The 57408-nt window shown below is 70.7% G+C and carries 46 protein-coding genes, 2 pseudogenes and 1 riboswitch (2 of these 49 only partly in view); of the genes and pseudogenes, 25 read left to right on the forward strand and 23 right to left on the reverse strand.

What is annotated here, in order from left to right; genetic code table 11:
* Positions 1-1670, reverse strand: partial view of a DUF6049 family protein gene (locus ACFY9V_RS02355; RefSeq protein WP_391158845.1) — the 5' portion only. The gene continues 688 nt to the left of window position 1, outside the view; only the first 1670 of its 2358 coding nucleotides appear in the window; it begins with the start codon at positions 1668-1670; its stop codon lies beyond the left edge, outside the window.
* Positions 1671-1977: 307 nt separating this feature from the next.
* Between ACFY9V_RS02355 and ACFY9V_RS02360 the strand changes: the two genes are divergently transcribed.
* On the forward strand, positions 1978-3393 hold the full coding sequence (locus ACFY9V_RS02360) for a CCA tRNA nucleotidyltransferase (protein WP_391158848.1): 1416 nt from the start codon (positions 1978-1980) through the stop codon (positions 3391-3393).
* 153 nt (positions 3394-3546) lie between these two features.
* On the opposite strand, the gene ACFY9V_RS02365 is transcribed toward ACFY9V_RS02360, so the two are convergent.
* The 4 genes from ACFY9V_RS02365 to ACFY9V_RS02380 all read right to left on the reverse strand — a co-directional run bounded on the left by ACFY9V_RS02365 (position 3547) and on the right by ACFY9V_RS02380 (position 7616).
* Positions 3547-4404, reverse strand: a complete 858-nt coding sequence (locus ACFY9V_RS02365) for a hypothetical protein (RefSeq protein ID WP_391158852.1) — start codon at positions 4402-4404, stop codon at positions 3547-3549.
* A gap of 43 nt (positions 4405-4447) precedes the next feature.
* Positions 4448-5716 (reverse strand): MFS transporter, encoded by a 1269-nt coding sequence (locus tag ACFY9V_RS02370; protein ID WP_391158853.1) that lies wholly within the window; start codon positions 5714-5716, stop codon positions 4448-4450.
* 149 nt (positions 5717-5865) lie between these two features.
* The gene (locus ACFY9V_RS02375) at positions 5866-6948 is read right to left on the reverse strand and encodes an inositol-3-phosphate synthase (RefSeq protein WP_355336654.1); all 1083 of its coding nucleotides are present in this window, start codon (positions 6946-6948) and stop codon (positions 5866-5868) included.
* Between the two features lie 23 nt (positions 6949-6971).
* Positions 6972-7616: a PadR family transcriptional regulator gene (locus tag ACFY9V_RS02380; RefSeq protein ID WP_355336653.1), complete on the reverse strand. Its 645-nt coding sequence runs from the start codon at positions 7614-7616 to the stop codon at positions 6972-6974.
* A 413-nt stretch (positions 7617-8029) separates the two neighbouring features.
* On the opposite strand from ACFY9V_RS02380, the gene ACFY9V_RS02385 reads away from it, so the two are divergent.
* Together ACFY9V_RS02385 and ACFY9V_RS02390 are read left to right on the forward strand one after the other, a co-directional pair.
* Positions 8030-10804 carry a transglycosylase domain-containing protein gene (locus tag ACFY9V_RS02385; RefSeq protein WP_391158856.1) on the forward strand — a complete coding sequence of 925 codons (2775 nt, stop codon included), beginning with the start codon at positions 8030-8032 and terminating at the stop codon, positions 10802-10804.
* A gap of 107 nt (positions 10805-10911) precedes the next feature.
* Positions 10912-12486: a glycosyltransferase 87 family protein gene (locus ACFY9V_RS02390; RefSeq protein WP_391158858.1), complete on the forward strand. Its 1575-nt coding sequence runs from the start codon at positions 10912-10914 to the stop codon at positions 12484-12486.
* Between the two features lie 39 nt (positions 12487-12525).
* On the opposite strand, the gene ACFY9V_RS02395 is transcribed toward ACFY9V_RS02390, so the two are convergent.
* The 3 genes from ACFY9V_RS02395 to ACFY9V_RS02405 all read right to left on the reverse strand — a co-directional run bounded on the left by ACFY9V_RS02395 (position 12526) and on the right by ACFY9V_RS02405 (position 15243).
* Positions 12526-13566 (reverse strand): alanine racemase, encoded by a 1041-nt coding sequence (locus ACFY9V_RS02395; protein WP_355336651.1) that lies wholly within the window; start codon positions 13564-13566, stop codon positions 12526-12528.
* Between the two features lie 81 nt (positions 13567-13647).
* Positions 13648-14769: a peptidoglycan bridge formation glycyltransferase FemA/FemB family protein gene (locus tag ACFY9V_RS02400; protein WP_355336650.1), complete on the reverse strand. Its 1122-nt coding sequence runs from the start codon at positions 14767-14769 to the stop codon at positions 13648-13650.
* Between the two features lie 165 nt (positions 14770-14934).
* Positions 14935-15243: a hypothetical protein gene (locus ACFY9V_RS02405; RefSeq protein ID WP_355336649.1), complete on the reverse strand. Its 309-nt coding sequence runs from the start codon at positions 15241-15243 to the stop codon at positions 14935-14937.
* Positions 15244-15522: 279 nt separating this feature from the next.
* Between ACFY9V_RS02405 and rpsF the strand changes: the two genes are divergently transcribed.
* The 4 genes from rpsF (at position 15523) to rplI (ending at position 17276) form a co-directional block, all read left to right on the forward strand.
* A complete protein-coding gene (gene rpsF / locus ACFY9V_RS02410) occupies positions 15523-15813 on the forward strand; it encodes a 30S ribosomal protein S6 (protein ID WP_093711983.1) in 291 nt (96 codons plus the stop codon).
* Positions 15814-15912: 99 nt separating this feature from the next.
* Positions 15913-16521 carry a single-stranded DNA-binding protein gene (locus tag ACFY9V_RS02415; protein WP_355336648.1) on the forward strand — a complete coding sequence of 203 codons (609 nt, stop codon included), beginning with the start codon at positions 15913-15915 and terminating at the stop codon, positions 16519-16521.
* 49 nt (positions 16522-16570) lie between these two features.
* Positions 16571-16807 carry a 30S ribosomal protein S18 gene (gene rpsR, locus ACFY9V_RS02420; protein WP_031512678.1) on the forward strand — a complete coding sequence of 79 codons (237 nt, stop codon included), beginning with the start codon at positions 16571-16573 and terminating at the stop codon, positions 16805-16807.
* A 19-nt stretch (positions 16808-16826) separates the two neighbouring features.
* A complete protein-coding gene (gene rplI, locus ACFY9V_RS02425; protein ID WP_355336647.1) occupies positions 16827-17276 on the forward strand; it encodes a 50S ribosomal protein L9 in 450 nt (149 codons plus the stop codon).
* Between the two features lie 246 nt (positions 17277-17522).
* On the opposite strand, the gene ACFY9V_RS02430 is transcribed toward rplI, so the two are convergent.
* A complete protein-coding gene (locus ACFY9V_RS02430) occupies positions 17523-18983 on the reverse strand; it encodes an MATE family efflux transporter (protein ID WP_391159547.1) in 1461 nt (486 codons plus the stop codon).
* Positions 18984-19672: 689 nt separating this feature from the next.
* On the opposite strand from ACFY9V_RS02430, the gene dnaB reads away from it, so the two are divergent.
* The 4 genes and pseudogenes from dnaB to ACFY9V_RS02450 all read left to right on the forward strand — a co-directional run.
* Positions 19673-22069: a replicative DNA helicase gene (gene dnaB / locus ACFY9V_RS02435; protein ID WP_391159549.1), complete on the forward strand. Its 2397-nt coding sequence runs from the start codon at positions 19673-19675 to the stop codon at positions 22067-22069.
* Between the two features lie 339 nt (positions 22070-22408).
* On the forward strand, positions 22409-22681 hold the full coding sequence (locus ACFY9V_RS02440) for a hypothetical protein (RefSeq protein WP_391158860.1): 273 nt from the start codon (positions 22409-22411) through the stop codon (positions 22679-22681).
* A gap of 1004 nt (positions 22682-23685) precedes the next feature.
* A complete protein-coding gene (locus ACFY9V_RS02445; protein WP_391158861.1) occupies positions 23686-23976 on the forward strand; it encodes a barstar family protein in 291 nt (96 codons plus the stop codon).
* Between the two features lie 106 nt (positions 23977-24082).
* Positions 24083-24426 (forward strand): annotated as a pseudogene (locus tag ACFY9V_RS02450) (transposase); the annotation flags it as partial.
* Between the two features lie 51 nt (positions 24427-24477).
* Here ACFY9V_RS02450 and ACFY9V_RS02455 read toward each other — a convergent pair.
* Positions 24478-25005 (reverse strand): winged helix-turn-helix domain-containing protein, encoded by a 528-nt coding sequence (locus tag ACFY9V_RS02455; RefSeq protein WP_355336643.1) that lies wholly within the window; start codon positions 25003-25005, stop codon positions 24478-24480.
* Between the two features lie 57 nt (positions 25006-25062).
* Here ACFY9V_RS02455 and ACFY9V_RS02460 point away from each other — a divergent pair, with 57 nt between their 5' ends.
* Positions 25063-26016 (forward strand): S41 family peptidase, encoded by a 954-nt coding sequence (locus tag ACFY9V_RS02460; protein ID WP_391158862.1) that lies wholly within the window; start codon positions 25063-25065, stop codon positions 26014-26016.
* 14 nt (positions 26017-26030) lie between these two features.
* Here ACFY9V_RS02460 and ACFY9V_RS02465 read toward each other — a convergent pair whose 3' ends face one another.
* Entirely contained in the window at positions 26031-27188 is a 1158-nt protein-coding gene (locus ACFY9V_RS02465; protein WP_391158865.1) for an FAD-dependent monooxygenase, read from the reverse strand.
* Between the two features lie 75 nt (positions 27189-27263).
* Here ACFY9V_RS02465 and ACFY9V_RS02470 point away from each other — a divergent pair, with 75 nt between their 5' ends.
* Positions 27264-27944 carry a TetR/AcrR family transcriptional regulator C-terminal domain-containing protein gene (locus ACFY9V_RS02470; protein WP_391042063.1) on the forward strand — a complete coding sequence of 227 codons (681 nt, stop codon included), beginning with the start codon at positions 27264-27266 and terminating at the stop codon, positions 27942-27944.
* Positions 27945-28082: 138 nt separating this feature from the next.
* Here the strand turns inward: ACFY9V_RS02470 and ACFY9V_RS02475 are convergent, their stop codons facing one another.
* Positions 28083-31379: a discoidin domain-containing protein gene (locus ACFY9V_RS02475; RefSeq protein WP_391158866.1), complete on the reverse strand. Its 3297-nt coding sequence runs from the start codon at positions 31377-31379 to the stop codon at positions 28083-28085.
* 602 nt (positions 31380-31981) lie between these two features.
* Between ACFY9V_RS02475 and ACFY9V_RS02480 the strand changes: the two genes are divergently transcribed.
* Entirely contained in the window at positions 31982-33037 is a 1056-nt protein-coding gene (locus ACFY9V_RS02480; RefSeq protein WP_391158868.1) for a class I SAM-dependent methyltransferase, read from the forward strand.
* 196 nt (positions 33038-33233) lie between these two features.
* Positions 33234-34640, forward strand: a complete 1407-nt coding sequence (locus ACFY9V_RS02485) for a serine hydrolase (RefSeq protein WP_391159551.1) — start codon at positions 33234-33236, stop codon at positions 34638-34640.
* Here ACFY9V_RS02485 and ACFY9V_RS02490 read toward each other — a convergent pair.
* Positions 34531-36234 carry an MFS transporter gene (locus ACFY9V_RS02490; protein ID WP_391158871.1) on the reverse strand — a complete coding sequence of 568 codons (1704 nt, stop codon included), beginning with the start codon at positions 36232-36234 and terminating at the stop codon, positions 34531-34533. The two genes, ACFY9V_RS02485 and ACFY9V_RS02490, sit on opposite strands and share 110 nt — an antisense overlap.
* 168 nt (positions 36235-36402) lie before the next feature.
* Positions 36403-36864 carry a MarR family winged helix-turn-helix transcriptional regulator gene (locus ACFY9V_RS02495; RefSeq protein ID WP_355336767.1) on the reverse strand — a complete coding sequence of 154 codons (462 nt, stop codon included), beginning with the start codon at positions 36862-36864 and terminating at the stop codon, positions 36403-36405.
* Between the two features lie 676 nt (positions 36865-37540).
* Here ACFY9V_RS02495 and ACFY9V_RS02500 point away from each other — a divergent pair.
* Positions 37541-38719, forward strand: coding sequence for a globin domain-containing protein (locus tag ACFY9V_RS02500; RefSeq protein WP_391158872.1), 1179 nt, complete (start codon positions 37541-37543; stop codon positions 38717-38719).
* 30 nt (positions 38720-38749) lie between these two features.
* Here the strand turns inward: ACFY9V_RS02500 and ACFY9V_RS02505 are convergent, their stop codons facing one another.
* The 3 genes from ACFY9V_RS02505 to ACFY9V_RS02515 form a co-directional block, all read right to left on the reverse strand.
* Positions 38750-39253, reverse strand: coding sequence for an NUDIX hydrolase (locus ACFY9V_RS02505; RefSeq protein WP_355336765.1), 504 nt, complete (start codon positions 39251-39253; stop codon positions 38750-38752).
* A gap of 268 nt (positions 39254-39521) precedes the next feature.
* A complete protein-coding gene (locus ACFY9V_RS02510) occupies positions 39522-40622 on the reverse strand; it encodes a cystathionine gamma-lyase (protein ID WP_391159553.1) in 1101 nt (366 codons plus the stop codon).
* 191 nt (positions 40623-40813) lie between these two features.
* Entirely contained in the window at positions 40814-41191 is a 378-nt protein-coding gene (locus tag ACFY9V_RS02515) for a phage holin family protein (RefSeq protein ID WP_355336636.1), read from the reverse strand.
* Between the two features lie 80 nt (positions 41192-41271).
* Here ACFY9V_RS02515 and ACFY9V_RS02520 point away from each other — a divergent pair, with 80 nt between their 5' ends.
* Entirely contained in the window at positions 41272-41589 is a 318-nt protein-coding gene (locus ACFY9V_RS02520) for a cupin domain-containing protein (protein ID WP_355336635.1), read from the forward strand.
* 121 nt (positions 41590-41710) lie between these two features.
* On the forward strand, positions 41711-41932 hold the full coding sequence (locus ACFY9V_RS02525) for a DUF5326 family protein (protein ID WP_355336634.1): 222 nt from the start codon (positions 41711-41713) through the stop codon (positions 41930-41932).
* Here the strand turns inward: ACFY9V_RS02525 and ACFY9V_RS02530 are convergent.
* Positions 41889-43286 (reverse strand): YibE/F family protein, encoded by a 1398-nt coding sequence (locus tag ACFY9V_RS02530; protein ID WP_391158875.1) that lies wholly within the window; start codon positions 43284-43286, stop codon positions 41889-41891. The two genes, ACFY9V_RS02525 and ACFY9V_RS02530, sit on opposite strands and share 44 nt — an antisense overlap.
* A 60-nt stretch (positions 43287-43346) precedes the next feature.
* Positions 43347-43492, forward strand: a riboswitch (TPP riboswitch).
* 118 nt (positions 43493-43610) lie between these two features.
* On the opposite strand from ACFY9V_RS02530, the gene thiC reads away from it, so the two are divergent.
* Positions 43611-45422 carry a phosphomethylpyrimidine synthase ThiC gene (gene thiC, locus ACFY9V_RS02535; protein WP_391159554.1) on the forward strand — a complete coding sequence of 604 codons (1812 nt, stop codon included), beginning with the start codon at positions 43611-43613 and terminating at the stop codon, positions 45420-45422.
* Positions 45423-45457: 35 nt separating this feature from the next.
* Here the strand turns inward: thiC and ACFY9V_RS02540 are convergent, their stop codons facing one another.
* Entirely contained in the window at positions 45458-45928 is a 471-nt protein-coding gene (locus ACFY9V_RS02540; RefSeq protein ID WP_391158878.1) for an NUDIX domain-containing protein, read from the reverse strand.
* Positions 45929-45932: 4 nt separating this feature from the next.
* Positions 45933-46037 (reverse strand): annotated as a pseudogene (locus ACFY9V_RS02545) (XRE family transcriptional regulator); the annotation flags it as partial.
* Positions 46038-46142: 105 nt separating this feature from the next.
* On the opposite strand from ACFY9V_RS02545, the gene ACFY9V_RS02550 reads away from it, so the two are divergent.
* From ACFY9V_RS02550 to ACFY9V_RS02560, 3 genes are all read left to right on the forward strand, one after another.
* On the forward strand, positions 46143-46970 hold the full coding sequence (locus ACFY9V_RS02550; protein ID WP_391159556.1) for a hypothetical protein: 828 nt from the start codon (positions 46143-46145) through the stop codon (positions 46968-46970).
* 108 nt (positions 46971-47078) lie between these two features.
* Positions 47079-48116 (forward strand): LuxR C-terminal-related transcriptional regulator, encoded by a 1038-nt coding sequence (locus tag ACFY9V_RS02555; RefSeq protein WP_355336628.1) that lies wholly within the window; start codon positions 47079-47081, stop codon positions 48114-48116.
* A gap of 341 nt (positions 48117-48457) precedes the next feature.
* Complete coding sequence (locus ACFY9V_RS02560; RefSeq protein ID WP_391158881.1) at positions 48458-49450, forward strand: helix-turn-helix domain-containing protein; 993 nt, start codon at positions 48458-48460, stop codon at positions 49448-49450.
* On the opposite strand, the gene ACFY9V_RS02565 is transcribed toward ACFY9V_RS02560, so the two are convergent.
* From ACFY9V_RS02565 to ACFY9V_RS02575, 3 genes are all read right to left on the reverse strand, one after another.
* The gene (locus ACFY9V_RS02565) at positions 49390-50370 is read right to left on the reverse strand and encodes a hypothetical protein (protein ID WP_391158883.1); all 981 of its coding nucleotides are present in this window, start codon (positions 50368-50370) and stop codon (positions 49390-49392) included. The genes ACFY9V_RS02560 and ACFY9V_RS02565 overlap by 61 nt on opposite strands.
* A gap of 238 nt (positions 50371-50608) precedes the next feature.
* Entirely contained in the window at positions 50609-51961 is a 1353-nt protein-coding gene (locus ACFY9V_RS02570; RefSeq protein WP_391158885.1) for a metallophosphoesterase, read from the reverse strand.
* Between the two features lie 228 nt (positions 51962-52189).
* Positions 52190-53290, reverse strand: coding sequence for a LacI family DNA-binding transcriptional regulator (locus ACFY9V_RS02575; RefSeq protein ID WP_355336624.1), 1101 nt, complete (start codon positions 53288-53290; stop codon positions 52190-52192).
* Between the two features lie 351 nt (positions 53291-53641).
* On the opposite strand from ACFY9V_RS02575, the gene hisC reads away from it, so the two are divergent.
* The 3 genes from hisC to cydB form a co-directional block, all read left to right on the forward strand.
* Positions 53642-54727, forward strand: a complete 1086-nt coding sequence (gene hisC / locus ACFY9V_RS02580; RefSeq protein ID WP_355336623.1) for a histidinol-phosphate transaminase — start codon at positions 53642-53644, stop codon at positions 54725-54727.
* Between the two features lie 180 nt (positions 54728-54907).
* Positions 54908-56410, forward strand: a complete 1503-nt coding sequence (locus tag ACFY9V_RS02585) for a cytochrome ubiquinol oxidase subunit I (RefSeq protein WP_391043491.1) — start codon at positions 54908-54910, stop codon at positions 56408-56410.
* Between the two features lie 85 nt (positions 56411-56495).
* Positions 56496-57408, forward strand: the 5' portion of a protein-coding gene (gene cydB / locus ACFY9V_RS02590; protein ID WP_355336621.1) for a cytochrome d ubiquinol oxidase subunit II. It continues 98 nt past the right edge of the window; only the first 913 of its 1011 coding nucleotides appear in the window; its start codon is at positions 56496-56498; its stop codon lies beyond the right edge, outside the window.

Consider the following 57408-nt stretch of genomic DNA (forward strand, 5'->3'; position numbering starts at 1 on the left):
GTCACCTTGTCCTTGCGGGTGAGGATGGTGACGAAGTCGTTGAGATGGGTCTGCGTCTCGCTGAGCTGCTGGAAGGCGCCCACGGACAGCTCGTGCCTGCGCAGCGCCTTGGGGTACTTCTTCGCCGACGGCACCTTGCGGTTCGCGTCCGGGTCGGCCTTGGCCTTGGCGGCGGTGTCGAAGCCGACCGTGGCGGCCCACGGGCTCGTGCCGACCGTGCCGATCGCCTCGGCCATCGCCTGTGCCTGCGAGACCGTGGGCATGCGCTGCGGGGCGACCAGGATGGTGCGCTGCCTCTCCGGCGCCTGCATGGTGATCATCAGGGTCTGCGCGACGAAGTCCTGCACGGCGAGATCGGCGGGCTCCGCGCGCAGCATGTCGCCCGCGAACGCGGTGGACAGCGAGGCGTCGGCGACCACCGCGGTCACCCCGTGGCCGATCGGTCGGGCCGCGTTGGGCGTGTAGCTGAGCGCATCGCTCTCGCCGACGCTGTCGCTGCGGGCCACGATCCGCTTCGCGCCGCCGGTACGGGCCACCGAGACGATGGCGGGGTCGACGGCCCCGTCCACCGGCCAGGCCACGTCGGAGGTGGCCTGGACGCCGAGGACGGTGTCGAGGGTGCTCACGCCCAGTTCGGACGCGGTCTTGAGGTGGTTGAGGGTGCCGGGCACGCGCAGGCCGTTGTGCGCGACGGAGGCCAGGTCGGTGTCGGCGAACGGCAGCGCGATCACCTGGTCGCCCGCGACAGCGCTCTTGAGTGAGTTCAGCCAGGCCTTGGCGACCGCGCCGCCGGTGCCCTCGGTGGTGTGGGTGACGTCGCCGCCGGGGCCGGCGACCCGGTACGGCTTGGTCATGAAGTCGATCGAGGCGAGCAGGTCGGGGTCGATGATCCAGGTCACCGGCAGCGACTTGGCCAGGTCGACCATCACCTGGAGCCGCCCGCCGGGGGACAGCTCCTTGGCGAGGTCGTCGTCGAGGAAGATCGGGCTCTGCTGGGAGTCGGTGTCGCCGCGGGCGGCCACGTGCGGCCGGTCGGTGAGTGGCCACAGGTAGGTGATCTGCGTGGCCTTCGCGGTGGTGGTGTTGGTGTCGTACCAGGGCAGGAAGGTGCGCTTGATGCCCAGGACGTGCTCGCCGGGCTCCGCGGACGTCTCGCCGTCCAGCGCCACGCCGAGCTGGTAGACGCCCGAGGCGTCGAAGCCCAGGGACTTCACCGGGACCTTGAGGGAGAAGGGCTGGCTCTGCCCGGCCGGGATCTTCGGGAGGTCGACCGTGTGGCCGTCGATCTCCGAGCCGTCCAGGTAGCTGGTGTAACCGGTACGGTCCTGGGCGCTCTTCATCGCGCTGAGGGACGTCAGGGGGCCGTCCGGGGCGACCCTGACGCCCATCCGGGCGCCGGTGATCGTCGTCTTGCCGTTGTTGGTCACCGTGCCGGACACGGTGACGGAGCCGTCCTTGGCGGGGACGCGGGGGTCGACCTTGTTCAGCGCCACCGCGGCGGTGCGCGAGCCGCTGCCGACGGCGGCCTGCGCGCCCGGCGCCTGGAGCGTCTGGACGACCTGGAGCAGCCCGGTGAGCAGCGTGCCCGCGGCGATCAGGGCGACCGCCCGCAGCAGACGCGGCGAGCGCGCCGACGGGGGTCTTCCGGGTGCCTGTGCCGCCTCGCCCACGCGTTCGCCCGTCCCTCGTGTCGGATGTCGACGGGCGGGCGACGGTGGTCGTCGGTCCGCGCCCATCTGATGTGCGTGCTGGCATGTTAACGATCGGCGCTGTGCCAAAGTGCTGCGGAGTCCGGGGAAGAGGCCCGATGCGGCCCAGTCGAGATCTGGCCGGGGTCCGGCCGATGCCCCGCCGGGGTCCGCCGAGGTCCGGAACCGGACGGTATGCCCTCGGGACGCGCGCCGTATGCGCCCGCGACGCGGTCCCGCGGGGAAACCCGGCAGCCGTGGGCTCCGCGGACCCGTACCCTTTTACGTTGTGCCGAATGCCAACAATGCCGCTCAGACCCCGCGGGCCCGCCACCAGGTCGCGCCCGTCGCCGAGGAACTCGGCCACCGATTCCGCGACGCCGGATTCCGGCTCGCCCTCGTCGGCGGCTCCGTCCGGGACACCCTGCTGGGCAGGCTCGGCAACGACCTCGACTTCACCACCGACGCCCGCCCTGAGCAGGTGCTGAAGATCCTGCGGTCGTGGGCGGACTCGGTGTGGGAGGTCGGCATCGCCTTCGGCACGGTCGGCGCGATGAAGGACAGCTTCCAGATCGAGGTGACGACGTACCGCTCCGAAGCGTACGACCGGACCTCGCGCAAGCCGGAGGTGTCCTACGGCGACACCATCGAGGACGACCTGGTCCGCCGGGACTTCACCGTGAACGCGATGGCGGTCGCGCTCCCCGAGGGCGACTTCGTCGATCCGTACGGCGGCCTGGACGATCTGGCGGCGCGGCGGCTGCGTACGCCCGGCACCCCGGAGTCGTCGTTCTCCGACGACCCGCTGCGGATGCTGCGGGCCGCCCGCTTCGCCGCGCAGCTCGACTTCGAGGTCGCGCCCGAGGTGGTCGCCGCGATGTCGGCGATGGCCGACCGGATCGGCATCGTCTCCGCCGAGCGGATCAGGGACGAGCTGAACAAGCTGATCCTGTCCGACCACCCGCGCAAGGGGCTGCGGCTGCTGGTCGACACCGGGCTGGCCGATCTCGTGCTGCCCGAGCTGTCCGCGCTGCGTCTGGAGCGCGACGAGCACTTCCGGCACAAGGACGTCTACGAGCACTCGCTGACCGTGCTGGAGCAGGCGATCGACCTGGAGACCGACGGGCCGGATCTCGTCCTGCGGCTGGCCGCGCTGCTGCACGACATCGGCAAGCCGAAGACGCGCCGCTTCGAGACCGACGGCCGGGTCTCCTTCCACCACCACGAGATGGTGGGCGCGAAGCTGACCAAGGCCCGGCTGACCCAGCTCAAGTACCCCAACGATCTGGTGAAGGACGTCTCCCGGCTGGTCGAGCTGCACCTGCGCTTCCACGGATACGGCAGCGGCGAGTGGACCGACTCGGCCGTACGCCGCTACGTCCGCGACGCGGGCCCGCAGCTCTCCCGGCTGCACAAGCTGACCCGTTCGGACTGCACGACCCGCAACAAGCGCAAGGCAGCCGCCCTGTCCCGCACCTACGACGCCCTGGAAGCGCGCATCGCCGAACTCCAGGAGCGCGAGGAGCTGGACGCGATCCGGCCCGACCTCGACGGCAACCAGATCATGTCGATCCTGGGCGTCCCCCCCGGCCCCCTGGTCGGCAAGGCGTACCAGCACATGCTGGAACTCCGGCTGGAGAACGGCCCGATGACCGAGGACGAGGCGATCGCCGCGCTCAAGACGTGGTGGTCCGAGCAGCAGTGAGAACGGCGGCGTGAAACGACGGAGGGGCGATGTTCCACGTGGAACATCGCCCCTCCGTCGTCTCGCCGAACACGATGTTCCACGTGGAACATCGGCGTCAGCTCAAAGGCATCGGCATGGCGCCATCAGCTCAAGGACGTCAGCTCAAGGACGTCAGCCCACGCGCGTCAGGCAGAGCGCGTAGTCGCCGCCGCGCCCCGAGTGGTCGTACTCGGCGTCGCCGTTGGAGCAGGCGTCTCTGTAGTGCTTGCCGCCGTGCCGCTCCACGACGCGGTACGCGGCCGAGCCCGACGTGCAGTCGACGACCTTCAGGGTCGGGTCGGAGTCGGAGCCGCTCTTGCTGACGCAGTCACCGGCGGACGCCGAATTCGCGTCGTTGCCGCCCATCGCGACTCCCGCGACGATGAGGGCGAGCACCAGCAGCGGCGCCAGCATGACGTACGCGCCGCCGCGCAGGAAGATCGGCTTGCCCGGGTTCATGGGCGGTCCGAAGCCGCCGTTGGGCGCGGGCAGCTTGTTGAACTTGCCGCGCGGCCCGAGGTTGATCAGCACCGTGATCGGCGTGATGACGAACGAGGCGATGCTCCACCAGCCCTGCCACAACGTCTTGGTGGTCATCTCCCGGTGCGTGGCTATCCCGCAGGTGCGGCAGTAGTTCGCCCGTCGCTTCAGGAAGCGCATGATGATCAGGAAGCCCTGGTGGCCGCGGACCGTGGCCTGCACGGCGGGGAAGCCCCCGCAGAAGGTGCACGCCGGGCCGCCGTCCGGCGCCGTCTGCGGCCCGGTCTGCGGGTAGCCGAACGGCTGCTGCCCCTGGCCCTGCGGCGGCCCGTACGGGTTCTGGCCCGGCTGGCCCTGCCCGTACGGATTCTGCCCGTACGGATTCTGGCCGTAGGGGTCCTGGCCGTACGGGTTCTGTCCCTGCTGCGGAGGCGCGGGCGGAGGCGGTGCTGTCTGCTGTGCGTACGGCTGGCCGTAGGGATTGCGGCCAGGAGGTGGCGGAGTAGCCACGGTTTCCCCCATGTGTGGTGTGCGTCCCGGCGCGACGCCGGGGTCAGGAGCGGAGTCGGGTCATCGTGGCGGCCACCCCGGCGTAGAGCAGGGCGAGGACGGTGATCAGCGCTGGGGAACGGCCGTCGGGCGGCAGCATCAGGGCGGAGACCGCCGCGGCGCCTACGAAGGCGACGTTGAAGGCGACATCGTAGAGGGAGAAGACGCGCCCGCGGTAGGAGTCCTGGACGTCGGTCTGCACCACGGTGTCGGTGGCGATCTTCGCGCCCTGCATGGTGAAGCCCAGCACGAAGGCCGCGACCATCATCGGTCCGACGGCGAACGGGAGCGCCAGCGGGAGCAGCAGCACGGCGGACGCGGCGGCGCACACGGTGATCCAGCCGCCGGTGCCGAAGCGGCCGGTGGCCCACGGGGTGAAGACCGCCGCGGTGAAGAATCCGGCCGCGGACAGGCCGACCGCCAGGCCGAGCAGGGCGAGACCGGCGTCGGTGTCCGAGGGGTCGGACCAGGTGTAGCGGCTGAGCATCAGCAAGGTGACGGTCAGGGCGCCGTAGCAGAAGCGCATCGCCGTCACCGCGCCCATCGCCCGCCGCGCCGCGGGCCGTTGGCGCAGATGCCGCCACCCGGCGGCCAGGCCCTGCGCGGTGCCCGCGAGCGCCGTGCGCAGCCGCTGCCGTACCTCGGAGGGATCGGGCCCGAGCCGGTCGCGGCCCAGCGTCAGCGCGGACAGCCCCGCCACCAGATAGACGCCCGCGCCGAGCAGCACGGTCGCCGCGTTGGCCCCGGCGCCCTCGGGCAGGAAGAGGTGCACGACGAAGGCGACGCCGCCGCCCGCGGTCGCCGCGAGCGTCCCGGCCGTCGGGGACAGGGAGTTGGCGATCACCAGCCGCTCGGCGTCCACGACCCGCGGCAGCGCGGCGGACAGCCCCGCGAGCACGAAGCGGTTGACGGCGGTGACCGACAGGGCGGAGAGATAGAACAGCCAGTCCGGCACGTGCAGCAGGATCAGCGCGGCCGTCCCGCAGGACAGCACCGCCCGCAGCAGATTGCAGGAGAGCAGCACCTGCCTGCGCCGCCAGCGGTCGAGCAGCACGCCGGTGAACGGGCCGAGCAGCGAGTACGGCAGCAGCAGTACGGCCATGGCGGAGGCGATGGCGCCGGGCGAGGTCTGTTTCTCGGGCGAGAAGACGACATAGGCGGCCAGCGCGACCTGGAAGACGCCGTCGGAGAATTGGGACAGCAGGCGCACCGCGAGCAGCCGCCGGAAGCCCGACAGCCGCAGCAGCACGCGAAGATCGCGCACAACAGCCATGGTCACAGCCTCACATGACGCGGAAGGCCCCGGGCACGCGACCCGGGGCCTTTCCTTGGTACTGCGGTGGTGCCGTCCTGCGGCGGTGCGGTCCTGCGGTGACGCTGTGGCACCGTGCCGCCGGACGCGGCGTTGTCCGGCTCAGCCGGTCAGCGCTCGACCTCGCCGCGGATGAACTTCTCCACGTTGTCGCGGGCCTCGTCGTCGAAGTACTGCACCGGCGGGGACTTCATGAAGTACGAGGACGCCGAGAGGATCGGGCCGCCGATACCGCGGTCCTTGGCGATCTTCGCCGCGCGCAGCGCGTCGATGATGACACCGGCGGAGTTCGGGGAGTCCCAGACCTCCAGCTTGTACTCCAGGTTCAGCGGGACGTCACCGAAGGCGCGGCCCTCGAGGCGGACGTACGCCCACTTGCGGTCGTCCAGCCACTGCACGTAGTCCGACGGGCCGATGTGGACGTTCTTGGCGCCCAGCTCACGGTCCACGATCTGCGAGGTGACGGCCTGCGTCTTGGAGATCTTCTTGGACTCCAGGCGCTCGCGCTCGAGCATGTTCTTGAAGTCCATGTTGCCGCCCACGTTGAGCTGCATGGTGCGCTCCAGCAGGACACCGCGGTCCTCGAAGAGCTTCGCCATCACGCGGTGCGTGATGGTGGCGCCCACCTGGGACTTGATGTCGTCACCGACGATCGGCACACCGGCCTCGGTGAACTTGTCCGCCCACTCCTTGGTGCCGGCGATGAAGACCGGGAGGGCGTTGACGAAGGCGACCTTCGCGTCGATGGCGCACTGCGCGTAGTACTTGGCCGCGACCTCGGAGCCGACGGGCAGGTAGCAGACGAGGACGTCGACCTGGCGGTCCTTGAGGATCTGGACGATGTCGACTGGGGCCTCGGTGGACTCCTCGATCGTCTCCCGGTAGTACTTGCCGAGACCGTCGTTGGTGTGGCCGCGCTGGACGGTCACACCGCTCTGCGGGACGTCGCAGATCTTGATCGTGTTGTTCTCGCTGGCCCCGATGGCGTCCGCGAGGTCGAGGCCGACCTTCTTCGCGTCGACATCGAAGGCGGCCACGAACTCGACGTCACGTACGTGGTAGTCGCCGAACTGCACGTGCATGAGACCAGGCACCTTGCTGTCCGGGTCGGCGTCCTTGTAGTACTCGACACCCTGCACCAGCGACGCGGCGCAGTTGCCTACGCCAACGATGGCTACGCGAACCGAACCCATACCGGTTGCTCCCTGTGTAATCGTCACGCGGTTCCCCGGTTTTCGGGTCGGCCGCCGTTCTCTTGGTTGTTGTCGTGTGTGTCCTGCTCGGAGTCCGGGCGCGTGGTGCTGCGTCCGGCCCGCTCGGTCTCGATCAGCTCATTGAGCCAGCGGACCTCGCGCTCCACCGATTCCATGCCGTGCCGCTGAAGCTCGAGCGTGTAGTCGTCGAGCCGTTCGCGGGTGCGCACGAGTGAGGCGCGCATCTTCTCCAGCCGTTCCTCGAGGCGGCTGCGCCGCCCCTCGAGGACCCGCATCCTGACGTCCTTCGACGTCTGCCCGAAGAAGGCGAAGCGAGCGGCGAAGTGCTCGTCCTCCCAGGCGTCCGGGCCGGAGTGGGCGAGCAGCTCCTCGAAGTGCTCCTTGCCCGCGGCCGTCAGCCGGTAGACGATCTTCGCCCGGCGGCCGGCGAGGGGTGTCGCGGGCGGATCGCTGTCCACCACCGACTCCTCGATCAGCCACCCCTGAGTGACCAACGTCTTCAGGCAGGGATAAAGACTGCCGTAGCTGAAGGCGCGGAACACCCCGAGCGAGGTGTTGAGCCGCTTGCGCAGCTCGTAGCCGTGCATAGGGGACTCGCGCAGCAGACCGAGAACCGCGAATTCGAGGATTCCGGAGCGCTTGCTCAATCCCTCGTCCCCTCGTTCCGGCCGGTCGCCGCTGTCCCGTACTGTGTGCCGACCCGATGCCTCCGCACGATGCATCGGAGCGATGTGTCGGTGCGATGTATCGAGTCGATACATCGGGACGATAGAACGGTTCGACACATCATGCAAGGCGGTCCGCGGTGACCGCCGTCACAGCGGGTGTCACAACATGAAACCTGTGAGGCGTCAACCGTCCGTTATGTGATGAACGCTCGCATCGTGCGTCTTTTGACCGTGCGTACTCTGTTCGCCATGCAGAGCACCGGGAACCCTGGGACGTCGGCGTGCGTCTTGGTCCTGGGTGCAGTGCGGCCTGACACAGCCGCACTCAGGGGGACAGACCGGAATGTCATCGATGCCTGCAGGCGATCCCGCCTGTCGAGGAGTAGCTGTTCATGAGCGAGCACCGTCGCAAGCCGCCGCAGTCGCCCTCCGGCGGCCGTGCTGCCGCCAGGCGCGGGGGACAGCAGCCGACGCCCCCTGCGTCAGGCGGCCGACGCGCGGCCGGCGGCCCCCCCGCCGGGTCCCCTAGCGGTATGCCCAGTGGCGGTACGCCGCCCGGCGGTACCCCGGGCGCCGTACCCGGCCGTCCCCCCGGCCCTCCCGGCGGCGTGCCCAGCGGTTCCCCTTCCGGCCCCGGCGGCCCCGGTGTCCCCTATGAAGGACGCGCCGCGGCCCGCCGCGCCGCCCAGGGACGCGGCGGTGGCGGCAACGGCAACGGCGGCGGTCGCCGCAGAGGCACCGGCGGCCCCGGTGAACCCGGCGGCCCCGCGGGCCGGGGAGGCCGCAGGCCCGCCAAGAAGCGCTTCATCGACTACCCGCGCTTCGGCAAGCAGGGCTGGCGGCACTGGGTGCCCTCCTGGCGCCAGGTCACCGCGCTGTGCATCGGCTTTGTGGGCACCCTGGTCGGCATCGCGGGCATCGCGTACGCCATGGTCGACATCCCCGACGAGAACAAGGCAGCCGTCGCCCAGAACAACGTCTACTACTGGGCCGACGGCACCCGCATGGTCGCCACCGGCGGTGACTTCAACCGGCAGAACATCACGTACGACCAGATCCCCAAGGCCATGCGCTACGCGGTGATCTCGGCCGAGAACAAGACCTTCGAGACCGACTCCGGTGTCGACCCGATGGGCATCACCCGCGCGCTGTTCAACATGGCCAAGGGCGGCGAGACGCAGGGCGGCTCGACCATCACCCAGCAGTACGTGAAGAACTCGATGCTCGACCAGTCGCAGACGGTCAGCCGGAAGTTCAAAGAGCTGTTCATCTCCATAAAGGTCGGCGCGAAGGTCGGCAAGAACGACATCATCACCGGCTACCTGAACACCTCGTACTTCGGCCGCGGCGCCTACGGTCTCCAGGCCGCCGCGCAGACGTACTACGGCGTGGACGCGGTCAAGCTCGACCCCAGCCAGTGCGCCTTCCTGGCGGCGTTGCTCAAGGGCCCGACGTACTACGACCCGATAGGCGCCACCAACATCGACACGTCGGCCACCGCCGAGGCCAACACCAAGCGCTCCACGCAGCGCTGGGCCTGGATCCTCGACCAGGAGGTCAAGTACGGCCACATGACGGCGACCGAGCGCGCCAAGTACACCAAGTACCCGATGCCCCAGGGGCTGAAGGTGCAGGCGGGCATGAGCGGTCAGATCAGCTACCTGGTCGACACGGTGAACAACTACGTCACCACGCACTCCTCGCCGAAGATCACCCAGAAGGACCTTGACCTGGGCGGATACCAGATCTACACGACCTTCGACAAGGCCAAGGTCAACGCCCTGAAGAAGTCCGTCGAGGCGGTCCGCAAGGCGAACATCAAGCCCGGCGGCTCGCACAAGTACCTGGGCGACGACCCCGACTACAAGGGCACGGACGCGGACAGCAACGTGCAGTTCGGCGCCGCCTCCGTGGTGCCGGGCGACGGCAAGATCGTGGCCATCTACGGCGGCGAGGGCTACGAGCACAACGAGTTCAACAACAACGCCAACACCGCCGGTGTGCCGGTCGGCTCGACCTTCAAGCCGTTCGTGCTCTCCGCGGCCATGATGTACGGCACCAACCACAGCGACGGCAAGCCCATCACGCCGGACAGCAAGTACAACGCCAACGACCTGCTGGTGATCAAGGACCACGACGGCAATGTGGTCCTCGACAAGGAGAACAAGCCGTTCCGGCAGAAGAACGAGGACTCGATCAAGCACGGCTACGTCACGCTGACCAAGGCCATGCAGAACTCGATCAACACCCCGTTCGTCCAGCTCGGCGAGGACGTCGGCCTGCCCAAGGTCAAGGCGACGGCGGAGAGCGTGGGCCTGCTCGACGAGAGCATGGCCACCATGGTGCCGTCGTTCTCGATCGGTACGTCCACGCCCAGCGCGATCCGGATGGCCGACGCGTACGCCACCTTCGCCAAATCCGGCGTGCAGGTGGACCCGTACTCGGTCACCAAGGTGATCCACAACGGTGACCAGATCAACGGCTTCTCGCGGCCCAAGCCCAAGCAGGCGCTGCCGGACAACATCGCCAACAACGTCACCAAGGTCCTGCAGAACGTGGTCGAGAACGGCACCGGCACCAAGGCCAAGGCCCTGGGCCGTACCGCGGCGGGCAAGACCGGTACCACCGACAGCCCCGGCGGCACCCGGTCCGCGTGGTTCGTCGGCTACACCCAGCAGCTCTCCACGTCCGTGGTGATGTTCCGCCAGGACACCAAGGCCAAGAAGCTGCTGCCGATGTCCGGCACCGGCGGCAACTCCTCCATCCACGGTGGTGACCTCCCGGCCACCATCTGGACCGACTACATGAAGGCCGCCCTCGGCAACTCCGAGGACCCCGGCTTCCCGGACGCCAGCAAGATCGGCGAACCGCAGAACGAGCCCGGCGCCCCGTCCCCGACGCCGTCCATGACGACGCCGCCGCCGAGCCCGACCGACACCGCAACCACCCCGCCGCCCACCACGACGACGCCGCCGACCACCCCGCCGACGACGCCGCCCACCACGCCGCCCACCACGCCGAGCGGCCCGTGCCTGCCGTGGGACCAGACCTGCAACACGCCGACGCCGAGCGACACCCCGACCACGTCGGGCAGCACCGGAGGACCGGGCGGCGGCGGAGGCAACAGCGGCGGAACATCCACCCGCAAACCCGGCGACGGAGGATGACGGACGGCGGCTGACGGGGGACGGCGACCGTCGCTGACAGCAGACAGCGACGGTTGGTGTCCCCGGGGACTCTCGCTCACACAGACCGGTACGGCAGGATGTTCGCCATGACGAGCGTGCGCGACCGCGAAGAGGCCGACCGGCGAGAGCTCCCCGTGCGACCCTCCGACGAGGACCCGGTCGCCGCGGCCGGCAGTGAGTTCCTGGGCGGGCCCACCGGACGGTGGGCCCGCTCCGGCGGTTACCGCTGGTGGAACCCGGTCCGCGTGATGGTGCTCGTCGTCATCGGGATGTTCGCCCTCGGCATGGCGCAGAAAGCGTCCTGCTACTCCGGCGGCTGGTTCCAGGGCGGCTCCCCGCAGTACATCCACGCCTGCTACTCCGACATCCCGCACCTGTACTCGCAGCGCGGCTTCGCCACCGACCTGGTCCCGTACTTCGACCGGATCCCGGACTCGGTCTCCGGCAGCGGCTTCCACTACCTCGAGTACCCGGTGCTCACCGGCCTGTTCATGGAGGTCGCCTCCTGGCTGACCCCGCACGGCGGCGACCTCCAGCACCGCGCGCAGATCTACTGGATCGTGAACTCCGCGATGCTGATGATCTGCGCGGTCGTCCTCGTCACGTGCGTGGCGCGCACCCAGCGGCGGCGCCCCTGGGACGGCCTGCTCATCGCCCTGTCCCCCGCGCTCGCGCTCACCGCGACCATCAACTGGGACCTGTTCGCCGTCGCCCTGACCGCCGTCGGCATGCTGCTGTGGGCCCGCAGCCGACCGCTGGCCGCGGGCATCCTGATCGGCCTGGCCACCGCGGCCAAGCTCTACCCCGTCCTGCTGCTGCTCGCGCTGTTCCTGCTGTGCCTGCGCGCCGGGCGGCTACGGGCCTTCGGCACGGCGCTCGGCGGCGCCGTCCTGTCCTGGCTGGTGGTCAACGGTCCGGTGATCCTGCTCGCCCGTCACGGCTGGTCGGAGTTCTACAGCTTCAGCCGTACCCGCGGCGTCGACTACGGCTCGCTGTGGCTGATCGTCATGCAGCGCACCGGCAACCCGCTGACCGGCGTGAGCGCGTACGTGGCCGCCCTGATGCTGCTGCTGTGCGCCGGGATCGCCGCCCTCGCGCTGTACGCCCCGCGCCGCCCGCGCTTCGCACAGCTCGCCTTCCTGCTGGTGGCCGCGCTGGTGATCAGCAACAAGGTCTACTCGCCGCAGTACGTGCTGTGGCTGCTCCCGCTCGCCGTGCTCGCCCGCCCGCGCTGGCGCGACCTGCTGATCTGGCAGGGCGCCGAGGTGCTGTACTTCATCGGCATCTGGATGCAGCTCGCGTACGTCACCGGCGGCACCAAGCACCACGGTCTGTCCGCCGACGGCTACCACCTCGCCATCGCCGTGCACCTGCTCGGCACGCTCTACCTGTGCGGCATGGTCATCCGCGACATCCTCCTGCCGCAGCACGACGTACTGCGGCAGGACGGCGACGACGACCCCTCGGGCGGAATCCTGGACGGCGCGGAGGACGTGTTCGTGCTCGGCGCCGTCCACCACGAGCCGCGGCACGCGGCTCCCTTCGCCGGACAGCGGGTCGAGTGGGGCACCACGATGCCGACGGACTCCGCGCCCACGACGCCTTCGCCCACGACACCTTCGCCCACGACGACTTCGCCCGCGGTGGACGAGAAGGACTAGACGGCTGGAGAAGAAGCAGAGGAGGGCGCGACAGGCGTCCTACGACGGGTGGCGGTCCACGACCCGGTCGAACTGGGTCGTGGTGTGCCGCAGGTGCGCCACCAGCTCGTCGCCCACCGCGGGCGGCGCCACGTCACCCGGCAGGAACAGGATCGACACCTGCATGTGCGGCGGCTCCGCGAACCAGCGCTGCTTGCCCGCCCACACGAACGGCGACAGATTGCGGTTGACGGTCGCCAGGCCCGCCCGCGCGACCCCCTTGGCCCGCGGCATCAGACCGTGCAGCGCCTTCGGCGCCTCCAGGCCCACACCGTGCGAGGTGCCGCCCGCCACGACCACCAGATGGCCGTCGGCGGCCGACTTCTCCTGCCGGTAGCCGTACCGGTCGCCCTTGACGATCCGCGTGACGTCGAGCACCGCGCCGCGGTACTCCGTCGCGTCGTGGTCGCCGAGCCACATCAGGGTGCCGATCCGCGCCCGGAACCTGGTCTGCGGGAACTGCTGCCTGAGCTGCGCCAGTTCGGTCGCCTTGAGGTGGCTGACGAACATCGTGTGCAGCGGCAGCCGGGCCGCCCGCAGCCGCTCCATCCAGGCGAAGACCTCCTCGACCGCGTCCGTACCGTCGGTGCGGTCCAGCGGCAGGTGGATCGCGAAACCCTCCAGGCGTACGTCGTCTATCGCCGTGTGCAGCTTGACCAGGTCGTCCTCGGCCACGCCGTGCCGGCGCATGCTGCTCATGACCTCGATGACCACCCGCGCGCCGACCAGACCGCGCACACCCTCCACCGAGGACACCGAGCGGATCGCCCGGTCCGGCAGCGGCACCGGCTCCTCGCCCAGCCGGTACGGGGTCAGCACCAGCAGGTCGCCGCTGAAGTAGTCCTTGATCCGGGCGGCCTCGTACGTCGTGCCGACGGCGAGCATGTCGGCGCGCAGCCGGGTCGCCTCGTCGGCGAGGCGCTCATGGCCGAAGCCGTACCCGTTCCCCTTGCATACCGGCACGATGCCGGGGAACTGGTCCACCACGGACTGGTGGTGTGCACGCCAGCGTGCGGTGTCGACGTACAGGGTGAGGGCCATGGCCTGGTCGGGACCTTTCCTTGAGCGAGCCTTCGGCGGGCCGCGCGCGGGCCTTGTCGTGGCCCGTGCGCGGGCCCGGGGTCAGCGACGCGACATGTAGATGTCGAGCGCCTTGTGGAGCAGCTTGTTGAGCGGGAAATCCCACTCGCCCAAGTATTCGGCAGCCTGCCCGCCCGTGCCCACCTTGAACTGAATCAGACCGAACAAATGGTCGTTCTCGTCCAGGGAATCGCTGATTCCGCGCAGATCGTAGACGCTGGCGCCCATCGCGTACGCGTCCCGCAGCATCCGCCACTGCATCGCGTTGGACGGCCGCACCTCACGCTTGTGGTTCGCCGAGGCGCCGTAGGAGTACCAGACGTGCCGGCCGACGGTCAGCATCGTCGCCGCGGCGACCGCCTCGCCCTCGTGCACCGCCAGGTAGAGCCGCATGCGGTTGGGGTCCTCGGCGTTCAGCGAGGTCCACATCCGCTGGAAGTACGACAGCGGGCGCGGCCTGAAGTGGTCGCGCTCGGCCGTCACCTCGTAGAGCTTCTGCCAGGTCGGCAGGTCGTCGTAGCCGGCCTGGACCACCTCGACACCGGCCTTCTCGGCCTTCTTGATATTGCGCCGCCAGAGCTGGTTGAAGCCCTTGAGGATGTCGTCCAGCGAACGGTTCTCCAGCGGGACCTGGTACACGTACCGCGGCTGTACGTCGCCGAAGCCCGCGCCGCCGTCCTCGCCCTGCTGCCAGCCCATCCGGCGCAGCTTGTCCGCGACCTCGAAGGCGCGCGGTTCGATGAAGTCGGCCTCCACGTCGCGCAGCCGCTTGACGTCCTGGTCGGCGATGCCGGTCTTGATGGTGTTCGCCTCCCACCGGCGGATGATCACCGGCGGGCCCATCTTCACGGTGAAGGCGCCCTGCTGCTTGAGGTGGGCGAGCATCGGCTTCAGCCACTCGTCCAGGTTGGGCGCGTACCAGTTGATGACCGGGCCCTCGGGCAGATACGCCAGGTACCGCTTGACCTTCGGGATCTGCCGGTAGAGCACCAGACCGGCGCCGACGATCTGGCCGGTCCTGTCGTCGATCCAGCCGAGATTCTCCGACCGCCACTCCGACTTCACATCAGCCCATGCCGGGACCTGGCAGTGGCTTGCCGAGGGCAGGCTCTGGATGTACGCCAGATGCTGCTCGCGGCTGATGGTCCTCAGGGTCAGGCTCATGCGGGGCGCTCCCCAAACTCACGACGAACTTCACGACTGCGGGCTGGAATGCTCACTACTTGCTTGTGGTGGGTTTCCGGTGCTGTTTTCTGGCCCGAAGCCTACTGCGCGGGGGAAGCGCCCTCGCTACTGCTCGCCGGTGCTGTCGGCGACTGCCGGCCGCCGCTACCAGAGCCCGCCGAACAGCCCGCCGTGCGCGACACCGATGTAGAAGCCGACCGCCGCCATGCCGAGGCCGATGACGAGAGCGAACCGCTCCGCCGTGGTCGCCGAGATGAACTGGCCGTAGCCGCCGGTGAGGATGCCGACCAGACCGGTCCAGGAACTGAGCAGATGCAGGCTGTTGAAGGCCGAGGAGATGATCGCGATCGCGCCGAGGACGACGGTCACCGCGACCAGCGTGTTCTCCAGCGGGTGCGGCCGGCCGTCGGTGTTGAAGGTGAGGTGGTGGGTCCGTTCCGCGTGCTGTGCCATGGGGCACCTCCGTGACGGAGTAGATGTGTCCAGATTGGGGGCAAAAGGGGGCGGATTTCAACCCGGGGGACCTGTGCGGGTAGTCTGTACGGTCTGCACCGGTGTCTGTGCGTGGGCCGGGCCTCGCCCGACTCGGCGGAACGCTCCTCGGACCGATCCGCCGCTCGACTGTCTGTCACTCGACTGTCAGTGCCCCGCGCTACCGTTGCGACGCAGATACAAACCCTCCTGCCACGGAAACGCCGTGGCCGCCTGAGTCCAAAGGAGGTGGGTTCCCCTATGCGTCACTACGAGCTCATGCTCATTCTCGACCCCGATCTTGAGGAGCGCGCTGTCTCCCCGCTGATCGAGTCCTTCCTCGCCGTCGTCCGCAATGGTGGCGGCAGCGTGGAGAAGGTCGACACCTGGGGCCGTCGTCGCCTCTCCTACGAGATCAACAAGAAGCCCGAGGGCATCTACTCGGTCGTCGACCTCAAGGCCACGCCTGAGGTCGTCAAGGAGCTCGACCGTCAGCTCAACCTGAACGAGTCGGTTCTGCGGACCAAGGTCCTCCGCCCCGAACTGCACTGAGCTCTCCGCTCAGCGCACCGGGGCAGTAACCGAGTAGTAGCCAGCAGTAGTCAGTAGCAGCAGCCAGAAGCAGTCAGCACACCGCCGAGAGGTCATCCCATGGCAGGCGAGACCGTCATCACGGTTGTCGGCAATCTTGTCGACGACCCCGAGCTGCGCTTCACCCCGTCGGGTGCGGCGGTCGCGAAGTTCCGAGTCGCGTCCACTCCGCGCACCTTCGACCGGCAGACCAACGAGTGGAAGGACGGCGAGAGCCTGTTCCTCACCTGCTCGGTCTGGCGGCAGGCGGCCGAGAACGTCGCCGAGTCGCTCCAGCGAGGCATGCGCGTCATCGTGCAGGGCCGGCTGAAGCAGCGGTCGTACGAGGACCGTGAGGGCGTCAAGCGGACGGTCTACGAACTGGACGTCGAAGAAGTCGGCGCCAGCCTGAAGAGCGCGACGGCCAAGGTCACCAAGACCAGCGGTGGCGGTCGTGGCGGTCAGCAGGGCGGCGGGTTCGGCGGAGGCGGCGGCCAGGGCGGCGGCGGCAACTGGGGCGGAAGCTCCGGTGGCGGCCAGCCCCAGGGCGGCGGCGGTGCTCCCGCCGACGACCCGTGGGCGACCAGCGCGCCGGCCGGCGGCGGCCAGGGCGGCGGTGGCGGTAACTGGGGCGGCGGCTCCGGTGCCGCTTCTTCCGGCGGCGGCTACTCGGACGAGCCGCCCTTCTAGGGCGGGCATCCTCACTTCTTGATCGCAAGATCGCATTAGGAGAATCACCATGGCGAAGCCGCCCCCGCGCAAGCCGAAGAAGAAGGTCTGCGCGTTCTGCAAGGACAAGACCGTGTACGTGGACTACAAGGACACGAACATGCTGCGGAAGTTCATTTCCGACCGCGGCAAGATCCGTGCCCGCCGCGTCACCGGCAACTGCACGCAGCACCAGCGTGACGTCGCCACGGCCGTGAAGAACAGCCGTGAGATGGCGCTGCTGCCCTACACGTCGACCGCTCGATAAGGAAAGGGTGACCTGAAGCATGTCGAAGATCATCCTTACCAACGAGGTCAGCGGCCTGGGTGCCGCGGGCGACATCGTCGACGTCAAGCCGGGCTACGCCCGCAACTACCTGATCCCGCGTGGCTTCGCCATCGCGTGGACCAAGGGTGGCGAGAAGGACGTCGAGCAGATCCGCCGCGCCCGCCGCATCCGCGAGATCCACTCGCTGGACGACGCGAACGCGGTCAAGGCGCAGCTCCAGGGCGTCAAGGTCCAGCTCAGCACCCGCGCCGGTGACACCGGCCGGCTGTTCGGCTCGATCACCCCGGCCGACATCGCCGCGGCGATCAAGACCGCCGGTGGTCCGGCCGTCGACAAGCGTCGTCTCGAGGTCGGTTCGCCGATCAAGACGCTGGGCGCGCACAAGGTGACGGTGCGGCTGCACCCCGAGGTCGAGGCCGTCCTCGACCTGGAGGTCGTGGCCGCGTAATCGCGACCGCTGTGTTCCACGTGGAACAGGGAGGGCCGGGCACCCCGATTACGGGGGTGCCCGGCCCTTCGTCGTTCCGGGGTTCCGGGTGCGGCGGGCGCTGTGAGGTCTGGCCGCTCGCTGTGAGGTGTGTCGGCGGGTGGCTCGGCGGGCGGCTCGCGCTCTCGGCGAGTGCCGCGGGCTCCTCGGCGGGCGGGTCGGGCTCTCGGCGAGTGCGTCGGGCTCCTCGGCGGGCGGCTCGGGCTCTCAGCGGGCGGCGCCCGTGACGATCCAGCGGCCGGAGCGGGCCCGGAGCCACAGGGCGGCGAGCCGGGTCAGCATCATCAGGGTCATCGCCCACCAGAGCGCGGTCAGCCCCCAGCCCAGGGCGGGCACGGCCAGCGCGGCGGGCGCGAAGACGGCCAGCGTCCCCAGCATCGACCAGGCGAGATACGGCCCGTCGCCCGCCCCCATCAGCACGCCGTCCAGGACGAAGACGATGCCGCAGACCGGCTGCGCCACCGCGACCACCAGCAGCGCGGACGCCAGCGCGTCCCGTACGGCCGGGTCCGAGGTGAACATCGGCCCGATCAGCGGCCGGGCCAGCGTCACCAGCAGCCCCAGGACGACCCCGCAGGCCACTCCCCACTCGATCATGCGGCGGCAGGCGGCGCGGGCGCCCTCGGGGTCGTCCGCGCCCAGGTAGCGGCCGATGATCGCCTGTCCCGCGATGGCGATGGCGTCCAGGGCGAAGGCGAGCAGGGACCAGACGGTGAGGGTGATCTGGTGGGCGGCGATCGCGGCGTCGCCGAGCCCCGCGGCGACGGCGGTGGCGATGAGCAGGACGGCCCGCAGGCTGAGGGTGCGGACGAGGAGGGGGACGCCGGCTCGGGCGCAGGCGCGTATGCCGGCGGGGTCGGGGCGCAACAGGGTCCACAGGGCGGAGCGTGCACCCGTACGGGCGTCCGTCGCGGGGTCGTGTGGCGCGGGGTCGTCTCGCGGCGCGAGGTGCCGCGTCGTGTCGTGCCGCGTCGGGAGGTGCGGCTTGGCGAGGTGCCGCTTGGCGCCGCGGATCACCACCCACACGTAGACGGCCGCCATGCCGTTCTGGGCGATGACCGTGCCCCACGCGGAGCCCGCGATGCCGAGTCCCGCGCCGTATACCAGGCCCGCGTTGAGCCCCGCGTTGGCGGCGAACCCGCCGACCGCCACGTACAGCGGGGTGCGGGTGTCCTGGAGGCCGCGCAGGACGCCGGTCGCCGCCAGCACCATCAGCATCGCGGGGATGCCGAGCGAGCTGATCCGCAGATACGTGGTCGCGTACGGTGCGGCGGTCGGCGACGCGCCGAACAGGTCGACCACGGCCGGGGCGGACGGGAGGACGACGGCGATCACCAGCGCGCCCAGCAGCAGCGCGAGCCAGATGCCGTCCACGCCCTGGCGGATCGCGGCGGGCAGGTCGCCCGCGCCGACCCGGCGGGCGACGGCGGCGGTGGTCGCGTACGCCAGGAAGACGAAAATGTTGACGGCGGTGGTGAGGAGCGCGGCGGCGACGCCGAGGCCCGCGAGCTGGGCGGTGCCGAGATGGCCGACAACCGCGCTGTCGGCCATGACGAAGAGGGGTTCGGCGACCAGCGCGCCGAAGGCGGGGACCGCGAGGGCGAGGATCTCCCGGTCGTGGCGGCCCCGGGCGGGCGTGCGGGGGGACGAGGCCGGATCCTTCTCCACTGCGGGCTTGGCGACCGGATTCACATGCACAGGGTAATCGTCCACAAGTAAGAGGTAAAGGCCACCCTCGACTATTACGGGTGACTGCGTAGAGTGATCTCCTCCGCGTTGTTTGTGGCGATCTTGGGCCGACCGTGAATTTTTTTCTCCTGCACAGGCTATGGATGGAGAAAGGCCAGGTCAGAGCCGTTCCCTTGAGTAGATTGTCAGCTTGTCCACAGCGTCGTCCCAAGGGCTGTACACAGGTTGGGGCCACTTCTCCACAGGTATGCCGCCGCCGTCCACACCCCCTGTGGATAACCGGGTTGGTCAGGGCCGCCGAGAGCCCTACCGTGGACCGTCCCCCGACGCGCCGCGAGCGGCCCCGGGTGACTCAAATGTCGGCGCCGTGCCGTAAGAAAGAGCCGTGCCCCACGAACGCGTGGCACGTAACGGGGTGCGGTCGAACGCGGTCGAACGGTCCGCAGGGACGGGAGGAGGTGGCGCGGATGAGCCAGCCCGAACCCGCGGACGAGCACTGGGGGGAAGCACCCCCGGAAGCCGGTCCGAGCGACCGGCCCCCCGTCACCCGCTTCCGCAAGAAGAACGGCAACGACGACAGCGACAGCAACCGCTGGTCCGAGGGCGGCGGCGGCTTCGAGCGCGTCCCCCCGCAGGACCTCGACGCCGAACAGTCCGTCCTCGGCGGCATGCTGCTCTCCAAGGACGCCATCGCCGACGTCGTCGAAGTCCTCAAGGGCGCCGACTTCTACCGCCCCGCCCACGAGACGATCTACGCGGCGATCCTCGACCTCTACGCCCGCGGCGAGCCCGCCGACCCCATCACCACCGCAGCCGAACTCACCAAGCGCGGCGAGATCGCCCGCGTCGGCGGCGCCCCCTACCTCCACACCCTCGTCAACGCCGTCCCCACCGCGGCCAACGCCGAGTACTACGCCGAGATCGTCCACGAACGCGCCGTCCTGCGCCGCCTCGTCGAAGCCGGCACCCGCATCACCCAGATGGGATACGCCGCCGACGGCGACGTCGACGAGATCGTCAACAACGCCCAGGCCGAGATCTACGCCGTCACCGAACAGCGCACCTCCGAGGACTACCTCCCCCTCGGCGACATCATGGAGGGCGCCCTCGACGAGATCGAGGCCATCGGCTCCCGCAGCGGCCAGATGTCCGGCGTCCCCACCGGCTTCACCGACCTCGACTCCCTCACCAACGGCCTCCACCCCGGCCAGATGATCGTCATCGCCGCCCGCCCGGCGATGGGCAAGGCCCTGGCGCTCGACACCCCCCTGCCCACCCCGACCGGCTGGACGACGATGGGCGCGGTCCAGGTCGGCGACCACCTCCTCGCCGCCGACGGCACACCGACCCGAGTGGTCGCCGCCACCGACGTCATGGTCGGGCGTCCTTGCTACGAGGTCACGTTCTCCGACGGTACGAAGGTCCTGGCTGACGCGGACCATCAGTGGCTCACCTGGGACCGGAACACTCGCGAGGCATTCGACCACGCGAGGCCAGAGGCCACCTCCTACCCGGACAACTGGCCGTCCTGGTCTCCCTCACGGTCATCCGCCGGCACCAAGCCCGGCAGGACCGCGGGCGCCGTCCAGGAGCAGTGGAACCGTCCCGAACCCGAGAGCAAGGCAGTCAGGCCGCGCAGCACCAGGGAGATCGCCGCCACGGTCCGTGCGCTGCACGAGAACAATCACGCGATCCCGGCCACGAGGGCTCTCGTCGGCCCTGAAGTCGATCTGCCCATCGATCCGTACGTGCTCGGCTACCTCCTCGGAGACGGCGATACCGCCGGAAGCGGGCGTGTCGCCTGCGATCCACAGGACCGCGACTGGCTGATCAAGGAGTTTGACGCGGCCGGGTATGACGCTCGTCGGCACAGCAGCACCGGCCACTTCGGTGTGCGTGGGCTGAGGGACGCGTGGAGCCAGCTCGGTGTGTCCGCTGGCAAGCACATCCCGGCCGGGTACCTGCGCGCGTCCTTCGACCAGCGTCTGGCGCTGGCGCAGGGCATGGTGGATGCGGACGGGACCGTCGATGGCCACGGGGCCTATCGGTTCACGAACACCCATCGCGAACTGGTCGACGGATTCTGTGAGCTTGTCGTCTCCCTCGGTTGCGTCCCGCGGGTTCACCACCGCACCGGGCGTACCAGGGCCGACGTGATCAGCGCGGACTCCTGGGACGTCATCGTTCCGACGAATCTTCCTCTTGCCCGGATTCCGCGTAAGGCGAGTTCCGCTCGAGGGCGGTGGAAACGCGAGCAGGTCACGCGGTACATCACTTCCGTCACCCCGGTCACGAGCGTCCCGGTCCGCTGCGTGCAGGTGGACAACCCGGACCACCTGTACCTGGCCACCCGCTCCATGGTGCCCACCCACAACAGCACGCTCGCGCTGGACTTCGCGCGGACGTGTTCCATCGCCAACAAGATGCCCAGCGTCATCTTCTCGCTCGAAATGGGGCGCAACGAGATCGCGATGCGGCTGCTGTCCGCCGAGGCGCGGGTGGCGCTGCATCACATGCGGTCGGGGACCATGACGGACGACGACTGGACGAAGGTGGCCCGGCGGATGTCGGACGTCACCGAGGCGCCGCTCTACATCGACGACTCGCCGAACCTGTCGATGATGGAGATCCGCGCCAAGTGCCGTCGCCTCAAGCAGCGCAACGACCTGCGCCTGGTCGTCATCGACTACCTCCAGCTCATGCAGTCGGGCGGCTCGCGCCGCCCCGAGAGCCGTCAGCAGGAGGTCTCGGACATGTCCCGTAACCTCAAGCTCCTCGCCAAGGAGCTCGAAGTCCCGGTCATCGCGCTCTCCCAGCTCAACCGTGGCCCCGAACAGCGCACCGACAAGAAGCCCATGGTCTCCGACCTGCGCGAATCCGGCTCCATCGAGCAGGACGCCGACATGGTGATCCTCCTCCACCGCGAAGACGCCTACGAAAAGGAGTCCCCCCGCGCGGGCGAGGCCGACCTGATCGTCGCCAAGCACCGCAACGGCCCCACCGCCACCATCACGGTCGCCTTCCAGGGCCACTACTCCCGCTTCGTGGACATGGCCCAGACCTGACCGGGGACGCTGTGGGATCCCAGGTCCCGTGTCCTTTTCCCACCGGCGATGTCCACCGCGTGGCCAATAGGACAGGGGGATGGGATTCATGCCCCGTGAGCGAGCAGTTCCCCTCTTTGTGTACGGGACCGCCCCGTTCAGCGTCTGCGTGCGTGGCTGGGGCAGGACCCCGGCGTTACGCGGCCAGCGGGGCCGCCTCCGGAAACGCGGGGTTGGTGGTCCGATGGGTACAGCGGTGGCCGCGCCGGTACGGCTGAGTGTCCGGCGTGGTGACGAGTCCGTGGTGGAGGACCTGGAGTGGCCGTCGGTGCCGCTCGGGCTGCTGCGGGAGGCCCGGCCGTGGCGGATGTTCCGCTGTTACAAGGGGCAGCAGCACTATTCGGGCACGTACTGGTCGGCGACGGTGGGCGGCCACGTGATCTACGAGTCGCGGCTGGAGCTGGGCGGCTGCTGTTCGCCGACTTCGCCCCAGAGGTGCGGCACATCATCGCCCAGCCGTTCATGCTCAAGGCCGACGTGGATGGCAAGGTTCGCAAGCACATCCCGGACTATCTGCTGGTGACGGACGACGGGCCGGTGGTCGTGGACGTCATAGCCGCGTCACCGGCTTGAGAAGCCGGAGATCGCGTTCAGCGCACGTCTGGCCCCGTTGGTGTTCCGGTTGGCAGCCACCCCGCGCAGTTCGTTGGCTCAAAAGCGCAGAGAATGGCCACGTGACCATATTTCGCTGCGCCAACTGCCGACAGCCTCTAACGAACGAGTTGGTAGCAGGAGAGCCGGTCAGGGGCCCCGAGCGGCATCCGAGCCACGAGGTGGTCCCACCCCGGATGGCCCCAGGAAACTTCAAGGTCAACTTCGATGCCAGCCTCTTGATCCTTCACCCGGACGACGCTCCGGGGACTGCGGTTCATACCGATCCGCGGCGTCTCGCTGGTTGCTGCGGACTCGCCGGCCAGGACGGACCTAACCTCATGTGTATTGGCTGCGGTGTTGAAGTCGCCACCAAGGAGTCCGACTGCTGGACCGACAATCTTGTGGCGCTTATCGCCGCTGCAGTGACCGGTGAGCCCGAGGTGTTGTAGGCCTGGAACGTTCGACGGCCTCCCGAGGCATGGCGGCTGTGGATGATGGTGCGGTGACGAACATCAAGGACGACCACATAAAGGTCCACTTCCGGCTGGAGACAGATGAGGACGGCTGGCCGCCGGTGAGTGTGGAGAGCCTTTGGGCGGTAGACCTCGGCGACGGCACCGTGCGCTTGGAGTCACCGCTGCATGGAGGGCCACAGCCGCAGCATGACCGCCTTCTGGGCGGCGAGTCTTCCTCCCACTCCGCCGGGCAGGCTAGGTAAATGACACGGAACTGGGATTCCAGCGGATGACATGGCGTGGGATGCCCGAGAACTGACCAGGTCAGAGGCGCGGCAGATGACACCGGCCGTGGGAACCTACAACGCTGTAGGGTCTCAAATTTCGTGTCGGAATCTCACGGTCGATGTCGGATGGAAGTCGGATCCGACATCGACCGTGAGACACCGCAGTTCAGCGGAGCGCGGTGCCTGCAGGGGTGCCGGGTGTTCGTAGAGTCGCTCGGCCGAGCGAAGAAGTGGAGGAAGCATGCGGGTCGCCATTGATGGGGCACAGATCGGAAGCCAGGCGGACCTGCACCGGCTTCTTGCCGGGCCTCTGGACTTCGGTCCGTACTACGGGCACAACCTGAGCGCCCTGTGGGACCGTCTGAGCAGGGATGTTGAGCGCCCAGTCGAGATTGTCTGGGAGAACGCAGCAGTCAGTCGTGACCGCATGGGCGATGAAGCGTTCGAGGCAATCGCGTCCGTCCTGGTTCGAGCTGCCGCGGAAGACGAGTCGAACGCGCCGGACGAGAGGCTGACCGTGCGTTTCACCTGATGTGGAGTCCGGCGGCCGGCGCCGCCTGCGACTTCCGACGTGGAGCTGAGACGCTGAGCGTCCGACACAGCGTGAGACGGCGGACGGGGCCGTAGGTCATGCCCTATCGAGGGTGATCGCCCGGTTCGGCACGGAGGTGGTGCCTCGGCCGAGCCGGGCAACCGCGTTCCGGATCCTCCAAGAACTGGAGGGCCGCCATCCGCTGTTCCGGCTGAGCACGAAACGGAATCGGGACATCGCCGGCCGACCGGAGGACCGTACGGGAAGCTGCGGCGCACGCGGCCGGGCGAGTACGTGCTGATGGACACCACGCGGCCGGACGTGTTCGCGCTCGACCCGGTGACACTGCGGTGGATCCAGGCGGAGTTGACCGTTGCGATGGATTGGTACACCCGCTGCATCATCGGTTTGCGGGTGACTCCGGTGTCGACGAAGGCCATCGACGCGGCCTGACCGTCCGTGAGGCCGTTCGTGGGCGGCGGGTGGCGGGGGCGGGGTTGGTTATGGGGTGGGCGGGGTGTGGTGGTAGAGGGCTACCAGGACGCCGTGGACGGGCTGGGATTCGGTGTTTTCGGGGGTCTCGTCGACGAGTTGGGTGAGGGTGTCGCCGAGGTGTTTCGCCTGGGCGGGGCTGAGGCGGAGGTGGCGGAGGGTCAGGTGGGGGGCGACGGGTGAGCGGTCCAGTTCGTGGGCGACGGCGGCGAACATCGCGGCGGTGCCTGCCGCTTGGGGTTCGGCGACGAGCATGCGGCGGGCCGTGCGCTGGTAGGAGTGCTCGGTGCCGCCGCGGACCTGGCGGGTCTCGGCGATGTGGACGAGCCCGGCCTCGCGGAGCACTTTGAGGTGGTGGGCCACGTTGCCCTTCTTCGCGTCGAGTTGGGCCGCGAGCCGGCTGACGGTGGCGGGCCGCTGGCCCAGGGCGAAGAGCAGCCGCTGGCGCAAGGGGTGGGAGAGCGCCGCGAACTGCTCGGGCGCGCTGATCTCCAGGACGTCCTCGGGAGGCGGCGGGTAGGTCGGCTGATCGGACATACCGAAAGTGTCTAAAGTCTTTGACGCTTTCGCAAGGGCGATGCTCTACTCCCTGCCATGACGATTCCGACGAACCTTCACCCGGCCCCTGTCATCGACGAGACGGTCCGGCTGCTCACCGAGCACTACGTCTTCCCCGAGACGGCCGAGCAGCTCGCCGCCCTGCTGCGACGGCGTCTCGCCGAGGGCGCGTACGGCGTCGACGACGCCGAGGAGCTGGCCCGGCTGGTCACCGCGGACCTCCAGTCCGTCAACGGCGACCGGCACTTGAGGCTGAAGCACCACGCCGCCCCGGTCTCCCCGGAGCAGGGGGCGGCCGGCCTGGCCGCCATGCGCCGGGACTTCGACACCTCGCTGGGCGGTGTGCCCCGGCTGGAGCTGCTCGACGGCGGCGTCGCCGTACTGACGCTTGGGCCGATGCTGTTCCCGCTGGAGTGGGCCGCGGAGCCGCTGGGCGCCGCGCTCACCCTGGCCTCCCGCGCCCAGGCGCTGATCGTGGACCTTCGGGCCAACCGGGGCGGCGACCCGGACACGGTCGCCTTCGTGTGCAGCTACCTGCTGGACGAGCGCACCCACCTCAACACCATGTACTGGCGCGGCGATGAGCGCGGCGATGGGGGTGGCGATGAGCGGGGCGGCGAGCGCAACGGCGAGCGCGGCGAGCAGTCCTGGAGCCTGCCCCACGTCCCCGGTGCCCGCTTCGGCGGCAGCGGGCCGGTGTACGTGCTGTCCAGCGAGAGCACCTTCTCCGCCGCCGAGGAGCTGGCCTACGACCTGCAACAGCTCGGCCGCGCCGTCGTCGTCGGCGAGCGCACCCGCGGCGGCGCGCACCCGTGCAACGGCTGGACCGTACACCCGCACCTGGAGGCCACCATCCCCGTGGGCCGCGCGGTCAACCCCGTCTCCGGCACGAATTGGGAGGGCACCGGTGTGCGGCCGGACGTCCCCTGCGCCGCCGCCGACGCCCTGGACCGCGCGCACGCGCTGGCCCTCGCGCGACTGGCGGGCTGAGCCCTGCCGGGCGGTCAGGCCGGTTGGAAGAACGCGAGCATTCTCCGGCCGGCGTCGGGCGACGTCAGGATGTCGTGGACGCGGGCGGACTCGCGGGCGGCGGCGCCGGTGCGGGCGAACATCTCGCGTTCGTACTCCGCGACGGCGCGGGGGATGTCCTCCGGGTGCGCGGCCAGGGCGAGGCCGAGGAGGGCGCCGTCCAGGAGGGCCATGTTGGCGCCCTCGCCGACCGGTGGCATCAGGTGGGCGGCGTCGCCGATGAGCGTGACGTCCGGTGTCGACGGCCAGGTCAGGCCGACCGGGAGGGTGGTGATCGCCCGTGGCACGACGGTGTCGTCGCAGGCCGCGATCAGGGCGGTGAACCGTGGGTGCCAGCCGGGGAGCAGGTCGATCAGACGCGCCCGGGCGGCGGCGGGGTCGTCGAAGGGGATCTTGCTGGTGGCGAACCAGTCCTCGTCGGTGTTGTAGAAGCTCAGGCCGATACGGACGCGGCCGTCGCCGTTGCGCTGTGCGGCCAGCGACAGTCCGCCGCCGAGCACCCAGTAGTTGCCGCGACCGACCATGGCCGCGAGGTCGGGGTGCGTGCGGTCGATGTCGGCGATGCCGAGCTCGACGATGTTCTGGCCGATGTGCGCCGGGCGGGCGTCGGTGAGCAGGGGGCGGACCCGGGACTGCGCGCCGTCCGCGCCGACCAGCAGGTCGTACGTCGTACTGCCGCCGTCGGCGAAGCGCAGCAGGCCGTCGGCGGCGCAGGTGAACGCGTGCCCCCAGCGCACCGTGTCCTCGGGGAGGGAGTCCAGCAGCAGGTCGCGCAGGTCGGCGCGGTCGACCTCGGGGCGGTCGAGCGGGGCGTCCTCGGGGGTGTCCTCCTGGAGCAGCAGGGTGCCGTCCGGTTCGAGCAGGCGCATGTCCTGGCCTTCGCCGCGGGCTATCGCGTGGAATCGGTCGATGAGCCCGGCCTCGCGCAGTGCCCGCTGCCCGGAGTGGATGTCGAGCATGCCGCCCTGACCACGCGCGGCGCGTGACGCCTCGCGTTCGTACACGACGGCGTCGATGCCGTTGACGTGCAGCACGCGGGCGAGGGCCAGGCCGCCGAGGCCGGCCCCGACGATGGCGACGGCCGCGGTCGCAGTCGGGGTCGGGCTCGGGCCCGGGTTGGTGGTCGTTGGCATGGGTGTCCCCTTCGGTTCGATACACCGTACGAGTCGATACACTGTATCGTGACAATGCGATGTACCGTATGCGGCATGTTGGTGTGGGAGCGGCCCGAGCCGCCGAATCGACCCGTACCGGCCCCCCTGGACCGGGAGCGGATCGTCCGCGCCGCGATCGAGCTGGCCGACGCGGACGGCCTGGACGCGGTGTCGCTGCGCAAGGTCGCCACCGCGCTGGGCGTCGGACCGATGCGGCTGTACGGCTACATCGAGAGCAAGGACGAACTGCTCGACCTGATGGTCGACGCGATCCACGCCGAGATCCGGCCGGTCGGGGACACCTGGCGGGAGGTCCTGCGCTCGCTCGCCGAGACCACCCGGCAGGCCGCCCACGACCACGAGTGGCTCGCCGACCTGCTCGGCGGCCGGCCGCAGCTCGGCCCGCACGCGCTGGCCAGGGGCGAGGCCGTGGTCGCCGCGCTGGACGGGGTCCACGTGGACGCCGTCATGCCCGTGGTCACCGCGGTCGACGCCTACGTGACCGGCGCCGTCCGCCGCGAGATCGCCGCCCGCCGCGCGGAGCGGACCACCGGCCTGGACGAGAAGCGCTGGCAGGCCGCACTGGGCCCCTACCTGGAACGCACCTTCGCCACCGGCCGCTTCCCCGCCCTGTCCACCGTGATCCACGACGCCGCCCACCTCGACGCCGACCACACCTTCCGCCTCGGCCTCGACTTCCTCCTCGACGGCATCGAGGCCCACATCTCGCGCTAGGGCCGGCGCGGGCGCCGCGTCTTGAGCGCGGTCTCGAAGCTGCGGACGCAGGCGTGGTCGCCCTCGACCGCGATGCTCACCGGGGAGGCCCCGGCCCCGGCGCCCCGCGGGAGGGCACCGGAGCCGGAACGGAACCGGCTAGGTGGTCGTCCAGACGAACGTCACCGGTGCGGACGCCGCAGCCGAGGACGTACGGGCGGTGACCGTCACCGTGTACGTACCCCGCTCAGTGGCCGCGCCCGTGAACCGCCCCGCCGAGCTGAGCGAGATCCCCGGCGGGAGACCGGTCGCCGAGAAGGCCGTGCCGCTCGGGGCCTTCTGGTCCAGCGCCCAGTCCACCGCCGTGTGCAGCGGGCTGCTCATGCCGTGCGGATTGGGCACGGCGTACGAGGCGTCGCCGCCCCCCACCCGCGCCGCCGCGGCGTTCACCTGCGTCGGCACGCTGAGCGTGCCGCTCAGCGGGAGATTCCGCGACGAGTCCCCCACCAGGATCTGGTAGCTGCCCGCCGCCGTCGTCCACCCGTTGGTGCCGGTGTTCCAGTACGCCAGGTCGTGCGTGGACACCGTGAAGGTCAGCGTCTGCGACTGGCCCGGATTGAGCGTGACCCGCTGATAGCCGCGGAGCTGGTGGACCGGCTCGCCGGTGGAGGCCGGGTCGCCCACGTAGAGCTGCGCGACCTCGGTACCCGCCCGCGTCCCGGTGTTGGTCACCGTCGCGCGCACGGTGGCGTTCCCGCCGGACAGCGCGCCGACCTGGAGCCCGGAGAAGGAGAAGGTGGTGTACGACAGGCCGAAGCCGAACGGATACAGCGGCTCGATGTTCTGCGCGTCGTACCACTTGTAGCCGACCTTCAGCCCCTCGCTGTACTGCACCGTGCCGTTGGTCCCCGGCCACTGCGCCGGGGTGTGCGCGGGCACGTCCGCGAGCGACTTCGGGAAGGTGACGGGCAGCTTGCCCGACGGGTTGACGTCACCGAAGATCAGCGCCGCCATCGCCGTGCCGATCTGCTGGCCCGGATAGAAGCCCTCGAAGACGCCCGCTACCTGGTTCAGCCACGGCATGTTGATCGCCGAGCTGTTGTTGAGCACCACGATGGTGTGCGGATTGGCCGCCGCCACCTGGGCGATCATGTCGTTCTGGTTGGTCTGGGCGTTGCCGACCGGCGGCAGGTCGAGCGTGGTGGTGTCGTGCTCCTCGTTGCCGTAGTTGTCGCTGGCGAAGACGATCGCGACATCGGAGGAGCGGGCCAGCGTGACCGCCGACGCGAGATTCGACGCGTCGTTGTACTGCACGGTGGTGCCGGTGCCCGCGACCCGGTTCTGGATGCCGGTGATCGGCCAGACCGTGCCGGAACTGGTCACCGTCGCGCTGCCGCCGCCGATGGACTGCACGCCCGCGCCGCCGTCCCAGCCGATCACCGCGATCGAGTGGGTGGTGGCGGTGGACAGCGGCAGGATGCCGTTGTTCTTGAGCAGTACGGTGCCCTCCTCCGCGCCCTGGAGCGCGGTCGCCACATGCGCCGGGGTGGTGACGACGGCGTCCCGCGAACCGCTGGGCGCCTTGTCGAAGAGACCGAAGGCGAAGAACTGCGTCAGCAGCCTGCTCACCATCGTGTCCAGCGTGGCCTGGCTGACCGTCCCGTTGGCGACCGCCTGCGCGAGGAAGTCCGCGTAGAAGTAGCCGTTCGGCATCTCCACCGTCAGACCGGCGTTGGCGGACTCGACGGTGGAGTGCGCGCCGCCCCAGTCGCTGGTGATGAAGCCGCCGAAGCCCGCCTGCTGGTAGAGCCCGACGTTCATCAGCGCCGGATTCTGGCAGGCCGGTACGGAGTTGACGACGCTGTACGCGCACATCGCCGCCGCCGGCGAGCCCTGCTGCACCGCCGCCTGGAACGCGGGCAGATACAGCTCCTGCATGGTCCGGTTGTCGACGACGACCGTCCCCGCCGGATTCTCGATGTTGTAGACGGCCACGTGCTTCATCTCGGCCATCACACCCTGGCTCTGGATGCCCCGGATGTCGGCCGCCGCCAGCCGCCCGTTGAGGTACGGGTCCTCGCTGAACGTCTCGAAGGCCCGGCCCCAGCGCGGGTCGCGCACGATGTTCAGCGTCGGGCCGAGCGCCACCTGCACACCCTTGCCCGCGAACTCCGCGCCGATCGCCGCGCCGTACTGCTGCTCCAGCGCGTCGTCCCACGTCGCCGCGGACGCGTTCGCCGACGGCATCTGCGTGACGCCGCCGAGGCCGTCACCGACACCGTGCGGCCCGTCCTGGAGGCCGATGTTCGGGATGCACAGCGACGGTACGCCGGTGATGTTGCCGATGTACGGCGTCGCGTTGTTGTTGCCGTGCAGGATCGAGACCTTCTGCGCGTTGGTCATCTGCGCCATGACCTGTTGGACGCGGGTGGCCACCGGAGCCGTGGAACCGACCCACGGGCAGTTGCCGTTGCCCCCGCTCGGCGGCGGGGAGGTCGTACTGCCACCGGGCGTCAGGATCGTGAACTCCCACAGCGAGTAGCCGTACTGCGTCGCCCGCTGCGTGCCGTACATCCGCACATAGCGGCCGGTCGCGTTGAACGACAGATTCTCGGTGCCACCGGCCCCGGTCGTCGTGGAATACGCGTTGTTCCACGTGGAACCATCGGTCGAGACCTGGATCTGATACGCCTTCGCGTACGCCGTCTCCCACGTCAACTGCGCGCCGCACAGCGTCTGCGACGAGCCGAGGTCGACCTGGACCCACTGCGGGTCGGAGGCCGCGCTGGACCAGCGGGTGCCCGCGTTGCCGTCGAAGGCGGCGGAGGCGGGGGTCCCGGCGTTCTCGGTCGAGGACGCGGTGGCGGGCCTGCCGAGCGCGGCGGTCGTGGTGCCGCAGGTCGCCGGGGGCGTACCGCCGCCGGAACCGCCGTAGACCTGGAACTCCCAGAGCGAGTAACCCCATTGGGTGGCGCGCTGGGTGCCGTACATCCGCACGTAGCGGCCGGTGCCGGTGACGCTGAGCGTCTGGATGCCGCCGGTGCCGGTGGTGGTGGAGTAGACGTCGGTCCAGGCGGTCGCGTTGTCCGAGACCTGGATCTTGAAGGCTTTGCCGTACGCCGTCTCCCAGTTGAGGACGACCTGCGTGATCGGCTGCGACGAGCCCAGGTCGACCTGGAGCCACTGCGGATCGGACGCGGCGCTGGACCAGCGGGTACCGGTGTCACCGTCCACGGCGGCGCTCGCGGCGAACGCGTCCTGGACGGATGACGCGGTCGCCGGCTTGCCCTGCGAGAGCAGGGTCGGCGTCGCCGCGTGCGAGGAGGTGGGCGCCAGGGACAGATACGCCGAGGCGATCAGCACCAGCGCCATCAGCAGGACGCCCTGCGGTGACCGTGCGAGAGGGAACCGGAAACGTTTACGGTGCGCGGAGAGCCCTCGTGGGGTGACCCTCATGTGTGCTCCTACGTGTCTACGTGTCTACGTGTCGGATGACGGCTCGCGGAAGCCCGCGAGCACGGGCGCGAGAGGGTGAGAAACCGACAACGAGGGCACGTAGCGCCGTCCTTGCGGAGATCCGCGCGCGGCGAGCGCGCGGCCACGCACGTGACAAGCACGTGACAAGCACGCGGCCGGCGTGCGGCGAGGTGCGCCGCGTACGCGCGAGCCTCCGGTTGGGGGGTGGACGTCGGTGGTGCCCTGCTGCGGTGTGCGGCACCGACCCCGGTCTCGCGGCCACGATCGGCGTTCGTGCGCGGTGCGGCTGTGCGGAGGTGCGGTCGTGCGCGTGCGGTTGGTACGGCGATGCGGTCGTACGCGTGCGGCTGTGCGGCGGCCCGAGGGCGCTGTCCCGCCGCCTCGCCGGACGGCTGTGAGAGCGCTCTCTGGCCGACGTGATGTCTACGCCTGGCGAAAACCGCTGTCAAGGTTCCGCGCAGCCGTGACCGGACGGCGCCGCTTTCTTCAAGCGGGCCCAACGCGGGCCGGGGGCAACGGGGTTGCGAAGTACCGCCGTGGCGGGCACGGCCGGGCGCGGCGGCGAGTGGGATCGTAAGGGGATGGACGACAACGACGACGTCGGTGGTGGCGTGAGCGGAGACGGCCGGGACGGCGACGGGAGCGGGGCGGCCGGCGGCGACGAGGGCGGGACCGGCGGCGTCGGCCGGTTCAAGGTCGAGCTGGAGGGCGTACCGGAAACGCTGCTGTGGAATCTGTACAACCGGGCCGCCGAGGCCCGGCGGACCGGGGCGCGGCTGCTGGACGACCCGCTCGCGGTGGAGCTGGTCGACCGTATCGACTACCCCTTCGAGCGGTTCGGCGGCTCGGGCATGGCGCAGTGGCACGCGCTGCGGGTGCGGTGCCTGGACGACGAGGTACGGCGGTTCGTCGCCGAACACCCCGACGGCACGGTGGTGGCGCTCGGCGAGGGCCTCGAAACGCAGTTCTGGCGGGTGGACAACGGCCGGGTGCGCTGGCTGACGGTGGATCTGCCGGAGACGGTCGAGGTCCGAGACGTTCTGCTTCCGGACGATCCGCCACGGCGCCGTTCGCTGGCCCGGTCGGCGCTGGACCTGGGCTGGATGGACGAGGTCGACGACTCCGAGGGCGTACTGGTCACCGCCCAGGGCCTGTTGATGTATCTGCCGCCGTCCGACGTGAAACGCCTGATCGCCGCCTGCGCGGAACGTTTCCCCGGCGGCTGGATGCTCTTCGACGCCCTCCCCCGGGGGATGGTCGCCCGCAGCCAGGCCCAGGCCGACGACCGGGCCCGGGCGGACGCCCAGGCGCGGGCCGAGGCGCGCAGGGACGCGGACGCGGGCGGGACGGGGCCGGAGGCGAGCCCAGAGGCGGGGACGGAGGCGGGCGGGAGCGCGGCGCGCCCCGGCTATCGCGCGCCGCGCTGGCTGTGGGGCATGGACGGCAAGGAGTACCGCAAGGTCGCGACCGCCTCGCCGCGCATCGCCGAGGTCCGCAGCCTGCGCCTGCCGCGCGGTCGCGGCCCGTACGCCATCGCGCCCGTCTCGCATCTGATCCCGCTGCTGCGCGGGATGCGGATGTCAATTGTGTCGCTCCGCTTCGGCACCGCCGATTACCGTAACGGCGACCGTCCGTAGGGGAGTCCAGGTCGGCCGGGCGCACGGATCCGGCCACCAGGGCCGCCCCGGACCCCGTACCGAGACAAGAGGCGCGCGCCGAGTGACGACCGATTCCCAGCACCCACCGCAGTCCCCCGACCGGCCCCGGCCCGCGGCCCCCGCCCCGTACGCGCTGCCGACGCCCGGCCCCGCGCCCGCCGCGCCGGACGGTGAACTGCTGCCCGCCACCCGCCGCGCCCTGCTGCGCCGGATCGCGGTCGGCCAGGCCGAGGGCCGTACGCCGTCGATCGTCGGCGCGGTCGTACGGGACGGGCGGATGGTCTGGTTCGGCTCGCGCAGCATGATCGAGGGGCACGCGCCGGACGCCGACACGCAGTACCGGATCGGCTCGATCACGAAGACGTTCACGGCGGTGCTGGTGATGCGGCTGCGCGACGAGGGGCTGCTGGAGCTGACCGATCCGCTGGCGCGGCACCTGCCGGACCTGCCGGACGACGCGGAGGACGTGGCCGGTCTGACGATCGGCCAACTCGTCACCCACACCTCCGGCCTGGCCTCCGAGACGCCGGGCCCCTGGTGGGAGCGGACCCCCGGCGACCTGCGGCCGGAACTGGCCGACATCCTCGGCCCGGCCCCCGTCAAACACCCGGCCGGACGGCGCTACCACTACTCCAACCCCGGATTCGCGCTGCTCGGCGCCCTGGTGGAGGCCAAACGCGGCGTGCCGTGGGCCGAGGCCCTGAAGGCCGAAGTGCTCGACCCGCTGGGCATGCCGCGTACGACGGCGCTGCCGCAGGCCCCGGCCGCCGGGGGCTTCGCCGTCCACCCGTGGGCGGACGTGATGCGGCCCGAGGTCGTACAGGACACCGGACTGATGGCGCCCGCGGGCCAACTGTGGTCGACGGCCCAGGACCTGGCGCGTTGGGCGGGCTTCCTCGCGGCCGGGCACCCGGACGTGCTGGCCGCGGCGACACTGGCCGAGATGCGCGCGCCCGCCGCGCCGCCGGACGCGGCCGACCCCGACTCGGGTTACGGCCTCGGGCTCCAGCTCACCCGGCACTGCGACCGCCCGCTCGCCGGTCATACGGGCTCGATGCCGGGCTTCCTGGCCACCGTGTGGGTGAGCGTCGCGGACGGCGTGGGCGCGCTCGCGATGGCCAACTCCACCTCGGGGCCCGCGATCGGCACCATCGCCGCCGACCTGCTGGCGATCACCGCCGACGCCGAGCCCGGCCTGCCCGCGCCCTGGCGGCCCGCCGACGCGCTCGACCCGGCGCTGCTCGACCTGGCGGGCCCCTGGTACTGGGGCACGTCCGGCTACAGCCTGCGCGTCCACGCCTCCGGCGACCTCGCGCTCGCGCCGCTGACCGGCCAGGGCCGCGGCGCGCGCTTCCGCGCGGAATCCGACGGCACCTGGACCGGCCTGGAGGGGTACTACGCGGGCGAGACGCTGCGGCCGGTGCGGCGCGCTGACGGCTCGGTCGGCCATCTCGACCTGGGGTCCTTCGTGTTCACACGCGTGCCGTACGACCCTTCGGCGCCGCTGCCGGGCGGCCCTGGCCCTGGCCCTGGCCCCGGTCCTGGCTCCGGTTCCGGGCAGGGGAACTGGCCGGTGCGCTGAGGCCGTTGGCCTCGGGAGTGCGGTCGGCGCCGTCCTGAGCGCTGTCCTGCGTGCCGTTCCGCGTGCTGTCCTGCGTGCTGTCCTTCGAGCCGTCCGAGGACGGGGGCCTGAGCAGGACGGCGGCGACCGCGGCGCCGAGGGCCAGCAGTCCGGCGGCGACCACGAAGGCCAGGTGGTAGCCGCTGGTCAGGGCGGCCGGTACGGAGTGGCCCGCGGCGAGCTTCCGGTCGGTGCGGGCGGCGGCCAGGGCGGCGAGTACGGAGAGGCCGAGCGCGCCGCCGATCTGCTGGGCGGTGTTGAAGACGCCGGACAGCAGCCCGGAGTCTGCGGGGGTCGCCTCCGACATGCCCAGCGTCATCAGGGAGGGCATGGCCAGGCCGAAGCCGACGCCGAAGACCAGGATCGCCGGGAGGATGTCGGCGGGGTACGAGGCGTGCGCGGAGGGGGCCCTCGCCAGGATGAGGAAGCCGCCCGCGAAGAGCAGCAGGCTGGGCAGCAGGACGGCGCGCTGGCCGAAGCGGGCGCCGAGCCGGGCGGACAGCAGCAGGGACATCACGCCGATCATCGCGCCGGTCGGCGCCAGCGCGAGCCCGATCCGCACCGGGCCGTAGCCGAGCACCTGCTGGAGGTAGAGGCTGGTCATGAACTGGAAGCCGAAGCCGCCCGCGACCATCAGCGCCAGCACCACGTTCGCGCCCGAGACGATCCGGGAGCGGAAGATCCGCAACGGCATCAACGGCTCGGCCGCCTTGGTCTGACGGATCAGGAACCCGGCCAGCAACAGGGCGGACAGCGCCGCCAGTCCTGCGGTGGCGGGGGACGTCCAGCCCCGGCCGGTGGTCCCGACGATGGTGTAGACGCCCAGCATCAGCGCGGCGGTGACCAGGACGGCACCCGGCGCGTCGACCCCGGGACGCGCGCTCCCGGCGCGGGGCTCGCGGGGCTCACCACGGGACTCGCGGGACTCACCATTGGGCTCGTGGGGCGTGCGGGGCTCGCGTACGGCGGCCGGGCGGTCGTCGGGCAGCAGGCGCAGGCTGAGCAGGGCGGCGGCCGAGCCGATGGGGAGGTTGACGAAGAAGATCCAGTGCCAGTTGATGGCCTGGGTGAGGATGCCGCCCACGAGCAGGCCGAGGACGCCGCCCGCGGACTGCACGAAGCTGTAGACGCCCATGGCGCGGGCCCGGCCGCGGGCGTCGGGGTAGAGCGCGATGACCATGCCGAGGCTGACGGCCGAGACCATCGCACCGGCCGCGCCCTGGACGAAGCGGGCCGCGATCAGCAGCCCCGCGGAGTCCGCGAACCCGCACAGCAGCGAGGCGACGGTGAACGCCGCCAGGCCGGTGACCAGGATTCTGCGGCGGCCGAACAGGTCGCCGAGGCGCCCGGCGAGCAGCAGCAGCCCGGCGAAGGCGATGAGGTAGGCGTTGACCACCCAGGCGAGGCTCGACTGCGAAAAGCCCAGGTCACGGCGGATGGACGGCAGCGCCACATTCACGATCGTGCCGTCGAGGATGATCATCAGGGTGCCCGCGCTGAGCACCGCGAGAGCCGCGCCGCGCGACGATCCGGCGGCATGGGGACGGAGTGGCATGAGGTCGCCTCCTGGCGAAAGGGATACCAGGAGTGACCGTAGCAGATGGTTTTGTTGAAGACTATCTCTTACGGGCTTATCTTGCGGGGGCGTGCCCGGCGGTGGAGCGGTGCGCTGCGGTGCGCTGCGCTGCGGTGCGGGGTCGGGGGCGGACCGCGGCGGGGCGGGCTACTTGCGGGACTGGCGCGGGCGGCGCACTCCCTGGCCGCCGTCCGGTGCGCCCGCGGGGGTCGCGAGATGGCCGTTGACCAGCCGGTTCAGCGCGGAGACAAAGGCGGTGCGCTCGCTCTCCGGCAGCGCGCCGAGCACGTCCTCGTGCACGTGGTCGACGATCTCCTGGCCCTCGGCCACGACCTTCTCGCCCGCCGGGGTCACCTTGATGATCCGCGCGCGCCGGTCGGTCGCCGACGGCACCCGCTCGGCCAGCCCCGCCCGCTCCAACTGGTCGACGGTGACGACCATCGTGGTCTTGTCCAGGTCTGACAGCTCGGCGAGCTGCGCCTGGGTCCGCTCGGCCTCCAGCGCGTGCGCCAGCACGCAGTGGGCGCGCGGCGACATGCCGATCTCCGCGAGCGCCGCCGACATCTGGGTGGCCAGTACGTGGGCGGTGTGCTGGAGCAGGTACGACATGTCGGCGGTCCGCGCCGACAGGGGGACGTGCGCTGCGGTGGTCACGGCCTCTGCGGTCGCTGCTGTCTCTGCGGTCATGCGTCGAGACTAGCAAAATAGGTCCGCTACGGGACGATCCCGTAGTGGACCTATCGGGGGCGGCGGGACGGGACCCCGTGGAGACCTGGAGACCTGGAGACACGGACTCCGGGGACGGCGCGGCGGATAGTACGCGAAACCGTTTCTCCAGTGGTGACGCTTCGCGCTATTCGTCCGGTGCCCTCACGCAGCGTGGCACGCTCACACGGCACCGCAGGCGAGCTGAGCGAAGGATCGACCACCGGGAGTTCGGGGCCACGTGATCATGGATGCCAAGACCACCGACCCGGCCTCACCGGCGTCTCCGCAGCCCAGGGGGCGGCGCCGCAAGATCGCGCAGCCCCGGCAGGAGCCCGCCGCACCCATGACGCGGCCGGCCGCCGCGCAGCGGCAGGAGCCGGGACCAGCGCCGGAACCCGAGCCGGAGCCGCGCGCTTCGGCGCCGACCGAGCCGTCCGCGTACACACCGGCGTCGATACCGGCGTCGGCGTTCACGGCCGCATCCGCATCCGCATCCGCACCGGCACCGGCACCGGCACCCGCACCGGTACCAACACCCGCACCGGCACCCGCGTTCGTACCGCCTCCCGTACCGCGGATGCCCGGACCCGAGACGCCCGCCTCCCCGATGGCCTCCCCGGCCAGGTCCCCGTCGCCCGACGCGCTCCTCATCCGCCGCACCATGGCGGAGATCGGTCCGGTCGCGGACCGGACGGTCTCGTACTTCTACGCGCTGCTCTTCATCCACCACCCCGAGCTGCGCGACCTGTTCCCCGCCGCGATGGACGCGCAGCGCGACCGGCTGGTCAAGGCGCTGCTGACGGCGGCCGAGCACATCGACGACCCGGCGGCGCTCGGCGACTACCTGTCGCACCTGGGCCGTGGGCACCGCAAGTACGGCACCCGCGCCGAGCACTACCCGGCGGTCGGCGAGGCGCTGCTCGGGGCACTGGCCCGGTACGCGTCGGCGGTGTGGGGCCCGGAGACCGAGGCCGCGTGGGTCCGCGCGTACGCCGCGATCTCGCAGACGATGATCGACGCGGCGGCCGAGGACGAACGGCACGCGCCGCCCTGGTGGCAGGCTGAGATCGTCAGCCACGAGCTGCGGACCCCCGACGTCGCGGTGGTCACCGTACGGCCCGACCAGCCGTACGCCTTCCTCGCCGGGCAGTACACGATGGTGGAGACCCCGTGGTGGCCGCGGATCTGGCGGAACTACTCCTTCGCCGCCGCGCCCGGCGACGACGGCCTGCTGACCTTCCACATCCGCGCGGTCCCGGCGGGCTGGGTCAGCAACGCGCTGGTCGGCAGGGCCCGCCCCGGTGACGTCGTACGGCTCGGGCCGCCCTCCGGTTCGATGGTGGCCGACCACGCCTCGGACGACGGCATGCTCTGCCTCGGCGGCGGCACCGGCATAGCGCCGATCAAGGCGCTGGTGGAGGACGTCGCCCGGCACGGGCGGCGGCGCCCGGTCGAGGTCTTCTACGGCGCCCGCCGCACCAGCGACCTCTACGACCTCGACACGATGCTGCGCATGCAGCGCGAGCACTCCTGGCTGTCGGTCCGCACCGTCGTCGCCGACACCCCCAGCGACGCGCTGTCCGGGCCGCTGCCGGACGCCGTACGCGCGCACGGGCCGTGGGAGGCGTACGACGCGTATCTGTCGGGGCCGCCGGGGATGATCCGCAGCAGCGTGGACACGCTGGTGCGGATCGGGATGCCGTCGCACCGGATACGGCACGACCTCGTGCAGGAACTGGTCGCGGCGGGGGACTGACGCGACCGGCCGCCGGTCCCCTCACGGGTGTCAGCCGAGGTCGGGGCCGAGCAGGCCCAGCACCCCTTCGATGTTCGCGTCCAGGTAGTGCCGCAGGGTCAGCGGCACGATGTCGACCGAGGCCAGGCCCATGCGGCTGAAGGGCACGCGCACGATCTCGTACTCCCCGCAGGGCTCGTCGATCTCCGGGCCGTGCCGCTGGTCGAGGTCCATCGACTCCAGGCGGCAGGCGAAGAAGTACTGCACCTTCACGCCGTGCGAGCCGTCGTCCGCGATGTGCTCGACGGTGTCGACGAAGGCGGGCACCACATCGGTGACCTTGGCGCCCAGCTCCTCGTCGACCTCGCGGTGCATGGCCGCGACCACGCTCGCGTCGTCGTCCTCGACCCCGCCGCCCGGCGTGAGCCAGTACGGGGCGAGGCCGGGCTTGGTGCGCTTGATCAGTACGAGCCGGTCGCCGTCGAGAACGATGGCGCGGGCCGTGCGCTTCACCACCGGCCGGGTGGTGGGGCCGTCATGCGTGTCCGGGGGCATGGTGGACATCTGCCGCAGTGCGCGCGGCGGCAAACTTGCCGCACCGCACAATTCCCGGCGCCGCCCCGGCGAATCGGAGCGCACCCCTCCGCCGCCGTGCCACCGCCGTGCCGCCGTGCGCCCGCGCGCCCTCACCCGTACGAAGACGCGCCTGAGCGCGCGGACGACCACGCGCTCACCCGTACGAAGACGCGCCTCGCCCCCCGGCGCCCACGCCGTCACCCGTACGAAGACGCGCCTGAGCGCGCGGACGACCACGCGCTCACCCTTATGAAGACGCCGCTTCGTCCAGCGCGCGCAGCACATCGGCCACGATGTCCTCGGGGTCCTCGACACCCACCGAGAAGCGGACGAAGCCGGGCGGTACGGCGTCGCCGCCCCACCGTCCGCGGCGCTCCGCGGTGCTCTGGACGCTGCCGAAGCTGGTCGCCTCTGAGGTGAGGCGCAGCGCGGCCAGGAAGCGTTCGGCGTGGGCGCGGTCGGGGAGGGTGAAGGAGACGACGCCGCCGAAGCGCCGCATCTGGGTGGCGGCCACGGCGTGCGCGGGGTCGGACGGCAGGCCCGGGTGACGTACGTCCGTCACCTCGGCGCGGTTCAGCAGCTCACTCGCGAGGGTGAGCGCGTTCGCGGACTGCCGGTCCACGCGCAGGGCGAGCGTCGCCAGCGAACGGTGGGCGAGCCACGCCTCCATCGGCCCCGGAATGGCGCCGACCGTCTTGCGCCACTGCCTCACGCTCGCGTTCAGCCCGGCGTCGCGCGTGGTGACGTAGCCCATCAGCAGGTCACCGTGCCCGTTGAGCGCCTTGGTGCCGCTGGCCACGGAGAAGTCCGCGCCCAGGGCGAGCGGGCGCTGCCCGAGCGGCCCCGCGAGGGTGTTGTCGACGGCGACCAGCGCGCCCGCCGCGTGCGCGGCGTCCGACAGCCGGCGGATGTCGCACACGTCCAGGCCCGGATTCGACGGCGTCTCCAGCCACAGCAGCCGCGCGCCCTCCAGCGCCGCGAGCTGCCCGTCGCCGACGGTCGGCGCGAGCCGTACCGTCACGCCGTACGACTCCAGGCGCTCCCGCAGCGAGCGCGTCGCCTGGTAGCTGTCGGACGGCAGCACCACGGTGTCGCCCGCCCGCACCTGGGAGAACAGCACGGCGGCGACCGCGCCCATGCCGGAGGCGAAGGCGAGCGTCGCGGCGGCCGGGTCGCCGGGGCACTCCAGCTCCGAGACGGCCGCCTCCAGCCGCTCCCAGGTCGGATTCTCGTCCCGGCCGTACGTGTACGGGCCGCTGGCCTCGCCCGGCAGGTGGTAGTGCGAGACGAAGACCGGGCCGGGGAGCGAGGGTTCGTACGCGGTCGCCGGGGGCCGTCCCGCGTGCACGCTGCGGGTGCTGTCGCCAGCGGCCTCCGGCCGGGCGGCCTGATGCCGTTCGGCCGCCCGCTGTGCCGCTTCGTGTCCCGCGGCCCCCTGGTCGGTCCCCCGCCCGGTCTCCTGGTCGGTCCCCAGCTCGGTCTCCCGCCCGGCCCCTTGTGCCGCCCCCTGCTCGGTCCCCTTCTCAGGGTGGTGACTGGTCACTCGTCGTCCGGAAGGACGACGGCCAGCGCCCAGGAGACGATGCTGATGATCAGACCGCCGAGCACCGCGGTCCAGAAGCCGTGGACGTGGAAGTCGAGGCTGAGTTTGTCGGCCAGCCAGGAGGTCAGGAGCAGCATCAGGGCGTTCACCACCAGGGTGATCAGCCCGAGGGTGAGGATGAACAGCGGGAAGGACAGAACCTTCACGACCGGCTTCACGAGCCAGTTGACGACGCCGAAGACCAGGGCGACGAGGATGAGGGTGAGGACCTTGTGCCAGGTGCTGTCCCCGGTGAGCGTGATGTCCTTGAGCAGCCAGACGGCGACCGCGAGGGCACCGGCGTTCGCCAAGGTCTTGACGATGAAATTCTTCATGGTGTGATCGTCGCAGACCTGATCACGCAAGCAAGAGACCGGACAAGTACCGGACGGAGTCCGGACAAGGGGAGTACGCGATGAAGGTGTTCCGGCTGGACGACCTGGACGCGGAGCGGGCCGCCAACGAGGGGGCGTATCTCCGTTTCCTGCGCGAACGCACCATGTCGGCCGGGCTCTACGCGCTCAAGGCCGGGGAGAACGACCCCCAGCAGCCGCACGCCCAAGACGAGATCTACCTGGTGGTCAGCGGCCGGGCGGCGATCACCGTGGGGGAGGAGACGACCACCGTGGGTCGCGGCAGCGTCGTCTACGTACCGGCCGGGACCCCGCACCGCTTCCACCACATCACCGAGGACCTCAGGGTCATGGTGGTCTTCTCACCCCCGGAGCCCTAAGGGTGCGTTCAGGGTCGTATCCGGCCTCCTGGCCCTCCGCCGCAGGCATCGGTGGCCCTACAGTCGAAGTATCGGCGGAACACCGCCAGGACCCGAGAAGGAGAAGGAGACCGAGGACATCATGGAGAAGCTGCTGAAGGGCCTGCCGTGGTGGGTGAAGTGGGTGGCCATCCCGGTCATCGCGCTGATCGTCTTCGGCTCGCTGATCGCCAGCCTGGTGAGCATCGTCTTCGGACTGCTCTTCAAGGTGATCGTGTTCGTGGTCCTGGTCGGGGCGCTGGTGCTGGTCGTCAAGCGGGTCACCGGCGGCGGTGGCTCCTCCGGGTCGGGGCGGGACTGGTAGGTCCGGCGGGGCCGGTCGCGCCCTTGCCGCCGTTGTCGTCACCGTTCTTGCCGCCGCTCCTCTCGTGCCGGTCGGCGCTGACCACCAGCGCCGCCAGGGCCGTGGTCAGCGGCACCGAGGCGACCAGGCCGATGCTGCCCACCAGGGTGCGGACGATCTCCTCCGCCACCAGTTCGCTGCTGGCCACCCGCAGGACGCCGCTGCGCGCGATCGAGAAGAGCAGCAGCAGCGGCAGCGCGGCGCCCGCGTACGCCATCACCAAGGTGTTGACCACCGAGGCGATGTGGTCGCGGCCGATCCGCATTCCGGCGCCGTAGAGTTTGCGCCAATTCGCGCCGGGATCGGCGTCCTTCAGCTCCCACACCGCCGAGGTCTGGGTGACGGTGACGTCGTCGAGCACGCCGAGCGAGCCGATGATGACGCCCGCGAGCAGGACGCCCTTGATCTCGATGCCGGGATAGAGGCTGTGGATCACGCCCGTCTCGTCCGAGGTGTTGCCGGTCAGCCGCGCCCAGTCGATGAAGACCGAGCCCAGGACGCCGATCAGCAGCAGTGAGCAGAGCGTGCCGAGGACGGCCACCGAGGTGCGGGCGTTGACGCCGTGGCACATGTACAGCGCGATGAGCATGATGGCGCTGCCGCCGACCACCGCCACCAGCAGTGGATTGTCGCCGCGGAGGATGGCCGGAAGGATGAAGAGGGTCAAGATCCCGAACGAGACGATCAGTGCGATCAGGGCCATCAGACCGCGCAGCCGTCCGACGACGATCACCGCGACCGCGAAGATCCCGGCGAGCAGCGCGAGCGGGAAGCCGCGGTCCACGTCGGTGACCGAATAGCGCAGCCCGGCGGGGGCGTTGGGCGCGTACGCGAGGACCACGCCCTCGCCCTTGGTGTAGCGGCGGGACTGGTCGGGGTGCACGATCTCGGTGAAGGTCGTCCCCTTGTCGGGCCCCGACTCGACCTCGATGGTGGCCTTCTGGCACGTGTCGCTCGCGGCCGACGACGACTGGCCCGGGTTCTCCGCCTTGCAGGACACGTCGACCAGTCGCACCACCTTGCCCTGCCGGGTCTGCTGGTCGAAGCCGACGCCGCTGCGGGCGTGTTGGGGCGCGCCGCCCGGCCACAGCACGATCAGGCCGACGACGACGGCGGCGGCGAAGGGGACCAGGATCGCGGCGATGACCTTGCGCAGGTGCTGGGAGACCGGCGGCACGGGGCCGTGACCGTGGCCATGACTGTGGCTGTGTCCGTGACTGTGCCCGTGGCTCGCGCCGGGGCCGGGGCCGGGGCCGGGGCCAGGGCCGTGGCCGGGTCCGGGGCCGGGACTTGGGCTCTGCGGGGGCTCTTCCACGGGCTGATCATCGCAAGATCCCTGGTGCCTGTCCTCGCCGAACCGCTACCGTGGGGGCACCTTTGCAAACGCGGGAGCTCGGAGCACCGGGCTGAGAGGGCGCTGAACCTGTTGCCGGCACGGCATGACCGCCGGGACGAACGCTGCGCCGACCGCTGAACCTGTTACCGGGTAATGCCGGCGTAGGGAGTGGGTCTCATGACCATGCAGGACGCGCACACGCCTGGATCCGACGGGGACGAATCCGCCCGTACGGAGTCGGTCGGCTCGAATCGTACGGAAGCGGAGGGCTCGATCCGTACGGAGTCGGCCGCCTCGAATCGTATGGAGTCGGCCGCCTCGAACGGTACGGAAGCGGACGGCTCGAACCGTACCGAAGTGGACGGTCCCGTACGGGACATCGGCTGGCACAAGTCGTACGTCGTCGGATCGCGGCCGGACCTGCGGGTGCCGGTCCGGCAGGTGCACCTCACCAATGGGAACGACGTGACGCTGTACGACACGTCGGGCCCGTACACCGATCCGTCCGTGGAGACGGACGTCCGGCGCGGGCTCGCCCCGCTCCGGGAGCACTGGATCATCGCGCGCGGCGACACCGAGGAGTACCCGGGACGGCCGGTCCGCCCCGAGGACGACGGCCTCAAGCACACCTCGCCGCGCGGCGGGCTCCGCAATCTCGACGCGGTCTTCCCCGGCCGCCCCCGGCTCCCCCGCCGGGGCCGTACCGGGACGCCGGTCACCCAACTCGCCTACGCCAGGCGGGGCGAGATCACGCCGGAGATGGAGTACGTCGCGCTGCGCGAGAACGTCCCGTCCGAGATCGTCCGGGACGAGATCGCCGCGGGGAGGGCCGTACTGCCCGCCAACATCAACCACCCGGAGATCGAGCCGATGATCATCGGCAAGCGGTTCCTGGTGAAGGTCAACGCCAACATCGGCAATTCGGCGGTCACTTCCTCCATCGAGGAGGAGGTCGACAAGATGACCTGGGCCACCCGCTGGGGCGCCGACACGGTCATGGACCTGTCCACCGGCCGCAACATCCACACCACCCGCGAGTGGGTGCTGCGCAACTCCCCCGTCCCCATCGGCACCGTCCCGCTCTACCAGGCGCTGGAGAAGGTCGACGGCCGCGCGGAAGAGCTGAGTTGGGACGTCTACCGCGACACCGTCATCGAACAGGCCGAGCAGGGCGTCGACTACATGACGGTGCACGCGGGCGTGCTGCTCCGCTACGTCCCGCTGACCGCCCGCCGCAAGACCGGCATCGTCTCGCGCGGCGGCTCGATCATGGCCGCGTGGTGCCTGGCGCACCACCAGGAGAGCTTCCTCTACACGCACTTCGAGGAGCTGTGCGAGATCCTGGCCGCGTACGACGTCACGTACTCGCTCGGCGACGGCCTGCGCCCCGGCTCCATCGCGGACGCCAACGACGAGGCGCAGTTCGCCGAACTGCGCACTCTCGGCGAGCTGAACACCGTCGCCAAGCGGCACCAGGTGCAGACGATGATCGAGGGCCCCGGGCACGTGCCCATGCACAAGATCAAGGAGAACATCGACCTCCAGCAGGAGATCTGCGAAGAGGCCCCGTTCTACACGCTCGGCCCGCTCACCACCGACATCGCCCCCGCCTACGACCACATCACCTCCGGCATCGGCGCCGCGATGATCGCCTGGTGGGGCACCGCGATGCTCTGCTACGTCACCCCCAAGGAACACCTCGGGCTGCCCGACCGCGACGACGTCAAGACCGGTGTGATCACCTACAAGATCGCCGCCCACGCCGCCGACCTCGCCAAGGGGCACGAGGGCGCCCAGGCGTGGGACGACGCCCTCTCCGACGCGCGCTTCGAATTCCGCTGGGAAGACCAGTTCAACCTCGCCCTCGACCCCGCCACCGCCCGCGCCTTCCACGACGAGACGCTCCCCGCCGAGCCCGCCAAGACCGCCCACTTCTGCTCCATGTGCGGCCCGAAATTCTGCTCGATGAAGATCTCCCACGACATCCGCCGCGACCACGGCGGCCCAGTAGCCCCCGCCTCCGCCTCCGCCTCCGAGGCCGAGCTGGGCATGGCCCAGAAGTCCCGCGAGTTCGCCGCCGCCGGCAACCGCGTGTACCTGCCGCTGGCGGACTGACACCCGAGGGCCCCGGCACCCCGGTGCCGGGGCCCTCACCCCAGATACGGCCGCTCCCGTCCCTCCAGAAAGTGACCGACCCTGAGCCGCTGCGTGTGATGCATCGGCAGCTCGTCCACCTCCCCGGCCGCGACGAAGCGCACTTCCGTGGACTCGTCCGAGACGGCCAGCTCCCCGCCGGTGACCCGGGCGGTGAAGCAGACGTTGAACTGTCGGCGTACCTCCCCGTCCGTGTACGCGATCACGTGGCGCGGATCGGTGTACGTGCCGACGAGCCCGGTGATCTCCACGTCCAGGCCGGTCTCCTCCTTGACCTCGCGCACCGCCGTGCCGGGCAGGGAATCGGTCATCTCCATGCCGCCCCCGGGCAGCGCCCACAAGCCGTTGTCGCGGCGCCGCTGGAGCAGGATGCGACCCTGCTCGTCGGTGACGACGGCAGACGCGGCGACGACGAGACTGTTCGGTGCGGGAGCGTCCGGATCGTCGTAGAACTCGGTGCGTGCCATGGCGTCAGTGTTCCCGAGGCGCGGGCTGCGCCGTGGCCCATACGGCGTCGAAGCTGTCGGCGTAGGTGTCGAACAGGCTGCCGTCGCCGTGCTGCCGCAGGTGCCAGACGGCCCTGCGTGCCACGGTTCGGCTGGTGCGGGACCGTCCCGAGGCGGGACACCTGGCCGGGAGGGGGCGGGACAGCGGAGGGGGTCTCGTACGGTTGTGCGCGTGATGCTGATCGCAGGCGAACCGCGCAGACTCGGAGTTCCCTCGTCCGAGGCGCGGCTCAGGTTCGAAGAGGGTCCCAGGCGGGCGGGGGCGGGGGCCGGTCTCAGACTTCTGGCGCTCGACGGTGAGCCGGCGTTCGAGCGCAGCTTCTGGTGCGGGACGTGCGGGCTGCTCTTCCGGCGGCTTGAGGGTGCCCAGGGGACGCTGTCGCCGGAGGGCGTACGGGACCGTCTCGCCGGCCACCTCACGGATGTGGACGACGGCGTCCTCCAGGCGTTCGGCTCCTTGCTGCCGGAAGGCGACTACCGCCCCTTGCTGCTTCGCATCGAGCCGAGCCTGGTCTTTCCCGGCAAGGAAGGTGACTACTTCAGCGGCGAGAAGGTCGCCACATGGGGCATCGACGGGTTCTGGGGCCTCCCGGACCACCCGTGCACGCCGTATTTCCGTACGTTCGAGACACCGGTCGACAACGAGGCGCATTTCTACGAGTTCGTCGTGCCGATGGTGCCGCCGTCCTGGAACGAACGGGAGCGGGTGGCGGACTACGCCGAGCGGTTGGGAGGCGGAGCGGTACCGACGGCGGTGGCGGTGTCGACTCTGGACCGCTGCATGCCCGCGATGAACACCGGGGCGACCGACTACTACGAGCACTGGGGGCTTACGCATTTCCTGCTCGACGGCCACCACAAAATGGAGGCCGCGGCATCGACCGGGCGGCCTCTGCAACTTCTGTCCCTCTTGGCCATCGGCGAGGGCTTGAGCGAGGACGACGACCATCGCAGGCTGCTCGGATTGCGCACTCAGCAGCGCCAAGAACGCGGTGCTCGCTGATCGCCGGCACCTGCGGCCGGTGAAGACCTGGTGGACGGGCTGTTGGGGGAAAAGGGGGGTGGGGGAGAATCGGGCGGGTCGGGTGGTGGGTGGGGAAGAGGGCAGGGGATGGGGCAGGCGAGGGGTGAGGGGCGGGATATCGAGTCCGCCGTCGTGATCTATACGGCGGTGGCGAACGGCGGTGGGGCTCCGTACGCGGGGCTGGCGGGGCTGGTGGGGCTGGACGAGGGGCGGCTGGAGTCGGGGCTGCGGACCTTGAAGGGCATGGGGCTGGTCCGGCTGGTGGAGGGGCGGGTCGAGACCGTCGACCCGGACGCCGCGCTGGCGGTGGCGATGGACACGTATCTGGGCACGGCCGCGGCGCAGTTGCGGAACGCGGCGGAGCTCAGCGAGACGACGCAGGCGCTGCTGACGGTGTTCCGGCCGGCGGCGGCGCGGCTCCAGGAGCAGGTGGTCGTCCAGAACTTCGAGGACCTGGAGACCCGGCTGAGCGCGCTGGCCGACATCGACGCCACCGCGCGGGAGTCCGTGGACTCGCTGCACCCGGGCCCGATGCCGCAGGACATGGCGGTGCTGGAGCACTCCCTGGCCGGGGACGCGGCGATGGTACGGCGCGGGGTGCGGGTCCGCGCCCTGTACCCGCGCTCGCTGCTCCAGATCCCGAAGTACAGCAAGTATCTGAACGACCTGACCGACGTGGGCGTCGGCGTCCGGCTGATCGACCACGGCCCGCACGACCTGCTGGTGGTGGACCGGCACACCGTCGTCCTGCCGGGCGTCCCGCACGTACGGTCGTCGATGACGCTGGTGCGCGGCGCGGTGCTGGCCCGCTCGTACGTCTCGGTCTACGAGGACTACTGGCTGCGGGCGAAGCCGATGCCGCACATGGCGCGCGGCGGTCAAGCCACCCCCGCCCCCGACAGCGACGACGACCCCGGCGCCGCCACGGACTTCACCGACCAGGAGCGGACCATCATCCGGCTGATGGCCAACGGCTACAGTGACGACCGCATCGCCAGGACGCTGGGCGTCGCCCGGCGCACCGTGCAGCGCGTGATGACCAAGCTGATGGAACGGCTCCAGGTCTCCAGCCGCTTCGAGGTCGGCCTGAAGCTGGCCCGGCTGCTCGACCCGGACGACCTCTGACCCGGCCGCACCGTACCCCGCGGGCCGCACCGTACGGCCGTGCGCCGCCGTCCATCCACCGCATCCGGGACGCCCACCGCACCCGGGACACCCACCGCACCCGCGTGACCACCGCATCCGCGCGACCACCCCACCGGACTGGTGAACCAGCACACCACCCCACCACCCCACCACCGAAGTGTGTCGCACTTGGGACAGTGCCCGATGTGGACAAGGCGATTCCGGCGGCTCGCGAGCATCCCCGCTTAGCATGAGCGGGGGCGCGAAATCGCAGGCCGCGGACGCCGGGTGACCCCTCACCCCCAAGGACGCGGCAGCCGAGAAGATCCGGGGGACAAGCCATGGACCGTCGTTCCGACGAGGACCCACCGCTGATCCAGGAGTTCCTGCGCGAGGCCCGCAGAAATTTCGTGGGCGAACCCGAGCCCATCACGGGCCACAACGGTTACCGCCCGCCGGGCCTGAGCCAGCACGCGGTGGCCCAGCGCCTGGGCATATCACCGCGCCTCTACCAGGACTGGGAGGGCTGCGGACGCCCCATCCCCGCCCACCGCCTCGACAGCCTCGCCAACGCGCTGCGGCTGGACTCGCGCAAGCGCGACGAGCTGTGGTTCATCGTCACCGGCGGCTACCCGCCGCGCGGCCCGGCGGAACCCGACCCCGAGGCCGTCACCGGCTGGACGTCGTACCTCCACGCGCTCCAGGTCCCCGCCCTCACCGTGGACGGCGCCTGGCGGATTCTGGAGACCAACCAGGCGTGGCGCCAGCTCTTCGAGCCCGCGGGCCAGCCGCCGCCCGCGAATCTGCTGCGCTTCGTGCTCTTCGCGCCGTACGCGCGGCAGTTGTGCGCCGAGTGGCGGACCGGCTGGGCGACGGCGTTCCTGCGCCAGCTCCGGCTCCAGGCGCAGACCGCGCACCACCAGCCGCAGACCGGGCCCGACCAGGAGCTGCTCCGCGTCATCGCCGAACTGCGCGAGGACCCCGAACTGGCCCGGCTGTGGCAGGCGGAGAGCGAGTCCACCCGGGTCGCGCTGCACCATGACGGCCAGGTACGGCTGCTGCGGCCACCGGCAGGCGGTTACGTCCAGCGGGTGCGCATGCTCGTGTCGTCCCCGGCGCACGATCCCCGGCGCCGAGTGCTGATGTTCATGCCCGCCGTGACGGCGCCCGGCCTGGCGGGGCCCGCCGGGACAGCACCCGGTACGACGGCGTCCGCGACGACGGCGCCCGGTACGGCGGGCCCCGCCGTCCCGACGCTGCGCAGGACCGGCCCCTACTCGGGCGTGTTGTCGGGGCCGCCGAAGTCCGGGCTGGTGAAGTCGGGACTGCTGTAGCGCGGACCGGAGAAGCGCGGCGCGGCGGGCGGCAGCGGCGCGGCCGGGTCGGGCGCCGGACTGCTGAAGTCCGGGCGGGAGTAGCCCAGTCGCGGCATGCGGCTGAGGTCCTGCCCGGTGGCGGGTCCGGGCACCGGGCTCACCGCCGGGCCGTGCGGCGGCTCGTGGGCGCTGGTCGGGGCGAGCGCCGCGCCGGCCGCCGCGTCCTCCAGGAAGGGCAGCATCCCGCGCTCCAGCAGCGCCCGGTACCAGGCGTCGCGCGCGTCGGCGACCTCGGGCGGCAGCGCGTCGGGCGAGTCGTGTATGGCGGAGGAGCCGTCGCGCAGCGCCGTGAGCAGCAGTCCGACCGCGCCGAGCAGTATCGACGCGGCGGTGACGGCGGCGAACAGCCAGCCCGCGGTGCGCAGCGGCGACGCGATGGCGGGCTCGGGGGCCATCGCGCGCAGCGCGTAACCGATCAGCAGGAAGATCACGGCGGCGGCGCCCGCGAGCAGCGGCGTCAGGACGGCGAGGACGGCGATCAGGCCCGCGCCGGAGCCCGCGCCCTCCGCGACGCCCATCGCCGCGTAGCCGAAGGACCGGTTGTCGCGGGCGCGCGCCGACTCGCGGGCGGCCTCCCGCGACGCCTCCCGGACGCCGCGGTACGTCTCGTACTCGGCGGTCGCCGCGTCGGCGATGAGTTCGGCCGCGCCGAGCGCCAGGGTGCGCAACTGCTCGCTGTTCAGGGCGGAGTGCCCGTTGGAGTGGTTCGTCCGCCGCGAGGCGGGGCGGCTCTCCTCCACGTCCCCGCCGTCCGGCCCGAGGGCCCGCTCACGGTCGGGTTCGTGATCCCGCAGGACCGTGCGCAGCGCCTCGTCCAGCGCGCGTTCAAAGTCCGGGCGGTCTTCGGTGAGCAGGTGTGGAGCGCTGGTCATGTGCATCCCCCGATGCTCCGACTCCCCGAGCGCGGCCGGTGTTCCCCGAGGGGAACCGGCCCGGTCGGCCGAGTACGCGGAGAGCGGCGTGCCTACGGATACAGCGATGGTAGAGCGGGGAGGCGAGACCGTGACAGGGTGCAACCAGGAAATCTGACGGCGCGAAATGTGCCGGACACCGACACGCCACCCCAAAGACGCCGCGCGAGACGCCTGGCCCGCCGCGCGGAGCGCGACGGACCCGCTAACCCACCAGCGGCAGTTGGGCGACCAGCAGCCGTCCGTCCATCGTGACGCCGCCGTCCATCGCCACCGCCAGATTCTCCGCGTAGACCATCGGTCCGTTGACGGTGTGCACCCGCTCCTGGCCGTCGGCCGGATATTCGCCGCCGACCTCGCCGAGCAGGTACGGGATCGGGCTGTGCCCGTGCACGACGCGGTTGCCCCCGTAGGTGCCGAGCAGCTCGCGGGCGGCCCGCGGCCCGCCGTCGCCGCGGAAGGCGAACCGCTTGGTGAGCTTGCGGAACAGGTCCCAGCACTCGTCGGCGTCGCCGCGCTGGAGCACGCCGGTGACCGTGTCGTTCATCTCCTCGACGCTGCTGCCGTAGTCCAGATACGCGGTGGTGTCGGAGTGCACCAGCAGGTGGCCGTCGGTGACGTGGGCCGCGTCCAGCCGGGACATCCAGGTCAGATGGCGGTCCTCGAGACGGTCCATGTCGGTCGGCTGGCCGCCGTTGAGCCGCCAGGCGGCGAGGAAGGAGGCGGTGCCGCCCGTGGAGTTGACGGGGGTGTCGCCGAACCGGTGCGCGCCGAGCAGCAGCAGTTCGTGATTGCCCATCAGGGCACGGCAGTAGCCGCCCGCCGCCGCGGCCTCCGCCGAGAGCTGCATGACCAGTTCGATGACGCCGATGCCGTCGGGTCCGCGGTCGGTGAAGTCGCCGAGGAACCACAGCCGGGCGCTGCCCGCCGCCCAGTGGCCCTCCTCGTCGACCAGGCCGCACTCGCCGAGCGCCGCCAGCAACTCGTCCAGATAGCCGTGCACATCGCCGACCACGTACAGCGGTCCCGGCCGGTCGCCCGCCGCGCCGTCCGCGGTGATCACCGGCAGGTCGTGGGCGGTCGGCGTGTACTCCGCGGGGACCAGGGGCGCGTCGGGTCGCGTCGGCTCGTACGCGGCGGGTCGCTGTGCGGGCGGCGCGCTGTCGTACGCGGGCGGCACCGGTGGTACGGCGGCGCGGGCCGGTTCGTACGCCGGTGCCACACCCGCCCCGCCGGTGGTCGCCGACGGCACGGGCGGTACGGGCGCGGCGGCCGGGACCGCCGGTGCCGTGCCGGCCGGCGCCGGAGCCGAATCGACCAGCATGGGAGCCGGTTCCGTCGGAGCCGGAGCCGGAGCCGGAGCCGGAGCCGGGGCTCCGCCGTACCCGCCGGACGTCTCCCCGTAGCCGCCGCGCGGCTCGAATCCGACCGTCGGCTCAAACGCCGGAGCCGTGCCGAAACCGGCCGTCGGCTCGTGCCCGGACACGTACGCGGACGCCTCGGGACGCCAGCCTTCCGAAGTCCCGGGCTCGGGTCCCTGACCTGCCCCCTGAGTCATCGACCCCTCCACGATCGCGCCGCCATCCGCCCATCATAGGAATGACGCTGTCGCGTTGTGACATACCCAGGCACCTGGTTTTCGCAGGGCGCAGACAAACCATCCCTTAGCTCCCTCGTACGCCCGCACGATTCGTCTTCCGGCCGTCGGCGGGGGCTCGGTCACCCGTTCGGCCGATCACTCGCGGGGGTGCCCGGCGGAGCCCTCCGGCCGGACGGCCGCTCTTCCTCAGCCGCCCGCGGGCCCCCGCGGATGACTGACCGTCGTGCGGTGCGCGCGCCGTTGCGAAGAGGTGCGGACGATCAACTCGGTCGGCATCACCTGCTGTACGGGATGCGCGCCGCCGACGCCCTCGATGGCGTCGATGAGCAACTGCACGACCGCCGTACCGATCCGGCGCGGTTTCAGCGACAGCGTGGTGATCGGCGGTTCGGTGCTGGCGTAGACGGTGCTCTCGCTACAGCAGACCAGCAGCAGGTCGTCGGGCACGCGCAGGCCGTAACGGCGGGCGGCGGCCAGCAGATCGGTGCCGTTGGGGTCGAAGAGCCCGTAGACGGCGTCCGGGCGGTCGGGCCGCGCCAGTAAGCGGTCGGCGGCGACCGCGCCCGCCCGCGGGTCGTGCGCGGGATACGACTCGTAGACCGGCTCCTGGCCGACCCGCTCGCACCACTCCAGATACGCGGTGGTGGACAGCCGGGTGTACGTGTCGGTGGTGGTGCCGGTGAGCAGCCCGATCCGGCGGGCGCCCGCGGCGGCGAGGTGGTCGAGGATGCCGAGGACGGCGGCCTCGTGGTCGTTGTCGACCCAGGCGTGCACGGGCACGCTGCCCGCCGGGCGGCCGTCGCTGACCACCGGGACGCCCTGCCGGACCAGTTCGGCGACCAGCGGGTCGTGGTCGGAGGGGTCGATGACGACGGTGCCGTCCAGCGCCACGTTCCCCCACACGTCGTGCCGGGAGGAGGCGGGCAGGATGACCAGGGCGTAGCCGCGGGCCAGGGCGGCGGAGGTGGCGGCCCTGGCCATCTCCGCGAAGTACGCGAATTCGGTGAAGGTGAACGGTTCTTCGCCGTAGGTCGTCACGGTCAGGCCGATCAGGCCCGATCTGCCGGTGCGCAGTGTGCGGGCGGCGGCGGACGGGCGGTAGCCCAGCCGGTCGGCGACCTCGCGCACATGGCGGCGGGTGGCGTCGGGCAGTCGGCCCTTGCCGTTGAGTGCGTCGGAGACAGTCGTGATCGAGACTCCGGCGGCGGCGGCGACGTCCCTGATGCCCGCCCGCTCAAGCCGGCGTCCGATGGGCCGGCTCGCCTGGTGGTTCCCTGCTGCTGTCATGGCCTGCCGATATTAGGACGGCGCTGGTCCGGTCGGCGCCTGCCGTTTCTACCCCCCAGAAGATAGGTTTCTGCAAGATCGAACCCCGTATGCAAGGTGGAATATGCAGGCGGCAGGGCGTGCCTTGTGGGTGATACCGGCGCGGGTGCGGCCGATGCCCGTCCATTGGTCCACCGACAGGAGTGACGTCAACTCACTCCTACGAGGGACGCGGGGTGCCTTTTTTTGGCCGCCTTCTCTCCCCCGGACTCCGTCCGGGGGTGCCCCCATGGGCGGCTCAGACCCGGTATCGACAGTCGATCGCGGGTACCGCACCTCCACAGGGGGCGCGGGCGCTCGTAGGGTGTGGCCATGACCCCCAAGCTGCGCGCGGAACTGGACGGCATCCCCACGTACAAGCCCGGGCGACCCCCGGCCGTGGACGAGAGCGGTGCCCAGGCCGGGCCCGCCTTCAAGCTGTCCTCCAACGAGAACCCGTACCCTCCGCTGCCCGGTGTGCTGGAGGCGGCCACCGCCGCCGCGGCCACGTTCAACCGCTATCCCGACCTGGCCTGCTCGGCGCTGACCGCCGAGCTGGCGGGACGTTTCGGCGTGCCCGAGGCACACGTCGCGACCGGCACCGGCTCGGTCGGCGTGGCCCAGCAGTTGCTCCAGTCGACCTCGGGCCCCGGCGACGAGGTGATCTACGCCTGGCGGTCCTTCGAGGCGTATCCGATCATCACCCGGATCAGCGGCGCGCTGCCGGTGCAGGTGCCGCTGGACGCGGACGAGGTGCACGACCTGGACGCGATGGCGGCGGCGGTCACCGACCGCACGCGGCTGATCTTCGTCTGCAATCCCAACAATCCGACCGGCACGGTGGTGCGCCGGGCCGAGCTGGAACGATTCCTCGACCGGGTGCCGTCCGACATCCTGGTGGTGCTGGACGAGGCGTACCGCGAATTCATCACCGACCCCGATGTTCCCGATGGAATCGATCTGTACCGGGACCGTCCGAATGTGGCGGTGCTGCGGACCTTCTCCAAGGCGTACGGCCTGGCGGGCCTGCGGATCGGCTTCGCGGTGGCGCACGAGCCGGTGGCGGCTGCGCTGCGCAAGACGGCGGTGCCCTTCGGCGTGAGCCAGCTCGCGCAGGACGCGGCGGTCGCCAGCCTGCGCGCGGAGCCGGCGCTGCTGGAGCGGGTCGCGGGCCTGGTCACCGAGCGGACCCGGGTGGTCGAGGCGCTGACCGCGCAGGGCTGGACGGTGCCCGAGACGCAGGCCAACTTCGTCTGGCTGCGGCTGGGGGAGCGCACCACGGACTTCGCGGCGGCGGCCGAGCGGGCCGGCACCACCGTCCGCCCCTTCGCGGGCGAGGGCGTACGGATCACCATCGGCGAGACCGAGGCCAACGATCTGCTGCTGCGGACCGCCGAAAGCTTCCGCAAGGAGCTGTGACGCGGCGGCGCGCCCGTCGGAACGATCCCCCGAAACCCACTCCCACCTGCGCTTTCGCCCCTTGCGACCCCCCGGTTGCAGGGGGCGAACTGCTGTGCGTGATACTGAGCTTGTGAATGTATTCACGTTCACAAGCTGATCGGGTTGTAGGAGAAAAGGAGACGGATCGTGCAACTCGCAATGGGTCCACTGGACGTCGCCCGATGGCAGTTCGGCATCACGACCGTCTACCACTTCCTCTTCGTGCCGCTGACGATCTCGCTGTCCGCGCTCACGGCCGGACTCCAGACCGCGTGGGTGCGCAGCGGCAACGAGAAGTACCTGAGGGCCACCAAGTTCTGGGGCAAGCTCTTCCTGATCAACATCGCCATGGGCGTGGTGACGGGCATCGTCCAGGAGTTCCAGTTCGGCATGAACTGGTCGGACTACTCGCGCTTCGTCGGCGACATCTTCGGCGCCCCGCTCGCCTTCGAGGCACTGATCGCCTTCTTCTTCGAGTCCACCTTCATCGGCCTGTGGATCTTCGGCTGGGACAAGCTGCCGAAGAAGATCCACCTCGCCTGCATCTGGATGGTCTCGATCGGGACGATCCTGTCCGCGTACTTCATCCTGGCCGCCAACTCCTGGATGCAGCACCCGGTCGGCTACCGCTACAACCCGACGACCAAGCGCGCGGAACTCACCGACTTCTGGGCGGTGCTCACCCAGGACACCGCGCTGGCGCAGTTCTTCCACACCATGTCCGCCGCCTTCCTCACCGGCGCCGCGTTCATGATCGGGATCGCCGCCTACCACCTGGCCCGTAAGCAGCACATCTCCGTGATGCGCTCCTCGCTGCGCCTCGCCCTGGTCGTCGCCGTCGTCGCGGGCGCGCTCACCGCGATCAGCGGCGACACCCTCGGCAAGGTCATGTTCAAGCAGCAGCCGATGAAGATGGCCGCCGCCGAGGCGCTGTGGGACGGCCAGAAGGGCGCGCCCTTCTCGATCTTCGCGGTCGGCGACGTCAACAAGGGCCACAACAAGGTGGCCATAGACATTCCGAACCTGCTGTCCTTCCTGGCCACCGACAACTTCAACGCCTACGTGGGCGGCATCAACGACGTCAACAAGGAAGAGCAGGCGAAGTACGGCCCCGGCGACTACCGGCCCAACATCCCCGTCGCCTACTGGGGCTTCCGCTGGATGATCGGCTTCGGCGTCGTCTCGATCGGCGTCGGCGCGGCCGGCCTGTGGCTCACCCGCCGCAAGTTCTGGCTCGCGCCCGCGCACCGCACGGGCGACGACGAGGTCCCGCACCTGATGCTCACCAGGAACGGGCAGATCGGCCCCCGGCTCACGCGCTGGTACTGGTGGATCGCCCTGTGGACCATGGCCTTCCCGCTGATCGCCAACTCCTGGGGCTGGATCTTCACCGAGACCGGCCGCCAGCCCTGGGTGGTCTACGGCGTGCTGCGCACCCGCGACGCGGTCTCCCCCACGGTCTCCACCGGCGAGGTCTTCACCTCCCTGATCGTCTTCACCCTCCTCTACGCGGCTCTCGCCGTCGTCGAGGTGCGGCTGCTCCTGAAGTACGCCAAGGCGGGGCCGCCGGAGCTCACCGACGACGACCGCCGCTCCCCCACCCGGATCGGCGGCGACGACGACGGCGCGGACGCCGACCGCCCGATGGCCTTCTCGTACTGAGCGTCCGTACCGACTGTTCCGTACCGACTGTTCCGTACCGACTGATCCGTACCGACTGTTCCGTACTGACTGAGAGGAGTGCGACATGCATCTGCACGACGTCTGGTTCGTCCTCATCGCGGTCCTGTGGACCGGCTACTTCTTCCTTGAGGGCTTCGACTTCGGGATCGGCGTCCTGACCAAGCTGCTGGCCCGCGACCGTACCGAGAAGCGGGTCCTGATCAACACCATCGGCCCGGTCTGGGACGGCAACGAGGTGTGGCTGCTCACGGCGGGCGGCGCGACCTTCGCGGCCTTCCCCGACTGGTACGCCACCCTCTTCTCCGGCTTCTACCTGCCGCTGCTGATCATCCTGGTCTGCCTGATCGTGCGCGGCGTCGCCTTCGAGTACCGCGCCAAGCGCGACGACGAGCGCTGGCAGCGCAACTGGGAGAACGCGATCTTCTGGACCTCCCTGGTCCCGGCGCTGCTCTGGGGCGTCGCCTTCGCGAACATCGTGCGGGGCGTGAAGATCGACGCGAACAAGGAGTACGTCGGCAACTTCTGGGACCTGCTCAACGGGTACTCGATCCTCGGCGGACTCGTCACCCTGAGCCTCTTCACCTTCCACGGCGCCGTCTTCGCCTCGCTCAAGACCCTCGGCGACATCCGCGACCGGGCCCGCGCGCTGGCCACCCGCGTCGGCGTGCTCACCGCGCTCCTCGCGCTGGCCTTCCTGACCTGGACCCAGGCAGCGCACGGCGACGGCCGCAGCCTGCCCGCGTTGATCGTCGCCGTCGTCGCCCTGGTCGGGGCCCTCGGCGCCAATCTCGCGGGACGCGAGGGCTGGTCGTTCGCGCTGTCCGGCGTCACGGTCGCGGCGACCATCGCCATGTTCTTCCTGACGCTCTTCCCCGACGTCATGCCGTCCTCGCTGAACGACGCCTGGAGCCTGACCGTCACCAACGCCTCCTCCACGCCGTACACGCTGCGGATCATGACGTGGTGCGCGGGCATCG

The organism is Streptomyces sp. NPDC008317 (genome assembly GCF_042955955.1).
Taxonomy (GTDB): Bacteria; Actinomycetota; Actinomycetes; order Streptomycetales; family Streptomycetaceae; genus Actinacidiphila.

Coding starts and splice junctions, on each gene's coding strand:
- ACFY9V_RS02370 (WP_391158853.1), bottom strand. CDS start 5,716: ATGGCTGTTGTGCGCGATCTTCGCGTGCTGCTGCGGCTGTCGGGCTTC.
- ACFY9V_RS02375 (WP_355336654.1), bottom strand. CDS start 6,948: ATGGGTTCGGTTCGCGTAGCCATCGTTGGCGTAGGCAACTGCGCCGCG.
- ACFY9V_RS02385 (WP_391158856.1), top strand. CDS start 8,030: ATGAGCGAGCACCGTCGCAAGCCGCCGCAGTCGCCCTCCGGCGGCCGT.
- ACFY9V_RS02390 (WP_391158858.1), top strand. CDS start 10,912: ATGACGAGCGTGCGCGACCGCGAAGAGGCCGACCGGCGAGAGCTCCCC.
- ACFY9V_RS02395 (WP_355336651.1), bottom strand. CDS start 13,566: ATGGCCCTCACCCTGTACGTCGACACCGCACGCTGGCGTGCACACCAC.
- ACFY9V_RS02400 (WP_355336650.1), bottom strand. CDS start 14,769: ATGAGCCTGACCCTGAGGACCATCAGCCGCGAGCAGCATCTGGCGTAC.
- ACFY9V_RS02405 (WP_355336649.1), bottom strand. CDS start 15,243: ATGGCACAGCACGCGGAACGGACCCACCACCTCACCTTCAACACCGAC.
- rpsF (WP_093711983.1), top strand. CDS start 15,523: ATGCGTCACTACGAGCTCATGCTCATTCTCGACCCCGATCTTGAGGAG.
- ACFY9V_RS02415 (WP_355336648.1), top strand. CDS start 15,913: ATGGCAGGCGAGACCGTCATCACGGTTGTCGGCAATCTTGTCGACGAC.
- rpsR (WP_031512678.1), top strand. CDS start 16,571: ATGGCGAAGCCGCCCCCGCGCAAGCCGAAGAAGAAGGTCTGCGCGTTC.
- rplI (WP_355336647.1), top strand. CDS start 16,827: ATGTCGAAGATCATCCTTACCAACGAGGTCAGCGGCCTGGGTGCCGCG.
- dnaB (WP_391159549.1), top strand. CDS start 19,673: ATGCTGCTCTCCAAGGACGCCATCGCCGACGTCGTCGAAGTCCTCAAG.
- ACFY9V_RS02445 (WP_391158861.1), top strand. CDS start 23,686: ATGCGGGTCGCCATTGATGGGGCACAGATCGGAAGCCAGGCGGACCTG.
- ACFY9V_RS02455 (WP_355336643.1), bottom strand. CDS start 25,005: ATGTCCGATCAGCCGACCTACCCGCCGCCTCCCGAGGACGTCCTGGAG.
- ACFY9V_RS02460 (WP_391158862.1), top strand. CDS start 25,063: ATGACGATTCCGACGAACCTTCACCCGGCCCCTGTCATCGACGAGACG.
- ACFY9V_RS02465 (WP_391158865.1), bottom strand. CDS start 27,188: ATGCCAACGACCACCAACCCGGGCCCGAGCCCGACCCCGACTGCGACC.
- ACFY9V_RS02470 (WP_391042063.1), top strand. CDS start 27,264: ATGTTGGTGTGGGAGCGGCCCGAGCCGCCGAATCGACCCGTACCGGCC.
- ACFY9V_RS02475 (WP_391158866.1), bottom strand. CDS start 31,379: ATGAGGGTCACCCCACGAGGGCTCTCCGCGCACCGTAAACGTTTCCGG.
- ACFY9V_RS02480 (WP_391158868.1), top strand. CDS start 31,982: ATGGACGACAACGACGACGTCGGTGGTGGCGTGAGCGGAGACGGCCGG.
- ACFY9V_RS02490 (WP_391158871.1), bottom strand. CDS start 36,234: ATGCCACTCCGTCCCCATGCCGCCGGATCGTCGCGCGGCGCGGCTCTC.
- ACFY9V_RS02495 (WP_355336767.1), bottom strand. CDS start 36,864: ATGTCGTACCTGCTCCAGCACACCGCCCACGTACTGGCCACCCAGATG.
- ACFY9V_RS02500 (WP_391158872.1), top strand. CDS start 37,541: ATGCCCGGACCCGAGACGCCCGCCTCCCCGATGGCCTCCCCGGCCAGG.
- ACFY9V_RS02505 (WP_355336765.1), bottom strand. CDS start 39,253: ATGCCCCCGGACACGCATGACGGCCCCACCACCCGGCCGGTGGTGAAG.
- ACFY9V_RS02515 (WP_355336636.1), bottom strand. CDS start 41,191: ATGAAGAATTTCATCGTCAAGACCTTGGCGAACGCCGGTGCCCTCGCG.
- ACFY9V_RS02520 (WP_355336635.1), top strand. CDS start 41,272: ATGAAGGTGTTCCGGCTGGACGACCTGGACGCGGAGCGGGCCGCCAAC.
- ACFY9V_RS02525 (WP_355336634.1), top strand. CDS start 41,711: ATGGAGAAGCTGCTGAAGGGCCTGCCGTGGTGGGTGAAGTGGGTGGCC.
- thiC (WP_391159554.1), top strand. CDS start 43,611: ATGGAGTCGGCCGCCTCGAACGGTACGGAAGCGGACGGCTCGAACCGT.
- ACFY9V_RS02540 (WP_391158878.1), bottom strand. CDS start 45,928: ATGGCACGCACCGAGTTCTACGACGATCCGGACGCTCCCGCACCGAAC.
- ACFY9V_RS02550 (WP_391159556.1), top strand. CDS start 46,143: ATGCTGATCGCAGGCGAACCGCGCAGACTCGGAGTTCCCTCGTCCGAG.
- ACFY9V_RS02555 (WP_355336628.1), top strand. CDS start 47,079: ATGGGGCAGGCGAGGGGTGAGGGGCGGGATATCGAGTCCGCCGTCGTG.
- ACFY9V_RS02560 (WP_391158881.1), top strand. CDS start 48,458: ATGGACCGTCGTTCCGACGAGGACCCACCGCTGATCCAGGAGTTCCTG.
- ACFY9V_RS02565 (WP_391158883.1), bottom strand. CDS start 50,370: ATGCACATGACCAGCGCTCCACACCTGCTCACCGAAGACCGCCCGGAC.
- ACFY9V_RS02570 (WP_391158885.1), bottom strand. CDS start 51,961: ATGACTCAGGGGGCAGGTCAGGGACCCGAGCCCGGGACTTCGGAAGGC.
- ACFY9V_RS02575 (WP_355336624.1), bottom strand. CDS start 53,290: ATGACAGCAGCAGGGAACCACCAGGCGAGCCGGCCCATCGGACGCCGG.
- hisC (WP_355336623.1), top strand. CDS start 53,642: ATGACCCCCAAGCTGCGCGCGGAACTGGACGGCATCCCCACGTACAAG.
- ACFY9V_RS02585 (WP_391043491.1), top strand. CDS start 54,908: ATGGGTCCACTGGACGTCGCCCGATGGCAGTTCGGCATCACGACCGTC.